Source organism: Prosthecobacter sp., assembly GCF_020439865.1.
In the GTDB taxonomy this organism is placed as follows: Bacteria; Verrucomicrobiota; Verrucomicrobiia; order Verrucomicrobiales; family Verrucomicrobiaceae; genus Prosthecobacter.
The window spans coordinates 1-57,671 of the sequence record NZ_JAGRPF010000138.1; the positions used below are offsets into that span (position 1 = coordinate 1).

Below are 57,671 nucleotides of genomic sequence, written 5' to 3' on the forward strand. Positions count from 1 at the left end.
CTGAAAGACATCGCCCTCGCCACAGGTGTTTCCCTGATGACGGTGTCGCGCGTGTTGCGTGGAGCGCCGAAAGTGTCAGCGGAGAAGCGGGAACTGGTGCTGAAGGAGGCGCGGCGCCTCAACTACCAGCCGGATCCGCATCTGGCGCGCATGATGCAGGTCGTTCGCGGCAAGAAGCAGACGCGTGTGCGAGCGGTGATCGCCGTGATCCGCGAGCATGTGCCGCAGGACGGGCTGCTGGGGCCTTCGTATCAATACGTTCCCATTGAGCCGATCCGCAGCCGTGCGCACGGACATGGCTACGCGGTGGAGGAGTTCTTTCTTGGAAAAGATGGCCTAACGCCAAAGAAGCTACAAAAGATCCTGCACGCACGCGGTATCGAAGGCGTGATCGTTTCGCCGCAGAGCATGCAGCTTCCGTGCAGCAAAATCGACTACACACCTTTTGCCGCGGTGACATTCGGCAACGCGATGCATTCCCCAGCCCTGCACATGTGCGCGGGAAACATGACGCTGGGCATTCACACCGCCGCCGAGCAACTCCAGGCACGCGGCTACAAGCGCATCGGCGTGGCGGTGACGAAGTGGATCGTGAACCGCTCGCAGTTCGGCTACAGCGGCGGCCTGTTTCACTGGCAGCTTGGCGTGCCGCCGGAGGATCGCGTGCCGCTGCTGCTCTTTCCGAGCAACGACATCAGCCGCGGCTTCGATGTGTTTGCCAAATGGATGCGCGAACACGAACCCGACGCGCTGATCACCTTCGACACCCACGTTCCGGGCTGGCTGAAGCGGCTCGGTCTGCGTGCGCCGAAGGACATTGGCTTCGTCGTGCACGACTGGACGCCACGCATGCCGGAGTTCGCCGGCATTTATCAGCGTCGTGATCATCTCGCTGCGGCAGCAGTCGATTTGGTCGTCACGCAGCTTTCGCAGCACGAACACGGCATCCCCGAGGTGCCACGCCAGATCATGATTCCGCCGCAGTGGGTCGATGGGCCGAGCGTGCGTGCGTAGCTTCGATTGGCAATCGAAGCGGTAGCGTCCATGGTCTGACCGTCCATCGAAACTCCCCATGCCTGACCTCCGCGCCCTCGAACCCAACGCTCTCTGGAACTGCTTCGCCGATCTCAATGCCGTGCCGCGACCGTCGAAACGGGAGGAACGCGTCGTGGGATTCGTTTTGGGATTCGCCGCACGCCATGGCCTTGCGGCACAGCTCGACAGCGCCGGCAATGTGATCGTCAAAAAGCCTGCGTCAGCAGACCGACAGGATCGCCCTGCAGTGATCATGCAGGCGCATCTCGACATGGTGCACAAGGCTGCGGACGGACTGAACTTCGACTTCGACGCGCAGGGCATCGACATGTGGGTCGATGGCGACTGGGTGCGCGCACGCGGCACCACGCTTGGCGCGGACAACGGTCTCGGCGTGGCGGCGATCCTCGCGGTGCTGGCGTCCACGGATCTGTCGCATCCGCCCATCGAAGCGCTTTTCACTCTCGATGAAGAACAGGGCATGGGCGGTGCACTCGGACTGCAACCGGGCCTGCTCACGGGCAAAACGATGCTGAATCTCGATTCCGAGGAAGATGACACCTTCACCATCGGTTGCGCAGGCGGCATGGACACGCTCGCGAGCCATGACTACGCCGAAACCACGCACGCATCCGATGCGCCGGTCATCGCCATCCAGATCACCGGCCTGCGCGGCGGACACTCCGGGCTGCAGATTCACGAAGGCCGCGCCAACGCCATCAAGCTCATGGCCCGCATCCTTCACGCTTGCGGTGAAAAGGCCGTGGCCCTGAGCACGATGCGCGGCGGCAGCGCACGCAACGCCATTCCGGCGCAGTGCACGGCCCAGGTCGTGGTGCTCGATCACGCGCGCTTCGACGAATGCTTCCGCAGTGAGGTCAAAGGCATCCGGGAAGAATTCGAACTCATCGAGCCGGGACTCCAGATCACCACCGAGGCGATTCAATCGAAAGCCGACAGCATCTCAACGATGACCGCTGAATCCCAGCGAGCCTTCGTGCTCGCCATGCAGGCCGTGGTGAACGGAGTCTATCGCATGAGCCCGGTTGTGCCCGGCCTGGTCGAAGCTTCATCGAATCTCTCGCTCATCTCCCTCGCTGGCGGACACGCCGAATGGAGCGGCCTGCAGCGCAGCTCGGTGTCATCGAGCAATCTGGATGTCGCCCGTGCTTTTGCCGCACCGTTTCAGATGATCGGCGCCCGCGTGCGTCACGCCGACGGCTATCCCGGCTGGAGCCCCAGCGCCACATCGCCGATCCTCGAAAAGATGAAAACGCTCTACCGCGATCTTTTCGGCCACGAGGTCAAAGTCGGCGCCTGCCACGCCGGACTCGAATGCGGCGTCATCGCCATCGCCTATCCCGGCCTCGACATGATTTCGTTCGGTCCGAACATCCACGAAGCACACTCCGAGAAGGAATGCGCCAGCATCTCTTCAACGCAGAAGTTTTGGAAGCTGCTCACCGCGACGCTGGCCGCGATGTAAGTCGTTTCTCAAAGCAGCGGCTACACCCGCTGTCCCATCGCCTCCAACTTCGCCAATCCCTCGCTCCATGCCACCTCATGTGGCATGCGCTTCGACGTAGCGGCCAGCGCGGCGACGACGCCGGCGGCTTCGCCCATCGCCACGGCATTGCCAGTGACGCGATAGCTCGAATGCGCGATGAAATCGCCGCTGATGCAGCGCCCGGCCATCATGAGGCCATCGACCTCCTGCGCGATCAGCGCTCGCAGCGGGATGTCATAGGGCTGCATCTTGATGTTCTTCGGCATGATGGCGTGGTTCTTATTGTGCTCGGCACTCAGGGCGTGCACGTCGATGCCGAAGGTCACGCGCGTCACCGCGTCCTCATGCCTTGCGCCTTTGGCGAGGTCATCTTGAAGCACCGTGTAGCGCCCTTTGATGCGGCGCCCATCGCGCACACCGATCTGCTCCGCAGTGGCGACGATTTGAATGCCTTCCCATGGTCCGCCGAGCCCGCGCAAGCCCGCGACCATCTTGTTCATCTCCGCACGGGCACGCACAGTGGCGGCGGTGATCTCGGCGGCGTCCCAGGCCTTGATGCCATACTCATGGTTCATCATGGCAAAGATCAAATTGTCGCGCACATGCCACATCGTGGGACTGGCGTAGCTCGGGAAGTGGCCGGTGCTCACGAGCACGTCCTTGATGCGCTTCTTCTTTTCCTGGTCTGAGTTCTCGCCTTCCTTCGGCTGGGCAAAGCGCACAAACTCGCGTAGCGCCTGCACATCCTTCACAATCAGCAGCGCGTTGAGCGACATCGGCTGGCAGGGGCAGTCCTCGGCCATGCCGGTCTCGAACGCGCAGCCCGCCTGGTAGCCGAGATCACCGTCGCCGGTTGTGTCGATGAACACGGGCGCCCTCCATGCCTGGCGTCCAGATTTTGACTCGGTGACGATGGTCGTGAGCTTGTTTCCTTCCTTGAAGGCCGCGCAGACTTTGGTGTGATACTGAAACTTCACGCCCGCCTCCAAGCACAATTCCTCCAGCAGCAGTTTCAATGCCTCGGGATCGTAGCAGAAGCGGCTCGTGCTCTTCGAGTTCGCACGCGCATCACGTGCGTCGAGCTTCTCGCGCAGCTCTTTGGCGAAACCGGGTTTGTTAAAGTCGAGGAAGTATCCCAGCAGGCCCGCCGTCCAGATGCCGCCGAGGCAGCCGCGCCACTCAAACAAGCGCACCTTCGCACCCGCACGCGCCGCGGTGATCGCCGCCGCCACACCGGCCGGGCCGGCGCCACAGACAATCACATCCGCGTCATTCGCGAGCGGAATGTCATGCGCAGGCTCGGTGAAGAGGCCTTCTTTCGAAAGAGCATCAGCCGCCACCAGCGACGACTGGCTGGCAGCACTGCCGGCAAGCGCGGCGGAGATGAAGTGGCGACGGGAAACGGGGGCGGGTTTCATGCCCCATCTTCACGAAAGGTGGCCGGGAAAGCTATCAAGACTTTCTCGGGCAGGATTTACTTCAGGTGGTCGGCGATCCACTGCGCAAACAGATGCGCGTCCCAAATCATCGTGGGCCAGCCATGTTTCTCGCCGGGGCGGATCGTCAGCGCGACCTCGCGGCCCAGTGCAGCCGCTTTTTCCCGGAAGCGGGTGGATTGATCCGGGGGCACCAGCGTGTCCGCGCCGCCATGCGTGATGAAAATGGGCGGCAGGGCTTTTGTGATGTGGTAGATCGGCGACACATCGCGCCCGATGATCTTCCATTCGTTCAGATCCGCCGCCTTTGGCCCGAAGGACTTGCGGAAGCTCTTCGGCGGTCCGCCATCGTGGAGGTTCTCCGTGGAGGGACCGAGATTGAGCAGATCGGTGACCGGATAAAACACCGTCGCCGCCTGCACCGCGCTGCTTTCACGATCCACGGGATCAGCGGAGTTCGGGTCGCCCGGACCGCCGCAGGTGGCGAGCATCAGGCTCAAATGCCCGCCGGAACTTCCGCCGAACACACCGATGCGATTTGGATCAATGCCATACTCCTTCGCGTGATAACGCACGAAGCGCGCCGCGTGCTCCACGTCCTCGACAATCTCCTGAATCGTTGCCTCCGGCTGAGAAAGATGCGAGACCGCCACCAGCGTGAGTCCCTGACGCAGGAACGACGAGGCGATCCATGGCTGAAACTTCTTCGGATCGGATTTCCAACGACCGCTGACCATCACCAGCACCGCGGCGCCGCTGGGATGGGCCGGGCGCACCACATCGAGTGTCAAGTCATGCCCGTGACGCTGTGTGTAAACGATGCCGCGCGTCTCGCTGAACTCCGGATGAAAAAACCACCAACCCGCGCCAAAGAGCAGAACAGCGAACACGATGATCGCGAGGACAACGCGAAGCAGCAGACGAAAAAAGCGGCGCATCACTTCACAAAGATAAACTGCTGCGTGTTGATGAGCGCGAAGACGAGATCTTCGATGTCGAGACCGCTTTGCTGCGCCTTGGCCCATGCAGTCCGCTCGGCTTCGGTGGGCTTGCGCGACAGCAAGGTCTGATAAACCGCCGTCACCTGATCGTCCGGGTATTTCGCCGCGGCGAGGTTCAGTCGAAGCTGGGTGTTTGGTTTGAGGACGCTCTCGAACAGCTCGCTGTTCATCAACACCAGCGCCTGCGGCATGGACGCATCGCTGTTCGCGTTGTCGATGAGATCGCGATCACTCTGACCGAACTCACGAAGGTAATGGCCACGCGGCGCAGGTGACTCGAGATCAGCGGCACGCGGCCAGTCTTTCGCCTGCGCACGCCGAGATTTGAGATAGGCATCGATGTCGGTGACGCCGAGCCGCTTTGCCTCCTCGTGGTAAACAGCATCGCAAGCGTCTGCTGCGGTCTTTTCCTCACGCGGAATTGCCTGATCGATGTCGTAGCCGGGCACGTCGATGTAGGCGCGGTTCTGGCCGGCCTTCTTGAGTTCTTCGAGCCCCGGTTTGACAACGGGAATCGGCGGTGGCGCGGGTTTGCCGGTCTTCTTCTCGTAAAGCCGCGCCACCGCAGGCACGACGACGTGATCGTGAATGCCGGTGCGTGCGACGAACTCGACGCTGCGAATCTCGAGGTTCAGTTTCTCCATCAGCGGTTTGTCCTTCGCCTTCTGCGCCGCGGTGTAGGCCTCGCGCAGCGGCTTGGAGCGGGCTGAGACGGATTCATAAACTTCCGAAGCCTTCATGGCACCGTCGAAGATCTCCTGCGTGGTCATCAAATCGAGCGCGTCACTGAGCTTGCCGCGATACACGAGCTTCTTTGCCATTTCCGAGTCAATTCCCTTCCGTCGCGGCAGGTCCGGCGTGGGATGGATGAGCGTGACGAAGCTGTCGTAGATCTGCTCCGCCGTCATGCGGCGCAGCACGGGTCCTGTGAAGTGATAAACCTCACCGAGCACGAGTTCGTCGAGGGTGGCCTCGTTTTGATAGGCCTGCGTGTTGTAGAGCGCACGCAGATACGCCTTCACATCATAGCGGCTCTCGATCATGAGCTTTTCGAGATGCTTCATGAGCGCGGGATTCATCGCCACGGTGGTGTCCATGATCTCATCCACCGGTTCGATCAAACCCACGCCAAACACGCGCTTCCACAGACGGTTCGCGATCACGGTGGTGAAACGCGGATTCTCCGGCGATGTCATCCATTCAGCAAACGTCCGCACATCACCTGTCAGCGGCTTACCGAGCATCGTCGCGGCTTTGACGGCGTCCTTCGGCTTCGCGTCGGTGTATTGATAGTCGTGCGGCAGCTTCAGCACACGCGTCGGCAACGACTGCACTTTGCTGTAGCGGACGAAGTCGCCCAGGTTTTCAAACACGCGTCCAATGTGGCGTGCGTTGGTGGCGAGTTCGGGCTTTTTGTCAGCGGCACGCTTCAATTCCATCAGCTCGCCTTTGTCGGAGACGCCGGTGAAGTTTGTCTCCAGCGGATAGGTGAAGGCCGCCATCTGGTAGAACTGCATCTGCGTCCATTTGTCGAAGGGATGGTTGTGGCACTGCGCGCACTCGATGCGTGTGCCGAGGAAGACGCGCGTCGTGTTCGCCAGATTGTCGAGGGGCATGCCGAGATCGCGCATGTAGTAGCCGATGGCCGGATTGTCCCACACCTTGCCCTGCGCCGTGAGCAGCTCGCGCACGAAAGCGTCATACGGCATGTTTTCACGGATGCGCTTCTTCACATGCTCGAGGTAGGGCTTCGAGGTCATCTCACCCTGACCGCCGTTCGCACGCGACTGCACGCGAAGCAGATCGGCCCAGAACTGGAACATGTGCTGCGCATAGCCGTCGCTGGCCAGCAGCGAATCGATCAGCTTCGCACGCTTGTCCTTGTCCGTGCTCTGTAGGAACACGTGCGTCTCCTGCATCGTCGGAATGCGTCCGATGATGTCGAGATGCACGCGACGAACGAACGTTTCATCGCTGGCAGGCGGATTCGCCTTCAAACCGTTCTGCTGCCAGTCCTTGGCAAGCAGCGCGTCGATCTGTTTCGACGCCTCATCCGCCTGCGTGCAAACGACGAGGCTAAGCGTGACAAAAAGCGTGCGCGTGAAGGCTTTCATGAAGGCTCTGGCAAACGAGGGGCCACTGGGCCTTCTATCCTCACTTGATCGCCTCGTAGGCCTGAAGCGAAGGTTCCATCGCCTTCAGCGCCGTGGCCCAGAACTCGGGTTTCGTGAGGTCTTCACCGAGCGTTTGTTTCACCACTTCCTCGCATGTCGCACTGCCGGTCATGGCGAGGAAGGCCTCGTAGCGTGGCAGAAAGGCGGCGCCTTCGGCTTTGAATCGGGCGAAGAGCGCCTGGCTGAGCAGATAGCCGAAGACGTAGGGGAAGTTGTAGAACGAGACGCCAGTGATGAAGAAATGCATCTTGTAGGCCCAGAACATCGGGTCGGTGCCGTCGGGCAGCAGCGTGTCGCCGTAGAGCTTGCGCTGGGCTTCGTTCATGAGTTCGCTGAAGCGTGAGACCGACAGCTCACCGCCGGCGCGCTCGGTGTAGAAAGCCTTCTCGAACTCGTAGCGCATGGGGATGTTGATCAGGTAGGCATGCGCGCGGAGCATTTCCTGGTCGAGCAGGTAGGCCTTGGTGGCTTCGGTGATTCCCGGGTCGCTCATGAGGCCGTCGAGCAGGATCATCTCGCCGAAATTCGACGCCGTTTCCGCGAGCGTCATCGGATAGCTCGCAGCAAACGAGCGTGCAGGCCGCAGCACGCACGAATGCCACGCGTGACCGACCTCATGCGCGAGCGTGACCATGTCATGCACGGTCTTATGGAAGGTCATGTAAACGCGCTCCTCGTGCTTGAGCTGCGATCCGGTGCAGAACGCGCCGGGGCGCTTGCCTGCACGCGGCTGGGCCTCGATCCAGCGCTGCGAGAGCATCTCGCGGAAGTATTCGCCGAGCTTCGGATACGCAGCGCTGAAGGCGTGATCGACGGTGGCGCAGGCTTCGTCCCAGGTGAGCGGTTTTTCGTCCGGCGGAGCGACCTGCGGCGCTTCAAGGTCGAAGTAGTGCAGCGCGGGCGTGCCCTGCAGCTTCGCCGCTTTGCGAATCGCGCGACGCGGCAGATCGATGTTCGCATGAATCGCTTCCAGCATCGCATCGAGCGACTTGCGACTCATCGCGCCGTCAAACAGCGGCGTGTCGAGGAAGTGCGGCAGACCACGGCGACCAAACAAGCTCAAACGCGTGCCTGCGATGCCGTTCAAACCAGCAGCGAGTGTGACAGCGTGATCGTGCCACGGCTTCTGGCCATCATGGAACGCCGCCTCGCGCAGCTTGCGATCCCCTTCGGACATCAGCGCACGACGACGCGACATCGGCACGATTTCCTTGTGACCATCGGGGAAGGCCATTTCGAACTCCATCTTGCCGGTCAGCGTGTCGTAAAGCCGTCCCCAGGCATGCAGGCCGTTCACGTTGAGATCAGCGGCCAGCGACTCCATTTCCGCGCTCATCTGATGCTGCCCCTCGTGGCGCATCCGCTTCACCGCGTGCTCCGCGTTTTTCAACGCAGGGTCGGACAGCATTGAATCGAACGCCGCATCACTCAATGCCGCGAGCGCCGAGCGCAGTGAGGCCATGAGCTTCGTGCTCTCGGCCTCCAGCGTCGAAATCCAAGCCTCATCGGCCTTCACGCCTTCGTCGTTCGCGTCATCGGCGGAAAGACAGCCGAGATACGCCGAGAGGTGACCGAGACGATCGCTCACAGTTTCGAGCGTGTTGATCACACCGACGATTTCGGCCGTGTTACCACCGAGCGCCGCAGCTCGTGTTTTCAACAACTCGACATCGCGCACGAGCGCAGCTTTGAACTCGGTGTAGTCAGCTTTGCCAAAGCCGGAGAACCAGGATTCGAGAGACCAGCGATCAGGAGTGGTGGGTGTGGAGTGAGGCATAAATGATTAACGACTGACGCGTCCGCCGCCGTCGCCGTGCATCACGGCTTCAATTTCAGCACGGGTGCTGTAGTTGTAGTCACCCTCGATCGAATGCGCGAGGCAACCGGCCGCAGTCGCAAAAGCGATGGCAGACGATGGGGCGGAGTTTTGGAGAAAGCAGAAGACGAGGCCAGCAGTAAAGGCATCGCCTGCGCCGAGACGATCAATGACCTGCGTGATCGCGTAGGTCGGCGCGGTGTGCAGCGTGTCGTTGGCAGCTTCGTAGAGGGCGCCGCTGAAGCATTGCGCAACGGCGGTGCTGCCATCACGCAGGGTGAAGGTGGCGTGAGTGAGATGGGGGAACTCGGCGACGATCTGCTGCGCCAGCGCCTTCAAATCGCCGTTGAACTCGATGCCGAGCATCGCGGTGGCGTCGCTGATGCCGCCGACGAAGACGGTGACCTGGGGCAGCAGCGCGCGCATGGTGCGCGTGGCGAGTTCGCGTGCGGAGAGCGGCGGCTCCCAGCGCCAGAGTTTCGTTCGGTAGTTCATGTCGCACACGACCTGGATGTCGCGCTTGCGGGCTTCCTGAACGGCGAACACCGCGACGTCGCTCGCGTTGCGTGAGATGGCGGGCGTGATGCCGGAGATGATGAACCACTCGCAGCCGGCGAAGATGGCGTCCCAGTCATACGCGGACGCGGGTGTGATGGCCACGGACGAGCCGTCACGATCATAGATGACATTGCCGCCGCGCTGATTCGCACCGTGTTCGAGAAAGTAGGTGCCAAGACGACCTTCCGGCGTGCGCAGAATGTGTTTCGTTTTGACACCGAGACTGCGCAGATCGGCGATGCACGCATCGGCGATGGCGTGATCAGGCAACGCCGTCACAAACGCGGCATCGATGCCGAGATAAGCGAGCGAGGCTGCAATGCTCGCCTCCGCACCGGCGAAGGTAGCGGTCATGCTGCCGGGCATGGCTTGTTGAAATCGCGCGAAGCCCGGCGTGGCGAGGCGCAGCATGATTTCACCAAAGGTGACGACGCGGCTCATGGGCGCACTTGTTTCACGATGTCGCTGGCCTCACGCGCGAGCTTGGTGATCGCCGCCCAGTCGCCTTTCGCGATCAAATCCTTCGGCGCGAGCCAGGAGCCGCCAAGCGCGAGAACGGAGGGCTCCTTCAAATAAGTCGCCGCATTCGCCGCGCTCACGCCTCCAAGCGGGATGAACTGTACGCCGAGGTGCATGAACGGCGCGGCTATGCTGCGCAGGTAGGTCAGGCCGCCGCAGGGCTCGCTGGGGAAAAACTTCAGCGCCTTGCATCCGGCTTCGAGCGCGAGTTCGATGTCCGTCGGCGTGCAAACACCCGGGGCGAAGGGCAGGCCGATGCGCGCCGCTTCGGCGACGACACGCGGATTCATCCCCGGAGCCACACCGAAGGTCGCACCGGCTTCCTTGGCTTCATTCGCCTGTTTCAGAGTGAGAATCGTGCCGACACCGGCGGTGATCTCCGGCACCTCGGCGCGGATCCGGCGCAGACATTCCAGCGCGACCTCCGTGCGCAGCGTGAGCTCGATGGCATCCACGCCTCCGGCGAGCAACGCACGTGCAAGCGGCACGGCGTCTTCAAGGCGGTCAATCATGAGAACGGCGATGACACCGGTCTGGCGGAGCTGGCGGGTGAGTTGGTCGGTCATGCGCCTGAAGCAGGACGGGAGCGCTGGTTTTGCAACCTGCATGTGGGACTCCGCTCACTTCATCGGCGGCTCGAAGACATCGAAGGCTTCGATGCTCACCTCGCCGGTGGGCGTGAGTTCGAGGGTGTGTGCATCATTCGGCAGCGATTGGGCGAGACGGACGACGAAGGTTTCATTCGCGGTGCCTCGGAAGGAAACTTCGGCGACTCCGGCGCGTTTCACATCCCACGTAAAACGGTCGCCGGATCGATTGCGTTCGGCGCGACGCCAGAGTTCAGGCTCGATGCTGATCTGGCCGCTGGTGCTGGTGAAGGGCTTGAAGGCGTTGCCTTGTCCGTCGGGACCGGTGACGCTGCCGGTGAGCTGATAATCGCCGGCGTCGCTGGTCATGACGAGCGTCCAGGTCTGCGGGACGACGTTTCGTCCGAGAGTCACGGCATGTGGAGCCTGATCGCGGGGAACGGCACCTTTGCCTTCCTTGTGATTCTTCGCGTCGGGCTGGACATAGCTCATGAGGAAGGCGTCGAGCTGGTCAGCGGGCTTGCCGTCGATGGAAACGCGGACGCTGCCGCCAGTTGGCGACTTTTTGCCGATGAGATCGATGCGGTTGCCGGTGAAGTTGAGTTTGATGACGCCATCCTTCGCGGTAGGCGCGGTGATGCGACGCTCGCGGGACTCGGGCGCGTAGCTGAACATCTCGGGATGGCGCAGGTGGGTGAGGATGTTGGAGTTGATGATCTTCGCGCCGTAATCGCTCTGATGGACGGCGTCTTTGAGCAGCGCGGGAATGGGCAGCTTGTTCGCGGCGAGGTAGGTGCCCCAGTCGCGGCGGCTTTCGACGAATTCGACGTCGTATTTGCGACACACCTCGCGCACGGCGGCCACGTCCTGATCCATGGCGTTTTCGGATTTGCCCCAGAGTTCTTGATCGCGCTCACGCCAGTGCAGGCTCGGCACGATGATGTCGGCGGTGCTGTTCTTGCGCACTTCGACGATGAGTTTTTCCAAATCGGCCGCGTTGCCGTTGGTGTAGGTGATGACGAGGTCCGGCTGGTCGGGAAGGACGAGATGCCGCAGCCATCCCCGCGCGTATTGCCACGGGCAGGAGTTGCCGACCATCTTCTTGTATTCGATGCGCGGCGCGTGCGGAAAGCGCTTCGCCATCTCCTCCTGCCATGCCTCGCCATTGCCGAGCATGTTCGTGTAACTGGAGCCGATGGCCCAGATGCGAAAGGGCCGGTCCGGCGTGAAGCCGTGCTCCAGCTTGTGCATCGCCAGCGCCAGATGCTGCCCGTCCGTCGGCTCCGCCTTCGCGACATACTCCGGCGCACCTTCCGGTTTGCCCTTGGCCGTGCGTGGTTCGTCCGTGACGAGATTGCGCTTCTCCTGGGCGAGGAGGGTGATGGGGAGGAATAAAGAGAACAGGAAGCGTTTCATGGCAGGCTATGGGAAACGACGGTGCCTCACCTGTCTCGCAAACTTGTGCGCTCTCTGTTCCACCAAACACCCTTCCTGAGCGAAATGCGCTCAAGGCGACTGCACAGGCGCTTGATCGAAGGGATTCGACCACTTCAAGGCGGTGATGCGCTTGTAGTCGTCGGTGTTCCGCGTCAAGAGTTCCAGATCGTGTTCCAAGGCAGTCGCCGCGATGAATGCATCGCCGAGGGACATTTTTCCGGCCTGTCTCAACTCAATCGCCCGATCAGCAACAGCATCCGTGATCGACAGCAGCGTTCCCGCAGCCAGAAAGCTTTCTAAATCCCGCTTGTCTTCGGGTGTGATTCGATGCCAGCCCAGAACTTCGACACGGGTGGCCTGCGAGATCGCGAAGGGCTGGGACAACACTTCTGCGCGCAGCCAGCCGTTCGCAGGCAGGGTGGCATAGATCACGATGTTGCTGTCCAGCAGTCTCATGAATCGCGTCCGGGGAGAACTCGGTCGGCGCGTTGTTCATGTTGCCAGGCTGCGACATCATCGATGCCTGCCATGCCACCGCGGCTGGCGATCCGGTTCAGAGCGGCCAGCGCCTCGGCGCGTCTGTCGTCATCGCTGACACCACCGTTCTTCATTGGCACTTCCCCCTCGACCATGTCCAGCAGGTTCACGATGATGCGCTCCAAGGTCGCCGCCCGTTGTGGCGGTAACTGGCGAAGGCGGAGGTCGATTTGTTCGGCAATTGCGCTCATATTCAGGAGTGTAAGTTATCGGGCGCATTTTGGCAATCTACGAGCTGTCACGATCAACGCAGCCCAGTTTGGGCGCAACGAACTCGTTTCACCTCCAGCTCATTGGGTTTCGACTTGGCGAAAATCTCCTGCCCCATCAAAAGATCCATCTGCGCATAGGCACGCTCGGAGGTGACTCGCGGCATCTGTGAGCGAATCTGACGGAGCTTGGCGGACAGCTGTTGGAAGGTCACTGTTGATGCGGAAATGAACGTCGATTCCGTGACGCATCCTATGGATTTGAGGACCCGAAGCGAGATGCGTCGAAATTGTGTAGACTAACAGCACTGCAGCGTCATCCAAACCCGATCAAAGCGCAACTCGCACAAATCTTGCTTCCGAATCCAATAGTAAAGCATCCCTGAGTCTCCCCACATGAAGTTGCCAATATCATCCGAATCGAGCTGCAGAAGCAGAATCCAATCGTCTGCGTGCTTCTCCAAAGACGCTCGGCGCGGGTCTTCGTAGCCCGACGCATTTCCGCAATAAAGGCCATTGGTAACTAGTTGGGCTTCAAGCTGCATGTCGCCTTGGATGTTTTCTGAGTGGCCTAGCAAACGGTGCTTGCCCCCTGATCGCCCTGGGTTCAGCGAACCAAGATCAGCAACCAGGCAGGAATAGGCGTCATACATGTCATCGTTCCAGGCACTGGAACTCGTGAGTGCATTCGTTTCCCGGTGTCCCAAGGCTGGAAGTGTCATCTCCTCGCGAAACGCCAGCGCATGCTCTTCCAAAGCGAAGTCCGGCCTTTTCGTCACCTGGCGGTTTAGCTCCGCACAGCTGTTGAAATAGCTGACGTGAAATCCGTCGATCGCAGCGGGGTCGTACCCCCATGGTTGTTCTTCAAGGTCGTAAAAAAACGACAGTAAACCGGATGTTGGCAATTGACCCTTTAAGCTCGTAATGCCCGCAATGTCAGCCAGATTGATTTGAAGCACAAGATGCTGGGGTTTGCCGCCAAATTCAGGCCAGCGAAAGCCATCCGGCAGGTCTGGGTTGCCGCCCAGTTTTGAAGAGCCAATATCAAGTTCTGTATTTGTTCTAGGCTTCAGTGAGAAGGCAGCACAGGGCAATGCCAAGGACTCGATTTGAGAGGCAAGTGGTTTAAGGGGTAGTGGCAATTGCAGAGAGTTCATCTGTAGAGACAGTCAGTCGATTGCAGCCCATCATCCATTAGATTCAATTGCAATTGTAACTTTGATGCTCCCCTCAAACTTCCCCTTCCCCGTGTAATCCCCAACCGGGATCTTATTGTCGTGACCGACGCAGAAGTCCTCTTTGGGCTGATTACGAATGAGGCCAGGGCCCTTTGCGGTGGCGGGTGGTTGATCATCGACCTGAACGGTCATGGCACCGTCTTTGGCGAGTGCGGCGGTGATGCGATGAGGCTGGTTGTCGGCCGAAAAGGTGGTTTCGACGTTGGTGAGGGATTTGCCGTGGCGGAGGGACCAGACGGCCTTTCCGCCGCTGAGATGAAGCGCGTAGCCGACGCTCGCGCCGCCGTGGGCGATGAGGATGGCGTCGCGCTGCGTGGTAGTGACTTCGCAACTGAGCGTGAAGGGAACGCCGCTGATTTGCGGAGCGCGATCCGGTGCAAGCGTGTCGCCGGGGTTCAGCGTGTCGAGCGCGACGGGCCGGGCCGCCTTTTTGACACGCGGTGCGTCGCTCGTGGGATAAAGCGTGACGGGATTCTCGACTTCACCGGCGGGACGACGTGACTTCGGTTCCTTGCCGCCGAGTTCGGCGCCCATTTTTTCAGCGAGCGCGGTGAGTTTGGCGACGATGTCGGGATGCTTGTCGGCGAGGTTGGTGTGCTCGTTGATTTCCGTGTCGAGGTTGTAGAGGCGCGGGTTGATCTTCGCGTCTTCGGCGGGTCCTTTGCCCATCGTTTCGGGCTGCGTCGAGATGGCGAGCTTCCACGGGCCCTGCCGCACGGCCTGGAGGTTGTAACCGGCGAAGTAGTAGTGCGCCTCGCGCTGCGATTCGGTGGTTTTGCCAAACAGGAGCGCGGAGATGTCGCGACCATCGATGACGGGTTCGGCGGGCACCTTGCCTCCGGCGAGTGACACGCAGGTGGGGAGCATGTCGATGGTGCCGGCGACAGCATCGCACACGCTGCCGGGGGCGATCTTGCCGGGCCACCAGGCGACAGTGGGCACGCGCACGCCGCCCTCCCAGGTGCTGCCTTTGCCGCCACGAAGCGGCAGAGCGCTGCCGCCGTCCGCGCCTTTGATGAGCCAGGGGCCGTTGTCGCTGGTGAAGACTACAAGCGTGTTTTCATCGAGCTTCAGCTCGCGCAGCGTGTCGAGCACGCGACCGACGCTCCAGTCCACCTCCTCCACCCAGTCGCCGAAGCGGCCGTTCTGCGATTTGCCGCGAAATTTCTCGCCGGGCCAGATGGGCGTGTGGACGGCGGTGTGCGGGAAGTAGAGGAAGAACGGCTTGTCCTTGTTGGCGCGGATGAAACCGACCGCCTCCTCAGTGTAGCGTTCCTCGATGCGGCTCTGATCTTCCTCGGTGAGCAGTTCCACGACTTTGTCGTCACGCAGGAGCGGCACAACGCGCTTGCCGCTGTCCTTGTCAGTCCGCAGCATGTCGTTGGAATACGGGATGCCGAGATAGTGGTCGAAGCCCTGTTTCGACGGGAGAAACTCCGGCTGGTCGCCGAGGTGCCATTTGCCGACGCACTGCGTGGCGTAGCCCTGCGCCTTGAGCAGGTCGGCGATGGTGTTTTCCTGCGGATGCAGGCCGTTTTTGCTTCCCGGCCCGTAAACACCCGGCACGGAGATGCGAGCACCATAGCAGCCGGTCATGAGCTGCGCCCGCGACACGCTGCAAACGGGGGCCGCATAGAACGATGTGAGCTTCATGCCCTCCTGCGTCATGCGGTCGAGGTTCGGTGTCTTCTGCTTCGTCGCACCAAAGGGACCGATGTCGGCATAGCCCATGTCGTCGATGAAAAGGATGACGATGTTCGGCTTGTCGGCGGCGCGCGACGAGAGCGGGCCACCGAATGACGAGAGGAAGAGGGCAAGAAGGAGAAATCTCATGGCTGGGAGGGCTTGAGAACGTGGCGGAGCCCGGTTTGTGTCAGACGAGTTCCGCGACGGGCCGCAGGCTGGCACTGCTCTTGCTCTATTCTGTCCTTAACCACCCATGACCCCTGCCCCGCACGACACAAGCATCCCCTCGCTTGGTCCCTGTTTGTTCCCTTCGCCCTTGAAGCGCATCGGAGCCGTGGAGGCGCCGTTCAAGGAACCTACTGACCGCATCCTCTATCACAGCCACCTGCTGGAAGACGGGCGCGATGTCTCGACGCCGAGCTACGAGGAGGCCGGACCGCGGGAGATGCTCTATTTTGATCCGCCGCGCACCACCGTCGGGATCGTGACCTGCGGCGGTCTTTGTCCCGGGCTGAACGACATCATCCGGGTCCTCGTGATGCGCTGCCACCAGCAGTACGGCGTCGCACGCACCTACGGCTTCCGCTATGGCTACGAAGGGCTGGTGCAGCGGTATGGGCACACACCATTGATCCTGAAACCGTCGTCGGTGGAGCAGGCGCATCATTTCGGCGGCACGCTGCTGGGCAGCTCACGCGGACAGCAGAACATCGGCGACATGGTGGACACGCTGGAGGACATGAAGGTGGACATCCTTTTTGTCATCGGCGGTGACGGCACGCTCCGCGGCGCGGCAGAGATCACGAAGGAAATCGAGCGCCGCGGGCTGAAAAAGGCCGTGGTCGGCATCCCGAAGACCATCGACAACGACATCCGCTACCTCGACAAGAGCTTCGGTTTTGAGTCCGCCTTCGATGCGGCCGTGCAGGCGGTGAACTGCGCCTACGTGGAGGCCACCGGCGCAGTGAACGGCGTGGGGTTGGTCAAGCTCATGGGACGCGATTCCGGCTTCATCGCCTGCTACGCCGCGCTGGCAGGCAGCAATGTCGATTTCGTGCTCATTCCCGAGGTCCCGTTTGAGCTCGAAGGAGAACGGGGCCTGCTGGAATCGCTGCGACATCGTCTGATGAAACGCGGCAGCGCCGTGGTGGTGGTGGCCGAAGGTGCAGGCCAGCATCTGATGCACACGGATGGCTCTACCGACGCCAGCGGCAACAAACGCTACGGCGACATCGGCACCTTCCTGAAGGATCAGATCAATGCCTTCTTCAAGAAGCGCAAAACCGAGGTGAACCTCAAGTACATCGACCCCAGCTACATTGTGCGCAGCGTGCCTGCCAACGCACAGGACAACGTCTATTGCTCACGCCTCGCGCAGTCCGCCGTGCATGCGGCGATGGCGGGCAAGACCGGCATGCTGGTGGGCCGCTGGCATGGCTCCTATGTGCATCTGCCGCTCGATCTCGTCATCCACGGCCGCCGCAAAGTCGAACCCAAGCAAGAGCTCTGGCACAGCGTGCTCGAATGCACCGGACAGCCCGCAGTGATGCGGTGATTCACCGCTCGTCCGCACCAGCATCCGGAGCGCTGTCTTTGAAGTAACCCGCCTCACAACCCGGAAGCGGTTTGCCCTTGAGGTAGGTGGACAAATCGAGTCCGGCGTCGATCGCAACCTTGGCGTCGTCGGTGGTGACATTGTTCTTCTCCGTGAAGTCAGGCGGCGGCGTGTTCTTGTTCTGGTGAAAGAAGCCGTCGCGCACGTTCAACGCGAGGTTGTTCAGGAACTGCCACTTCGGCGTGGCGAAATCACGCTGCTTGTTGAACGACGAATACACCAGCGCTGCATCGTCTCCGCCTTCGATCGTATTGTGATAGACATATCCTTCCGCAGGCGACGAATCCATGCTGAACCAGAAATTGAAGGGCGTGCCGTCGAGGAGGCGGTTGTGATGAATGAAGACAGGCCCGATACGCGGCAGCTTGAAGCGGAATCCGCCATGCGTGTGACGCAGCGTGTTGTGATGCACGTTCACATCGATGCAGCCCACGCCGAGCTCAATGCCGGAATCGCGGGTGTTTTCGATCACGTTGAACGCGATCTCGGTGCCGCGACCGTGATTGGGATCAGGCAACGGCTTGTCGAGCGACTCCGCGCCGGAGTCGCCGATGCAGATGCCGTCAAAGGTGCGATCGAGATGGTTGCGCAGGATGCGGTTGTTCACGCCTGCATAAACGAGGTCGATGCCAACGCGGTCGTATTTGCCCACGTCCTTGTGAATGCGCCAGATCTCGTAGTTCTCGCGGCGTTTTTCCCGCGTCGCACACCAGTCCTCGAACGCGCCGCGCGTGATGTCGCACTCCTCCACCGTGCAGTTCGACGCTCCGCCGGTGATCGCGATGCCAGTGTCTTCATACGAGGTGATCGTGCAGCGGCGAACGATGCAATCCTTCGCACCTTCTCCCAGCCGGAGGGCTTCCTTCCCTCCGCGCAGTGTCAAACCTTCGACGACCACACCTTCCGCGGCGATCTCGATGAGCGGCTGGCTCGGTTTCACGATGGAAAGCGCCGCCGTCTCCGGCGAGATGCCGTTCTCGAGCCGCAGATAGATGCGCTTCTCCTTCGGATGATGCATCCACACCGCGCGAATCTGCGCAAACCCGCTCAAGGGCGTTCCCTTCGCGAAAAGCGTCTTCCAGTTCCAATCGCCGCCCGCCTGCGCACGATCAAACCGGATCTCCGCGACGAACTTGCCATCCACCAGCAGCCCTTCCGGACGATTCTTCGCCTCGGCGACAAAAACCTTCTCCAAACCCTCCGTCGCCGACCACTCCGCTTTCAGCGGCGTCGCGCCATCAAGGATGGCTCCCTTCTCACCTCGAATCGTGATCTTCTTGTCCAAGCGAATCCGCTCCGTGTAAACGCCAGGAGCCAAAACCAGCGTATCGCCCGCATTTGCCGCTTCGATGGCTTTGGTGATCGAATTGTCACTCCCGGCCTTCACGCTGATCTCCGCTGCCAGACAAAATTGGGCAGACACGCAAAGCGCGAGGGTGGCGAAGCCAGCAGAAATTCTCATGAGGTGCGACAGAACGTCGATGCTCGCCCGCACCTCGCAGGATTTGTTCGTGCTATTTCAACAGCGGCAGCTTCGCGCTGTAATGCACCGCGCGATGGCGGTTGTCCTCGAAGGCAGTGGAGCCATAGCTTGTCATGACTGGGGAGAACCGACGGGAACATGGATTATGGTTTCGATTAATCATGACCCTCTTCATAATTAAGTGTTGGGTCATTCATTGTCGTATTTCACTCTGACGACGGCGAGGCGAACCCCAGCCTTTTCGTTTGGCTTCCTTCGCCATCGCGCCGCTGAACGCAGCCATGAAGCGTCATTAAAATAGATTCCGCCTCGTATCACTCTCTCGGTTTCATCCGCTCCTACCAAGTCATTGACAACTGGATCAGCGCCCCCTGGCAGTTCAGTTTTGAATTGATCAAGACACCATTCCCATACGTTCCCGTGCATGTCGTAAAGCCCCCATCGGTTCGGAAGGTAGTTACCGACTTTGCACACGCCAAGATGGCTATCAAAATTTGCTTGTGTGTGGTCAAGGCTCAAACCACTGCCCACGGAAAAAGCTGTGGTGGTGCCGGCTCGACAAGCATATTCCCACTGGGCTTCAGTCGGAAGTGTGTAGCGCAAATTGCGCGGCAATTGACCGCTCGCCTGCTCGCGTTTGGTGAGTTCTCTTGTAAACTCCATTGCTTGGTACCAAGTCATTGAGCTTGCCGGGAGATCATGCTGTTCAGATTGAGCGGCTTTTTTGGCAAATCTGCTGCCAAAGATCGCAGCAAATAACCCAGTCTTCTCAGCTTGATCAAAAGATTTAACTTCCTTGAGCGCATCAAATTCCTCCTCTGTGACTTCATACACGCCCAACCAAAATTCCTCTGTAATTGTGACATCTACCTGTTCCTCGTTCCATGGACTTCGGCCCGCCTCTTCGCGCGGACTGCCCATCTTGAAAGTCGCCAATTTCCCTTCGGAACCTGGAACAATCCGAACGAATTTCATACCGATGCTGTTGGTAAAATCGCCTGCGAAGGGGTTTGGTGGAGTAGATGGCGTAGAAGGAAGCTGTGGCGGTATGAGAGGTGTGGGGCTCCACCCCGATGGAAGCGCTCCACGTATGCGTTCCAACACTGCATGCGCAGTCGTGGAAAGAACTGGTATCCCTGTCGTCTGCATCGACGTGACCCGGGGGGCAAGATTGGCACGATTAAAAACAGAATCTTCGGAAGTCATTTTTCCAAGCCAAGCACACAAACTCCCGATGATTAATAATACTCCTCCGGTCACAGAGACACCAGTCTTTACGCTAGATGGAACGCGCCGAAGAGAAAAGGCGGCAATAAGAAACGCGACCAACATGGTGGTCAACACCCACACAGAAGCACGCCACATGTAGATAGAGGCAAAAAAAAATGAACTCAACCCAACGAAGCATAGCCAGCCTTTAAAGTGAACCACCCCCTCGAGTGTGCCATCGTAAACGGGAGTGTGCTTGGGTGGACTAAATAGTCTTATGAGAAAACCACTCCCAACTACAACTAACGTGGGCGTTAATACAATCCAATCTGAAGAACGATAGTGGGGCAAATGACAAGAAAAAACGATTGCCGGCAGGAAGGTCATCAAAAGAAAAGCCGTGATCTGTGAGTTGGTTCGTCGCTGGACTTTGTAATCTGCTGCGACTTGGCTTTGAGATTGTGGAAAAAACGCAGGATATAAAACGAAAGCCGTCACGGCGGCCACGAGACCTACGATCAGAAAACCTGCCAGAATCAAGACCTCAGACTGCCATGTCTGATGGGCTGTCGAATAAGACATCATTAACGGCGCCCATTCAGAAGCAACCCAGATTACCGAAATGGCAAAGATTACTGGCGTCAAACTGCGAATGGTGTTCAAAACCATTTCAGGACGAAGCATGCTACAAAGGATCAAGATCGCCCCAAGAATCATCATGCCGATCCACAGGCAAACCCATATCAACAGCCACCCTAAAGTAGCCACAACATCCCAGCACAATTCTATGGCAGCCATCGTAGAGTCGATATGTCGTGTGCCGCTTGGTGCGACAAGTCCTCCCCCTCGCATCTTCCATTCATTCTTGGCTTTATCGATAATCTTTCGCAGCCAATCAGTGCCATGAATGCGCTGGTTGGAGATCAACCTCACGAGCATTTCGGTGAACGCCAGTGTCAATAGGGCAAAAATGAAGCCGCTCACGAGCAGGTCCTTAAACCACAAGAACCCGCATATCGAAGACGTCGGTTCATAGAGCCACGTGGAATAAGTGAAAACATAACGTCCAGCACCGATCACCAAAAAAACTGCCGTGGAAACAATGCGTATCGTATCGAATAGATTCTGTTTAGTCCCGAACCAGTGCTTTCCAAGATATGCCAGAGCTCCCGCAGCGAATGCATAGCCGACCAAAAGTACGGGTGCCTCGGTAACCACAAGCAGCAAGTACGCTAAACACCATGTGGAACCCATGATATGCAGGGCCAGAGTGTTCCTAAATGAGCAACTCAGAGGACTTGTTGCTGCATGAACTGCAAGATGCAGCAAAGCGAGAATACAGACCAATTCGGTGAGTTCCGCGCCAATTGCCGCAGACCAGTCATGATTGACCACGAACCAAGAACAGATTCCCAAGGTGACGATGTATACGATGAACGCTGTCACACCACTCATCAGGCTGGTCCATGGCTCTGGTTTCGCACTTGATGGGAACCATCTCTGCAAACGAGACTTGAAGCGATTCAACCATGAGTCGGAATTTGGTGTTGGCACACTCATGCGGGCATTTTTAGCACTTCTTCCCAGTTTGTCACTCAGCGCATCGGACTAGGGCCGTAGCGGCAACTTCGCGCTGTAGTGCACCGCACGATGGCGGTTGTCGTCGAAGGCGAAGTGGAGCCACTGCTTGTCCTTGCTGACGAAGCCGTCGGGGTAGTTCATGCGGCCTTTGGGGCCATCGACGGACTCCTGCTGGAGCACGCGTTGATACGGCCACGTTTTCATGCCGTCGAAGCTGATCCACAGCGCCATCGGGCTTCGATGTTTTGAATTGGGATTGTGCAGGATCGCGACGGTGTCGCCGCCAAGATTGTAGAGCGTGGTCTTGCTGCCGGGATTCGGAATCGGCGTGAGGCTGGCGAACTCGGGCCAGGTGAGACCACCGTCTTTGGATTCCGCCTTGTAAAGCATGCCGCCGAGTCCGTCGGCGCGGATGACCATGGTGATGCGGCCGTCGGGATGCTCGAAGAGATCGTTCTCCGCCCAGCCGAAGTAGCGGCTGTTCGGCGTGAGACGAATGTTGCCGTGCTCCGTCCACGTCGCACCGTTGTCCTTGCTGATGAGCACGCCGTTGCGCGGATTGGTGAAGTCACGGTCGAGCGGAGCGCGCTTCTGCTGGTCGTCCGGGCCGATGTAATGCTGAAACGGAATCATGATGCGGCCGTCTTTGCAGACGATGTGCTTGCGGATGAAGGTGCGGTTCTTGAGGCGGCCGGGCACTTCGAACGGCTTGCTCCATGTTTTGAAAGAGTCATCGCTGGTGAGGAACCACGAACGCCAGTCGTTCGCCCAGTGCTTCGAGTGCGTGGAGAAGAACAGCGTGCTGCGCTGGCCGAGGATCATGAGTTCCGTCGGTCCCTGGCCGATGGTTTTGCCCTCGCGCGGGAAGCCGACATCGAATTGTTCGAGCGGTGTCCATGTCTTGCCCATGTCGTGGCTGCGGGTGACGCCGGTGTAATTGAGCGGCGAGGGTTCCGTATCGCCTCCGGCGAGCATGAAGAGAATCCACGAGCCGTCCGGCAGTTCGCGCAGGGTGGTGTCGCAGACCATCTTGTTCGGCGTGACGCCGTCATACGGGATGCTCTTGAAGTCCTGCTTCGCATCCTCGATGGCCTGCGCGGTCCATTTCGGATCGGGCGTGATGGATTTGGGCAAACGTGGTGCATGCGCCTTGTTCACCACCGTTTTGCCGATGCGTGAACGACGTTTGATCTCCTCGGGGTCCATCGTCAGCTTGCCAATCTCCGCCTGCTTCTGCATGTCATCCTCGGTGAACTTCACATGCAGGATCTCGGCGTCGCTGTGACGGTTCCAGTCATAGAGGATGTGGATGTCGCCGTTCGGCGCCTGGAAGCCGTCGGGATAGGAAACCTCGGCGCGATCGTCGATGAGAAAGCCTTTGCCCCAGGTCTTGCCGTCATCGTCGGAGAGGAAGGCCTTCATGTTGGAGCGGCGTGGCAGGCGCACGTTGATGGGGCCGTTCTTCACGAGGAGGAGCTTGCCACTGGCGAGGCGACGAATGAAGAAACGCGCGCTGGGATTTTGAATCGAACTCGGCTGCGGATCGCTCCACGTCGCGCCTTTGTCGGTCGAGACGCTTTCGCTGATGCCGTCCTTCGTGCGTGCGAGCATCCACAGGCTGCTGTCCTTGCGCTCGACAATCATGTGCTCGTCGAAATCCGTGCGCGGAAACGCGACGCCGCCGCGACGCGTCCACGTTTTGCCCTGATCGGTCGAAGCGAAGACATTTGCCATGCGAATCACGTCGAGGTCCTTGTGCGCCTCCTTGTCCACGCCCGGACCGTGCATGCGATCGCGTGTCCAAAGCGACACTGGCAGGAGCCAGTCGCCATTCGAGAGCACCGTGGGCTTGTTCAGCGTGCAACCATCCGCAAAACGCACCGGCGCAGTCCATTTAGGCTCCGCAGCATCGGGATCATCGCAGCGGATATACCAATCACCACCACGACCATCGAAGTAGCCGAGGCTTTGATCGAAGAAGCACCACAAACGGCCCAGCGGATCGGTCCACAAATTGCCGACCAGTGCGCGGCGCTCGTAGCGCACGCCGTTTAACTCTCCATCCTGCGGATCGATGACGACGCGCGGCTTGGACCACGTTTTGCCATCGTTATCGCTGGTGGCGAGCATGAAGAAGCCGTTCGGCGAATCGCCATTCCCCACCCACGCAGCCCACAGGCGGCCTTTCGGCGTGCGATCGATGCCGATGATCATGTTGCCCGGTCGCTTGTCCGCATCGTACTCCGGTCCCGGAGTCGTGGTGATGAAGGGCGGCTCAAGCGAGAGGTCTTGCAACGCCTTGTCCTGGGCGAAGGCTGACAGGACGAGAAGAGGAAGAGTCAGAAGAATGTGTTTCATGCGATGGCGTGAACGAAGAACGTGGTGCGATGCCGCGAATGCGAAGCGGCATCGTAATTCAACGTGTTATGATAACACAAGCCGGATCGCTCAACGCGCCGCCCAGAGGTCAGATGGTGGCGAGTTTGCCGGTGGAATCGCCGAAGTGATCCGCCTTCACGCCCATCTCGTTGAGCATGCGCACGTAGAGGTTCGACATGGGCGTGTTGCCCTCGAGTTTCACGTGACGGCCGGGATTGAAAGCACCTCCGGCGCGACCAGCGACGATCACAGGCAGGTCGTCGTGCTTGTGACGGTTGCCGTCGGAAAGTCCGCCGCAATAAACGACCATGGAATTGTCCAACAGCGTGCCGCCGTCGACGTCCTTGAGCGACTTCATGCGTTCCAGGTAGTAGGCGAGCTGGCGCATGTAGAAAAGGTCGACCTTTTCGATCTTCGCGATCTTCACCGGATCAAGCTGATGGTGCGAGAGCGAGTGATGACCGTCGGAAACGCCGATATCCTTGAAGCTGCGATTGCTGCCATCGTGCGCGAGCAGGAGCGTGGAAATGCGCGTGCTGTCCGTCTGGAACGCGACAAGCTGCATGTCCATCATCAGGCGGATGTGCTGCTCGTAGCTGGAGGGGATGCCGGTCGCAGGTGAGTCAAAACCGGGATCCGGCGGCGGTCCGAAACGCTTCGAAGCGTCGATGCGCTGCTCGATTTCACGCACACCGGTGAGGTACTCGTCGAGCTTGTTGCGGTCGTTGCGACCGAGCTGCTTGTCGAGCGTCTTCACGTCATCGAGCACGAAGTCGAGAATGGAGCGCTGTTTTTCCTGACGGGCGAGATACGAACGCGCACGCTCCTCTCCGGAACCCGCACCAAAGAGGCGCTCGAACACCTGGCTCGGAACCGCTTCCGGTGTGGCCGGGCTGGTGTCGGTGCGCCAGGAGAGATTGAACTGATAGGCGCATGAGTAACCGGAGTCACAGGCGCCGGAGGCGCGCACGGAGTCGCAGGTGAGTTCCAGCGAGCGGAAGCGCGTAGCCCCGCCGACCTCGCGTGCGGCGACCTGATCGACCGAGATGCCCACGTGAATGTCGGAGCCGGCCGTTTTGCGCGGCCGCGCGCCGGTGAGAATGGTGGAGTTCGCACGGGCATGGTCGCCACCGCCGTCCGGACCGGCCCAGCCATTGGCCTGCTCGAATCCGGTGAAGATCTGGAGGTCATTCTTGAAATTCGCAATCGGCGCCATGGTGGGACCAAACTGAAAGTCCGCGCCCTCGCCAACAGGCCGCCACTTGTCGAGAATGACGCCGTTCGGAATGTAGAGAAAGGCCATGCGACGCGGCGCGGCGGCCGCACGCGCCGGAGCGGCGAACGACTCCAGCGCTGGAAGCGCGAGGCAGGTGCCGAGGCCGCGCAGGAAATGGCGGCGGTTGGTGGAGGATTGCTGGATCATGGGGTTCTATTATTTAAACGATGACAGGAGAGGTTTATCGCAGCGCGCCGTCGCCACGACGCTTCTGGAACGGAGCGCTGTAGATGATGCCGCTCAACACCGTGCGCATTTTGCCGCCATTCTTTTCCAAGTCGGCCACAATACGGTCGATGGTGGGCGCATCATAATACTCGGTGCCGCGACCGATGGCGTAGGTGAGCATTTTTGAGACGAGGCAGCGATAAAAATCCGTGCGGCGGCTGGTGGTCATGATGCGGCTGAGTTCCTCGACATTGGAGAAAGTCTCGCCGGTGATCAGCTTGCCCGCGGTGTCGATGGGCTTGCCATTTTCATCGGCGCGATACATGCCGACGGCATTGAAGTTTTCCAAAGCGAGTCCGATGGGATCCATGCGTGCGTGGCAGGAGGCGCAGAGAGGTTTTTCGCGGTGGATCTCCATCATCTCGCGCATGGTCGCGTTCTTGTGGCCCTTTTTGGCCTCTTCGAGAGTCGGCACATTCGGTGGAGCCGGCGGTGCAGGCGTGCCGAGAAGATTGTCGAGCACAAACAGACCGCGCTTCACCGGCGACGTGCGCGTCGGATTCGAGGTGACGACCAGCAGGCTGCCATGTGTGAAGATGCCGCCGCGATGGCTGTCCTTCGGCAGCGAGACCTTTTGCATCGAATCGCCCTTCACGCCGTCGATGCCGTAGAACTTCGCGAGCTGCTCGTTCAAGAAGCTGTAGTCCGCCGTAAATAGCTCCAGCGCGCTGCGGTTTTCCTTCAGCAAGTAGGCGAAGAGCGACTCTGTCTCCAGACGCATGGCGCGACGCTGGCGCGAGCCGAAGACTTTGAAGGCCGCACTGAGATCCTTGATGCCGAGCACGCGCCTCGGATCGACGTTGATGCCCTCCACATCACGCGTGAGCAGCCACTGACCGACGAAGTTTTCAATGAAGCGCTGCGACTTCGGATCGGCGAGCATGCGATCCACCTCGTCGTCGAGGTTCGCACGCAGCTCTCCTTTCTTGGCGAGTTCAAACAGCTCCGTGTCCGGCATCGAACTCCACAGAAAGTACGACAGCCTCGATGCGAGCGCGAACTCGTCCAGCGGCACCACCTTGCCCGGGTTGTCCGGCTCCGGCTGCACCTCGGCGCGGAACAGGAAGCGCGGCGAAGCAAGGATCGCCGTGGTGGCGTGAGCGATGCTGTCTTCAAACGTGGCCTTCGGTTCCGACGCGGCGAGATTCGCCAGTTTCACGAGGCGGTCGAGCGTCGGCTCGTCCACGGGACGACGGAAGGCACGGTCGGCGATGCGACGCAGGATCTCTCGCGCATAGTCGGCGCGCTGCTTCGGATCTGCAGGCGGTGCTCCTTTGTAGAAGACGCGGTAGTAGTCGCGCGGATAAACTTTGTGGCTGCCATCAAGCGGTCCCTGCAGCGTGATCTTCAGCAGACTCGCATTCAACGGCTTGTCGTCCTCCTTCGGCGGTGCCGTTTCGTTTACCTTAAAGCTCAGCAAGTTCTCGCCATCGGCCAGCGCCGTCTTGGTGGAGAAGGTGATGCTCTTGCGGTTGTCCCAGCCAAGGCTTTCGTCATCGACGTCCTTGCCGTTGACGACGAGCTTGAGATTGGCGGTGTGATCCGACGCCTCGGCCGATCCGCCGATCTTGTATTCAACGGTCACCTTGTAGTCGCCCGGATGCTCGATGACATACTTCGCGGACACCTCGGCGCTCTGCGCGAAGGCGAGATACTTGCCGGTCTTTTTCGAGGGCGCTGCCGCCTTGAACTTGTCGCCGGTGATCGAGAAAACCGGAATCGTCGCCTGCTGCGGACGCACGGCCTGGGACACGATCATGCGTGCTGCAGCGAGGTATTTCTCCATCAGCATCGGCGAGATCGAGAGCACATCGCCAATCGTGTCGAAACCATAGCCGGTATCGTCCGGCGGCAGCGCGTCTTCGGCGTCGAAATCCACGCCGAGGAGGTCTTTGACCGTGTTCTCATATTCCTGACGGTTCATGCGGCGAATCGTCACGCGCCCCGGATCGGGATTGTCGAGGTCGAGCTTGAACACCTTCTGCTCAATCCACTCTGCCAGCAGGCGCTTTTGCGCATCCGTGGGCTGCTTCTTGTTCGAGGGCGGCATCAACTGGGAACGCGTGTTGTCCCACACCCGCAGCCACAACGGCATGTCCGCCAGGTGCTCGTCCAGCGACTTGTAGTCATCGAGCGCGAAGTCGCCTTTCGACACGCCGTCCGCGTGGCAGTCGTAGCAGTACTGCGAGAGGATCGGTTCGATTTCCTTTTTGAAATCGGGCACAGCGCCTACGGCAACTCCTGCGAAATTCAGGCAGGGTATCAAAACGATCGAGAAAATGGAGGAAGATGAAGGCATGGAACGATGAGGCACACGCATGTGGCCTATGACTAACTACGAAGCAGAACGTCGGCCCTGCCATCTCGTTTCGTGAAAGATCAGATCACGCATCCTGCACCAGAAACCAGTCAACGAACGACAAGACTTGAGACCCTGAACCCGATCTTGCCTGATTGCGTCGGACACAGTAAGATCGCAATCGTTGCCGTTCGCGGCATCTGATCTTTGAAATTCCGGCCGTCTCGTGCGGCCGCCCCTTTCCTGCGGTGTTCGTTTTCGAGCTTTGTGGCCCGGCCCGATTCATCAACTGCGGGGGCTACGCGCTGAAGTGACATGTCATGCCTTCACTGGAAGACAGAGCTTCATCACGCGGGTTCCCACCTGGTCTCATGGGATACGTGAGCCCTTTGTATTCGGACGGCACAGGCGGGTTTGAAAGCGTCCCGGCTCCGCCCGGGGCGCTTTCTTTTTTTGCGGAGTTCCGCAAGAGGCGGACAGTCTTCAGGCCTTCGGCTTGGTCTGTGGCAAGGGCTTGGGATCCTTGTCACCCACCGGTTCGGCGGGACGGATGATCACACCGACAGGCATCGAAGCCTTTTCCATGTTCAGGAGCTGGCTGACGGTGACAAACTGATACCCCTTGGCCAGAAGTTGGTCGAACATCGCCGGCATGGCAGCGATGGTCGGCGAATGGATGTCATGCGACAGCATGATGGCGCCGGGATGCGCACCGTTGACAAGCCGGCTGGTGACAGCGGCGACGCCGGGACGACGCCAGTCCTGCGGATCTACGGACCACAGGATCGTCGAGTAGCCGAACTCGGTGAACATGAGGTTTTTGATGCGCGTGTTGATGGCGCCATAGGGCGGACGAACGAGGTGCGGGCGAATACCAGCCACCTCATACACGGCGTCTTCTGACTTTTTGAGTTCGTTGCGAATCTGGTCGTCGGAACGGCTGGTGAGACTGCAGTGCGTCCAGGTATGATTGCCGATCTCATGACCTTCCGCGATCATGCGCCGCACGATGTCGGGATACATCTTCACCTGCTGGCCGATGAGGAAGAAGGTGCACTTGATGTTCCGTTCCTTGAGGATGTCGAGGAGCTTTGGCGTCAGGCTGGGATGCGGGCCGTCATCAAAGGTCATCGCCAATGTCTTCTGCTCGATCTTGACCGAGGAATAAGACACACGCGCACCCGCAGGCGGCACCACAGGCATTGAGGAAGGGTTGTTGAGCCGCTTCACCAGCGGGTTCTCCTTGTCCTCATAAGGCAGCGCCTTGCGCGCCTCTTCCGTGGCGAGCTTGTCGGGCTTCGCAGCCTTTTGAGTTGTACAGCCCGACTGGGATGCCAACATGATGCCAAACCAAATGCTGAGATACATGCGTGGGGGGATCACAAGGATCGAAGACTAAGGGCTGAAATTCGTCTGGGAAAGCTGGATTTTCTGAAAAACAAACGGCCATCAGGGCGGTCGCAGCAGTGTCTCAGCACCCGGATACAGCCAGTGTTTCCGCGTCTGTCAGCGCCCGCCACGCGCCCGGCGGAAGATCGGCCGTAAGAGTGATCGCACCGATGCTCTCACGATGGAGACTCCGCACGCGATTGCCCACGCGATGAAACATGCGCTTTACCTGATGATAGCGCCCCTCATGCAGCGTCAACCGGGCGCTGCGTTCGCCCAAAATGACCAGTTCCGCCGGCAATGTGGTGATGTTCTCCGTGTGAAAGTAGAACCCGTGAGCAAAAGTCTCCACGGCCTCGGGAGCAATGGCCTCTTGGGTTTCGACAAGATACACCTTCGGCACCTTCTCTTCCGCGGCCATGATTCGTTTGGACCAGCGCCCGTCATTTGTAAGCAGAACCAAGCCCGACGTCCCCCGATCCAGCCTTCCGGCAATGTGCAGCGTGTGCTTGTCCGGATCATCGATCAAATCGAGCACGGTGGGATGCAGATCGTCCTTGGTTGCGCTGAGAATGCCTGCCGGCTTGTGCATCATCAGATAGAGGGCGCGTTCCGGACGCTGGATTACCACCTCATCCAGTTCGACCTGGGTGAAACGATCCACCGGATGGTGACCGTCGGTCACACACGTTCCATTCACGCGTACCCGTCGTCCCGCGATCGCACGATGGGCCGCCTGCCTTCCCATGGCATGATGACCGGCGATGAGACGGTCCAGTTTCATGCCCTCACTTACTTTGCACCGACAAAAGCGCGATCAGATCGTGCCAAAATGCTTCTCACGCATCAATACGATGGCATTAAGCATCTCTTCGGCCTCACCACGCAGCTTCGCATCCAAGCTGGAGGCGCTGCGATTGTAACGACGGAAGAGCAGCTTCAACTGCGCCTTGATTTCATCCTTGGGCATCTTCGGAGTGATGCCACAGAGCTCTTCCGGGGTCTTCGGCGTCTCCACCTTGGCGGCTGCGGGCGCGCTCTTGTTGACCTTGTCGAGCAGGCTGCCTGCCTTGGCGGTGGACTTCGGTTCGGCAGGCTTGCTCCCGCTGAGCGATTTGGAGAGCGATTTGAGGATCTTGAACATGATGTTGGGTTCCTTCTAAGACTGAGGGTTTATTCGATGCGCATGGCACGAAGATGGTGGCTGCGGCGCTTGAGCTCCTCTTCGGACAGCACGCCAGCGCCTTTGTAGGTCACGTTGACTTCCTTGCTGCGACCGGACTCCTTGTCCACCACGAGCGCACGCACGCGCTGGTTCTCGTCATAGCTGAAGGTTACCGCCACCTCGCAGCCTTTCGGACGGTTGGGCGGCACATCAAGCGTCAGACGGCCGATGACATCGACGAACTTCGCGTCTTCGTCCTCTCCCTGAGTGATGTCCACCTCGATCACGCGCTCATTGTCCTCTGAGGTCTGGTAAACCTGAGTGCGCGAGCAAGGGATCGGCGTATTCTTGGGAATCACGACCGAGTTCATCAGCTTCTCCTCCTTCGTCTTTGCATTATAAACCATGGCCAGGGTGCCGTAGCTCGCGTTGCAGACTTCCTGGATGCGCGCAGACTTTTTCGCAAACAGCGCAGCCCCCAGAGCGACGCATTCGTCCACGTTGCCGCAGGATTTTGGGGCTTTACCGAACATCTTTTCCAGCATGGTCTTCACCTTCGGAATGCGGGTCGAGCCACCCACCAGCACGACATGGTCGATGTCGGATGGCTTCAGCTTGGCGGAGTCCAGTGCCTGTTCGACGAGGAAAACCGTGCGGGTGAGCATGTGGCGGATCAGCTCTTCGAAATGGTCACGGCTCAGGTCGATTCGCGCGATGCCGCTGTTCTGATCGTTCGCCACGGTGTCGTTCACGCGCTGGAGCTTTGAGAGCATTTTTTTCGCGTCCTCCGTGGCCTGCAGCACGCGGCGGCGGTGACGCTCGTCGCTGTACAGCGCAGCCCCGGTCTGTTTCGAGTACTGCTGGGCATAGGCCTCCAGCAGGATGTCGTCAAAGTTGCTGCCGCCGAGGTGACGTGCGCCCTCGGAAGTGAGAATCTTGATGTTGTCGCCCTGAACTTCGAGAATCGTCGTGTCCAGCGTTCCGCCGCCCAGATCAAAGACGAGGATGCGCCCCTTCACACCCTGCGAGTGCGCGTAATACACCGCCGCTGCTGTCGGCTCGTTCACCAGACGCTTCACCTTCATGCCTGCCATCTCCGCCGCTGCGATGGTGCTCTTGCGGGCGAGTTCATTGAAGTTCGCCGGCACGGTGATGACCACCTCGTTGATGTCTCCGCAAATCTTCGAGCAGTCGCGTTTCAGCTTGGAGAGGATCAGCGCGGAGATTTCCGCAGGCGTCCACTTCTTGCCGTCGATCTCCACCAGATGCTCCGGATCATCCATGTAGCGCTTGATCTGAAAGATGGTGCGGTCGGGTTCACCCCCGTCCCGTGCGGCGCTCCCCACCAGCTTCACATCCTCATGCGAATCAAAGAACACCACGGAATGCGTCAGACGTTCACCGTCGGCATTCGGCACGATTTCGGGATTGCCATCGGGTTTGAGGTAGGCCAGCCCCGAGAGGGTGGTGCCAAGGTCGATTCCAACGTATTCAGCCATAACAATGTGAGTAAAAAAGATTCCGGATGAGGGGGCTACTGGCTGGAGGTCCGGACCTCCACCTTGCGCAGAATAATCTCGTGTCCCTCGCCACGCGAGAAGATAAAACCCGAGCGGCAGCTTTCGGTCACCCTCGGCTTGGCCTTGCCGGGCAGCGAATCCACGACGGCGATGCGTTTGCGCAGATCGATGTCGACTTCCGTGCCCGGCGGCACGTCGAATTCGGTCACGCCGTGCTGGTGTAGAATGTCCTCAAATGAAGCCCTCAGGGTGACGAGCTGCTGCGGCACATCGCTGCCATTGACGCCAACGTAGCGGGCCACCAGGGCGTCGATGAGGTCGATGCGTTTGATGATGTCGTTCGCAAACATCACCACCGTGCTCTCCTCCGTCGGCAGGCCGCGGCGCATGATCTCGTGTTTCTCCTCCAGCTCGGCAAGCTGGCCGCGCAGGCGTTTTTCGATGTCCTGCCATTGCTTAAGCTGGGCTTCCGCCTGCGCAAATTCCTGCTTCCGGCCTTCCAAGCGGGCGAGTTCGGCCTTCGTCTCGTCGATCTGTCCTACCGCCCGCTGCTGCGTGGTGCCGAGGTCGGCGATGCGCTTCTCCAGTTCGGCGATGCGCTTCTTCTGCTCCAGTTCGTAGTTCTGCAGCGCGACGGCCTGCTTCTGAATGTCGGCGCTGAACTTCTGGAACTCGGCGTCGGCGGACTCGCGGTCCTTGCGCGCCTGCTCGGCCCGGGCCGATTCGCGGTTCAGCGCCTCCTGCGCCGCATTGAGCTTAACTTGGATCGCCAGATCTTCCTCCGAGGCCTTGCGCAGGGACTTGTTGATCTCCGTCTGGCGTGACTCCAGTCCCGCCAACGCCTGCCCGAGGCCGAGAATCTTGCCGCCCACATTGAGGAACTCACCCAGTTCGAGACGGCGCGCCTCGATTTTGGACTGCACTTCCTTCAGCGCTTCATCCGCGCCCTGGATGTCCTGTTTCTGTGATTCGAGCGTCTTGATGAGACGTTCCTCTTCCGCCTTGAGGTTCTGCACGCGGTCAAGACGCTCGCGCAGCTCGCCTGCGATCACGGCGGATTCTTTCTTCGCAGCATCGGCTTTCACCTTCGCTTCTTTGATGTCCTTCTCGAGATCACCGAGCTGCACCTCCGCCGCACGCGACTGTTCCTGCGCCACCTTGAGACGAGTGGCCTCCCTGTCCACGTCCGCCTGGACCTTCATCACACGCTCTTCACGCACTTTATGGGCCTCCTCGAGTTGCGTGATCTGCTGCTGCAATTCGGCCAGCTTCTTGTTCTGACTGTCGGTGGTGACATTCAACCGCGTGACGAACTGCGAGGCTTCCTCGCGTTCCTTGGTCACCGTCGCCAGCAACGCCTGAATGCCCGCCAGTTCGGTGTTGAGCGCCGGAATCTGCTTCCGGAGATTTTTTTCTTCTGTGCGGGCCTTTTCGGCGGCGGCATCGGCCTCGGTGCGCTTTTGCTCGGCCACTTGCTGGGCGGCAACGGCCTTCTCCAAACGTTTCTCGGCGTCCACCGCCTTCGCTTCGTTCGCTTTGACGGTCTTGGTCAGATCCGCGAGCTGGGCGGTCTCGGATCTCAACGAGATTTCGAGGGCGGCGATCTCCTTGCGCAGCTTGTCCTGGTTGCGTGTGAGATCCGCCAGCGTCTTGTCCTCCGCCTGGCGCTGCGTTTCGGTTTCCTTGAGCGTCTTCGTGGCGGTCGCGATGCGGGCATCGACATCCGCCAGCTCCTGCACGCGTTTCTCGGCGGCGGCAATGCGCTCCTGCAGACCTTTAAGCCGCGTTTCGGCAGCGTTCGCCTCCGCGAGCTTGGCCTTTGTCTCAGCTTCGAGATTCGCGCGCTTGTCTCCAAGGATTTTGTCGAGATTCACCGACTCCAAGCGCAGCGCTTCGACAGCGGCGTCAGATTCTTTGCGTTGTGCAATCGACTCCTTCAGCGTGGCTGCGGCAGCATCGCGATCCTTGGTCAGCCCGGCCAGTTCCGCCTTCAAATTGTCCAGTTCAGCGCGCGTCTGCGTCACGTTGCCGCGCAGGTCAGGCAGCAGAGCCTCCAGTTCGGAGCGCTCTTTCGTCAGACGCTGGCTTTCGGCCAGCAGCTTGTCACGTTCCTGCGTGGCGGTGGTGATGCTGCTGCTGAGTTCGGCATACTGCTTGTTGGCGGCCGCGAGTTCCTTCACCCGCTCGTCGAGACCGGCGGTCTGCTGCCTGAGTTCGGCCACACGGGCTTCGGCGGCGGTGATCTCTTTCTGCCGTTCCGCCACACGATCCTGCAGATTCTGATGATCCGACTCGGCGGCCGAGAGCTTTTGCTGCGTGCTCGCATGGGTCGACGTGAGAGTGGCGATGACGGCCTCCAATCCGCTGATTTTCTCGGCAAGCGTCAGCTGCTGCTGAGAACTCTTCTCGGCTGCCGCCGCTGCTGCAGCTGCTTCCTTTTTCCGCTCGACCGCGGCGGCCGTGGACTGTTCCAGATCCGTTTTGGCGGCCGCCAGTTGCTCGGTGAGCTTCCGGTGCTCTGCCTGCAGCGTGTTGAACTTCTGTTCGGCGGTGCTGGCGAGTCCTTCGAGATTCTTGGTGTGCTGCTCGGCGGCGGCGAGCTTGGTTTCGCGCTCCTTGAGATCACCCTCAATGACACGCACCTGCTCGCGCAGTTTGCCCATGGCCTGGGAAAGCTCGGTTTTCTGCTCCTCAATGAGGTGGATCTCCTTGTCCAGCGCCTCACGACGCTGCGTCAGCGTCTGCGTTAGGAGCGTCTGCGCGCGACCGTGCTCAGTGGCCGCCAACAGCTCACGTGTGCGTTCGTCACGATCCTTTACCAGCGCGGCGACCGCCGCCACGACCTCGGCCTTGTGCGATTCGACGGCTTTGAGCGCCTCGGTGGTGTCTTTGAGTTTCGAGTCGGTCGAGGCAAGATCATCCAGCTTGTTGGTGAGGTCGGCAGCCTTGTCCTCCAGCTCCTTCACCTGCGCCTCCACAGCCGCAAGACGGGTTCCACGCTCCGCGATCCGGGCTTCGAGGTCTGCCTGGCGTTTTTCAGCCTCCTCCCTCTCCGCCTCATCCAGTTTCCGGGTCTCCCTGGCCTGGCGGTCGATGTCGGCGAGTTTTGCCAGAGCTTCTTTTTCCTGCCGGGCAAAATCCGCCTCGGCGTCAGATTTTTGCGTGTTCAGGGCCGCAATCTTCTGCTCGGCGGCCAAGTGCTGCTGCTCCAGTTCGGTCAGTTGAGCACGAACAGAGGTCATGCGCTGTTCGGCGGCGGCGGTATCGGCCTCGTGAGACTGCTGCCTGCCAAGAAGCGCACCGATGGCGGCGTCCAGCATGCCACGCTGATTTTCCATCTGTCCCAGCGTCTGGGTCAGGGCGTTGAGGCGGTCTTCGTTTCCACGCAGCTCATTGACGCGGACAGTCATCGCCTTTTCCTCGCCACCAAGTTGCGCAATCTGCGACTGCGTGTGCTGCACCTGTTCCTGGGCTTTTTTCAGCGAGGCGTTGACCGCCTCGATCTCGCTTTGCTTCGCCTCACGCTGAGACTCGAGCTTCGCGAGATCCGCACGGCGTTCGTCTAGTTTTTTATCGAGATCCTGAAGTTCTGTGCTGCGTTTTGCACGCTGCTCGGCTTCGGATTTCTGTGCATCCGCCTGCAGCGTCGCGAGACGTTTGACCTCTGCGTCGGCATCGCTGATCTGCTTTTGCAGGCCAGCGAGCTTCTTCGCGGTGGTCGTTTCGTCAGCGGTGAGTTTGGCGACGGTGGCTTCACGCGCCTTCGCGTCTTCGGTCGCCTTCTTGAGCGAGTCCTGCTGCGAGGTCAGCTCAGCCTGTACTTTCGTGAGTTCCGCCTGGGTCTTCGTGAGATCCGCACGACGGGCGTCCAGCTGCTTGTCGAGATCCTGCAGTTCCGTGCTGCGTTTCGCACGCTGCTCGGCCTCGGATTTCTGAGCATCGGACTGCAAAGCGGTCAGACGTTTCAGCTCTGCATCCGCATCCGAGACCTGCTTCTGCAAGGCAGCCACCTTCTGTGTGGTGGCCGCTTCGTCGGCGGTCAGTTTTCCCAGTGAAGCCTCACGCGACTTCACCTCCTCCGATGTTTTGCCAAGGGCGGCCTGCTGCGAGGCGAGATCAGCCTGCACTTTCGTGAGATCGGCCTGGGCCTTGGCGAAATCGGCCTTTTGGGAGGCCATCCGGGTTTCGAGTTCCTTGAGCTCTCCGGTGCGCTTCGACTTGAGCTCGGCCTCGGACTTCAGCGCCTCCTCCTGAAGCTTCGCAGATTCTTTGAGCTTCGTCTCGACATCAGCGAGCTGGTTCTGCAGCGTCTTGAGTTTTTCGGTGGATGCCGTGACCTCAGCAGCGGCCTTGGCTGCCGCTGCTTCGTTCGCTTTGGACTGCTCGCCGGATTTTGCGACGGCCGCAGTGAGCTGATCAAAGGTGGCGCGTTTGGCGGCCAGATCGGCCTCCAGGCTCAGCAGTTCGGCGCTGCGTTGCGATTTGAGTTCGGCCTCGGACTTTTTCGCTGTGGCCAGCAGTTCGTTGATGGACGCCACCTCTTTCTTCGCGGCGGCCTCCTCGGCCACGAGCTTCGCGATCGCGGCTTCCCGTTCTTTGCGCTGCTGATCGGCCTCGGCATGCAAGGTCTGCAGACTCCTCTGAGCGGTGGCCAGGTCACCCTCTGCCTTCGCAACCAGCGTGCGGGTGGACTCGAGCTTGCTCTCGATGTTGCCTAGATCACGGCGTTTGACATCGAGTTTGCCGGCATCCGTCTTTGCGTTCTCCACGTCGGCCCGAGCGTTCTGCACCTGGCCGCGGAGTTTTTCGAGCTCGGCTTTAAAACCTGTGATCTCGGTCTGGGTCTGCCCGAGTTCCTTGCGACGAACATCAAGCGTGGCGTCCAAGGAGCGGATCTCGTCCCGCCGTTTCTGCTCGACGGCGTTTTCGGCCCGCAGGGCATCACGCTGGCGGGTCAGCTTGTCCACCTCCTCACGCATCTCTGCGGCCTGTTTGGCAGCCGCGGGATCGGGCGCTGCAGAGGGCTTTGAAATGAACGAGACGGGGGGCGTGCCACCACTGGCCCTGGGTGAATCGGCCGGGGAGCGCTGCACGACCGGCTTGGTGACCTCGATCTTGCCGGTTTCGGGGGTGTTCTTGGGAAGATCTTCCTTGTTCCGAGCCGGGATGCTCTCGGTGTCGCCTTTCTTGCCGTCCTCACGGCTGGGCTGTCCTTTGGAGGTGGAAACGGACTTCGATCCGCCGTCGGAAGCGAGCCCCTTGGGCGCCCGCTCACGAAACCGGCTCTCCAACTGACCAAACATGATCCGATCACCACCTTTGACGCGAAACCGTTCGACCCGCCTGCCGTTGACAAAGGTGCCGTTGGACGACTTCAGATCGACGACTTCATAACCACCATCCGGCTGGCGCACGAATTCGGCGTGAAAGCTGGAAATGAAGGTGTTGTCGATGACGATGTCATTGCTGGCTTCACGCCCGATCGTGAGCCGTTCTTCGAGGACATCGAAGACGAACTCATTTCCGTCGTTGAGATTGAAGGCCAGATACGGCATGCCGGACGCGCAAAGAAGGCTGGAGAGCCGAAAGATTAAGGGTGGAAAATCAGTGAATCAAACTTAATGAAATTGGTCGATGGGGAAGATGGGGGGCGGAACTATTGTTTCAAAAACAGTTCGATTGCACAGTATCATTTAAGATTTCTAAAATATGAAAGCACGGCAAATCCTCAAGTTTTTCGGCCTCGCCGCCCTGGCATCGGGTTGTTTAAGCGGGTGTTCCGCGGCCCCAGCCCCTCCCAGCGGTGCTCAAACGCATCTGTCCTCCTCGCAAATGGACCGGGTCGGGAAACGCATCTGGCAAAACGAGTGCGGCGGCACCGTGGCAGGCCTGACGAGCTGGAATTCCGGTGAGGACTTCGCCTCCCTGGGAATCGGTCACTTCATCTGGTATCCCCAGGGACACCGCGGCCCCTTTGAGGAGAGCTTCCCGCCACTTATGGCTTTTCTCGAGTCGCGAGGCGTTCCGCCCCCCTCTTGGACGAAGGGTCCCTGCCCTTGGCCAACCAAAGGCGCCTTTGAAGCCGACCGGAACGGGCCGCGCCAACAGGAGCTTCGCGCCCTGCTCGGCAAAACAGTCCGCCAGCAGACGGAATTCATCATGGCCCGAATGGAACGCGCCCTGCCGAAGATGCTGGCGTCCGCCCCGGCCGACAAACGGACCTGGGTTAGCCAGGTTTTTGGATCCCTGAAAACCACCCCTGAGGGCATTTTTTGCCTGATCGACTATGTGAACTTCAAAGGAGAAGGAACCAGCGCCAAGGAACGTTATCAGGGCGAAGGCTGGGGCCTGCTTCAGGTGCTGGAGGAGATGGGCAGGTCGCCCAGCAGCTACATCGCCTGGAACGTACAGTTTGGTGAAGCCGCCAAACGCGTCCTGAGCCGCCGGGTGGCGAACGCCCCGCCGGATCGCCGTGAGCAGCGCTGGCTGGCCGGCTGGCACAACCGTTGTGACGGCTACAAGCGCTCGCTCTGAAGAGAGTCCTACTCTTCTTTGCGCTCAATTTTAATCTTCGGCATGGACCCAAAAAGCTTGTCCATGGTGTCCGAAACAATGTTGCCATTCATTTCCTTCGAGTGACGCATGGCCAGCCCCACCACGAAGGCGATCACAAACAGGCCGGTGACGATGACGCTGGTCATGCAGCCACTTTCCGTCGTGTCAGGGTAGCTGCTCGCTGAAGACTTGCCATAAGCCCGGCGCACCGGGCTGAGTCCGCGTGCCGACGCCGCAGGCCTGGAGCCGGACGGCGGTGCGTCCCCCACACTGACGTCAGGTGGTGGAAGCGGCGCGGAAAGGCGCGGTGCAGGAACCGGCTTTTCTTCAAGGACGGCGGGGGCATCCCCCGCATAAAACACTGACTGCACATCTCCAAAGCCAACCCGGTCGCCGTCTTTGAGCAGCGCTTCCTCGATTTCGGCTCCATTCACCCGGGTGCCGTTGCTGGAGCCCAGATCCTGCACGTACACCCCGTCTTCAGTCTGTTTGATGATGGCATGCCGCCCTGATGAGGATGGGCAGGTCAGAACCACATTGCTTTCCGGGTGCCTGCCGATGGTGGTGACATCGTTTTCGAGGGTGTGGACGAGCGTTGTGCCGTCCTCCATGTAAAAAACTACCGAAGCCATGAAATGCAGGGGGGGTGAGGGTGAATGTTCGTCGAATCCTGAACCAAGCACGAACCGTAGAACAGAAACTTGGGATTTTCCTGATGCAACGGCTATGTTCACGTGTGAGAGTGAAATTCCTCGCCTTTCGTGCCATGCACACTCCAGCCGCCCCATCCTCCTTCGTCTCGATCGCATTCTGTGCTTTGATGCTGCTCACACCGTCGGTCTGGCTGCAGGCCGACGACCGAGAAGACGCTGAGAAAGCCGCCGGCGCCCTCGCCTACGATCAGGAAGCGGAGGGCTACAACATCCGCGCCGAGATGACGACCCGAACTCTCGAGGCCAAGGTCGGCAAGGCCACCCGCATGCAACTCTACAAAGGAAACGAGTACTGCTTCTGCATCGCGGTGCCGAAAAAGTCGGGGGTCCACATCACCGGTGCCGTGCTTGATCTGGAAGGAAAGCCTGCGGGCGAGATCCTGCCCGTCCTCGACGGCTGGGGCTTCGTCCTGTTCTACAAGCCAAAGAAAACCGGCATGTACATGATCGCCGTTCATCAGACTGACGAAGGCAAGCGCAAGGATGTGCCTTGCGCGATGGCCACCGGCTACAAGTGATCAGCCGAGGTCGAAGCTCCCGTCCTGCTTTTTGGTCACGGAGTGCAACACGGTGCCATCGGCGCTGTGATGAGTGAACGTGAGCGCATCGGCTGTGATCTGCAGATGCGTGAAACCGTGCACGTCTTTTCCAAACGGCACCTTGTGCGTACCGCTGAGCTTGCGCGTGCTCGCACCGCCGCCGCCGGAAAGCAGATGGGTGGTGAAGCGTCCCTTCATCTCAAGATGCTGCAGGTCGTGATCGTGACCGCAGAGGTACGCATGGACTTTGTGCTCCTCGAAGAGTGGTTCCCATTGCTCCAGCAACGCCTTCGTGTCGCCATGAGAACCGTTCGAATAAAGAGGATGATGCCCCACCACGATCGTGAACGGCGCACGCGACGTCGCGAGTTCTGCCTTCAGCCAGGCGAGCTGTTCCTGTTCTTCCGCCGCGGTCATCGAACTACGCATCGTCTTTTTCTTCTTGTCCACACCGCCGGACACAGCGGGCAGATTGGTGTCCAGGCAAATGAACGTCACCAGCGGCTTGTCGGCCGGGCCGAGATCGAAGCGATACCATTTCGACGGCATCTTCCAGCGCACTCCCGGCTTCGCCGCATACGCGAGCTGCACCTTTTCACCGCCAGGATTGTCATGGTAGTCGTGATTCCCCAGCACGGCCCACATCGGCCCGCTGAAAACTTCCGCCGGATACATTTCCTCGATCCCCGCCTTCCAACGCGGCGAATCCGTGCTGAAGCCGCTCTTGTCGAGACTGTAGAAATTGTCGCCCAGCAGCAGCAAACCGGACGTCTGAATTCCCTTGTCGATCACAAATTTCTTCATCGCCGCCGCCACCTTCTGCTGGTCGGCTGCACCCGTGCCAAAATCGCCGATCATCAGCAGATGCATCGCTTCTTTTGCAACTTCAGCATTCGCGCAATCCGGGCGGATGTTCAAAGCCAGCGCAGCAGACGAGCAAAACAGCGTTTGGATGGCGCGGCGGCGGGTAAGCGGAACAGATTTCATCGTGGTGCCTCAAACGCGCAACCGTCACACCATCTCGCACTTGTTTGGCAGGCCGGAAGCCATGCGGGCAGCATGGCTTTCAATTCCAAACGAGCAAAACACACAAAAACCCCGTTGCCCTCCGCTCTTCGCTCGCTGCTATCCCGGCCCGCATGTTTCACGTCGCTGAAGATCACGAAGAAGGGGTCACGGGCCGCATTTCACGGCCGCCGCTGGCGCCGCGCATGCACCATGCCTTCTCTCATGACGGAAAGCTCGCGGAGTCGCCGCAGTTCGAGTACCGCCCGCAGCAGCAGCGCATGGCGGAGCTGGTCGGCGCGGCGCTTGATGGCAATCACGCGTTCGTCTGCGAAGCCGCGACGGGAGTTGGCAAATCGCTCGCCTACCTCGTGCCAGCCGTCACGTTTGCGCTGGAGCAAAAGCGCAAGGCCGTCATCTGCACGCACACGATCAATCTGCAGGAGCAGTTGATCACGAAGGACATTCCCATCGTCAAACAGCTCGTCGGCCCCTTTCACGCGGAGATTCTCAAAGGACGCGGCAACTACATCTGCCCCACGCGTCTCAAACGCGCGCTCAACGAATCCGGCGATCTTTTCTCAACCTCCGAAGCCGCCGAACTGAAGCTCCTGCTCGACTGGGTGGCGGAAACGGAGGACGGCACGCTCAGCGATCTCGACTTCACACCCAGCGCCCGCGTCTGGTCGCTCGTGTGCAGCGAGCCGCACGCCTGCACGCCGCGCCGCTGCCCGCCCGGCAGCCGCTGCTGGTATCAGGACGTGCGCCGCCGCATGGAGCAGGCGGATGTCGTCGTGCTGAATCACACGCTCTTCTTCACCCTGCTCGCCTCCGCCGACGAAACCACCGCCGAGGACTGCAACTTCCTCTTCCCGCGGGACTTCGTCATTCTCGACGAGGCACACACCATCGAAAATGTCGCCGCGCGCGCCTTTGGCCTGCACATCAGCGAATCCAACATCAAGTTTGAACTGGGCCGGCTCTACAATCCCAAGACGCGCAAAGGATTCTTCCAGCTCGTCAGCGACAAAGACGGCATTCGCGAAGTACTGCAGACGCTCGAAAATGTGGACACCTTCTTCCGGGCCGTCGAGGCAGGCTGCAAATTCAACGCCCTCGGCCGTGAGTTCCGGGTGCGTGAGCCCAATCTCGTCGAAGACACGCTCGCCCTTCCTCTGCAGCGGCTTTCCCTGCGTGCGCAAAAAGCGGGCGATGCCGTGAACAAGGAAGGCACCAAGCTCGAACTCCTCGACCTTGCCAAACGGCTCACTTCCATCCGCGTTGGCATCAAAGCATTCCTCGACCAGGAGAACGAGGACCACGTGCATTGGGTCGAACGCACCAACACGGAAAACCGCATCGTCTCCTTCCACACCGCACCCGTCGATGTCGCGCCGCGGCTGCGACAGATCTTTTTCGCCAGCGGCAAGGCCTGCGTCTTCACCAGCGCCACGCTCGGTGTCGGCCAAGACGAAGAATTAAATTACTTCCGCAACCGTGTCGGCGCGGAGGAAGCGCGCGCGGCCTGCATTGAGAGCCCGTTCGATTTCCAGAAGCAGATGAAACTGTATCTGTTGAAGAAGATGCCGCAGCCGTCCGAACCGGGCTACCTCGACCAGCTCGAACACTGGATCACGCATTTCATCGACCTCAGCATCGGCCGCGCCTTCATCCTCTTCACCAGCTACAGCCAGATGACTTCGCTGGCGGACAATCTCGAGGAGCACTGCAAAAAACGCGGCTGGCGCCTGCTTGTGCAGGGACGTGGCATGCCACGGCATCAAATGCTTTCTGACTTCAAGAACGACACGCATAGCGTGCTCTGCGGAACTGACAGCTTCTGGACCGGGGTCGATGTGCCCGGAGACGCTCTCAGCAACGTCATCATCACGCGCCTGCCCTTCGCCGTGCCGGATCATCCGCTCACCGCCTCGCGCCTCGAGCATCTCACTGAGCAGGGTCTCAACGCCTTCACCGAATACAGCGTGCCCGAGGCCATTCTCAAACTCCGCCAAGGCGTCGGCCGACTCATCCGCACCGCCACCGACAAAGGCATCTGCGCCATTCTCGACAACCGCATTCTCACGAAGCCATATGGTCGCGCGTTTCTGGCATCTTTGCCAGAGTGCCCGACGGAAGTATTGGGATGATCATGGGAACAGGCCGCGCATCTGCTTCGCCTCATGCACACGCTGGATGCCGAGGCTCAGCGCGGCGAAGCGCATGCCGACGTTGCGTCTGCGGCTGAAGTTCAGGGCCTCCACAAAGGCTTTTTCGAGGATGCGGTAGAGCTTGCTCATCACCTCGCCCTCGTCCCAGAAGAAGCTTTGCAGATCCTGCACCCATTCGAAGTAGGAGACGATGACGCCGCCGGCGTTGCAAAGAATGTCGGGGATCAGGAAGATCTCGGAACGCTGGGAAATGATGGCGTCCGCTTCCGGAGTGGTCGGACCGTTGGCGGCTTCAGCCAGGATGCGGCACTGAATCTTCGCGGCGTTCTCACCCGTGATCTGACGCTCCAGAGCGGCAGGCACTAGGATGTCGCAAGGCGTGATCAGCAATTGCTCGTTGGTGATGGGTTCCGCACCGTCGAAGCCCACGATGCTGCGTGTTTGAGCGACGTGCTCGTCGAGCTTCGCCAGGTCGATCCCGTTCGCATTGTGCAAACCACCATACGCGTCGCTCACGGCGATCACCTTGAGCCCCATGCGCGACAACGAAGCCGCCGCGACCGAGCCGACATTGCCGTAACCCTGCACCACGGCGGTCGCACCCTGTGCGGCGATGCCCACCGTGTCCATCGCACGCGAAATCAGGTAGGCCACACCGCGGCCGGTCGATTCACGACGTCCGAGCGATCCGCCGAGGCTCACTGGCTTGCCCGTCACGACTGCTGGAACACAGTGGCCTGTTTGAAGCGAATACGTGTCCATCATCCAAGCCATCGTCTGCTCATTCGTGCCCATGTCCGGCGCAGGAATGTCGATCTGCGGACCGATGAACGGAATCAGTTCCTGCGTGTAACGCCGCGTCACGCGCTCCAGTTCATTGAGCGAAAGTGCGCGCGGATCGCAGGTCACGCCGCCTTTGGCACCGCCATACGGCAGCCCTGTGAGCGCGCACTTCCAGCTCATCCACATCGCCAGTGCGGCCACCTCACCCAGCGTCACGTCCGGATGAAACCGGGTGCCGCCCTTCGTCGGCCCAAGCGTGAGATGATGCTGGACCCGATAGCCCATGAAAACCTTCGTGCAGTTGTCATCCATTCGCACCGGCATCGCCACGCTCACAGCGCGTTTGGGCATTTTAAGACGGTCTCGGGAACATTCCGGGATCTCCAAAAAATCGGCCACCAAATCAAACTGCTGGCAGGCCATGCGAAAAATCGGAGAGTCATACACCTGGGGGATCATGTTGCTCATGGTGCCGGAGAATACGCACGCCGGAGATTCTGCGAGCACGGAATCTGTCATTGTCAGTCGGGCAGTCTCTCATGTAGAAGATCGCCATGCCCGCAGTCAAAGCGCCCGCCAACCTCCGCCGATTGTTCGATGAAATCGGCACCGTCGATTATGTCGGCATTGAGGAACGCGTGGCCAAATACACCACTCGCAGCATCAAAAAGAAGTCGAAGGTCTTCGGGCTGCGTCTTGCCGTTTCGATGGTCGATTTAACGACGCTCGAAGGCAAGGACACACCCGGCAAGGTCGCCTCGCTCTGTCAGAAAGCGCTTTGCCCGCACGATCAGGGCGACATTCCGCAAACCGCCGCGGTGTGCGTTTATCCCGCGATGGTGAAGCATGCGAAGAAGCATGTCGGCGGCACCCAAGTGAAAATTGCCTCCGTGGCGACCGCGTTTCCAAGCGGACAGGCTCCACTGAAAACGCGCCTCGCCGAAGTTCATGCTGCCGTGAACGATGGTGCCGACGAAATCGACATGGTGATCAATCGTGGCGCCTTTCTCAGCGGTGAATTCGGCCTCATGCAGGACGAAATCGCCGCCGTGGTCGAAGCCTGCGGCGAGGCGACGCTCAAGGTCATTCTCGAAGTCAGCGAACTCGAAACCTACGACAACATCCGCGCCGCGAGCTTTCTGGCGATGCGTGTGATCCGCCCGAACGACTTCATCAAGACCAGCACCGGCAAAACGTCGTCGAACGCCACGCTCGGCAACAACCAGGTCATGCTGGAAGCCATTCGCGATCATTTCCTCGCCACCGGCGTTCCCATCGCCATGAAACCAGCTGGTGGCATCCGCACAGCGAAGCAGGCGCTGCAATTTCTCATCGCCGTCAAAGAAACACTCGGCGACGAATGGCTGAACAACCGCCGCTACCGATTCGGCGCCTCCGCCCTGCTCAACGACCTCGTCCGCCAGCTCGAAAAAGAACGCACCGGCGCCTACCAGGCCCCGTGGAACTTCAGCGAGGCGACCGAAGGCTATTAATTCACCCGGGTATGCCGAAGACATCTTCCAAATCCAAACCGAAGACCAATCCCGCCCGCGAATTCGTGTTTGGCGATCTGTGGGAGTTTGATCCTGCGCCGGAGACAGCGGATCCGAAGGTGAAGAAGAAATATAATCTCTTCATCGGTGGCGCATTCGTGGCTCCGCACTCCGGGAAGTATTTTGCGACGATCAATCCGGCCACGGAGGCAAAAATCGCGGACATTGCGCTCGCGGATGCGTCAGATGTCGATGCGGCCTGCAAGGCGGCGCAGAAGGCGTTCACGACAGTTTGGAGCAAGATGCCTGGGAAGGAGCGCGGGAAGTATCTGTATCGCATCGCACGGTTGCTGCAGGATCATGCGCGGGAGTTCGCGGTGGCCGAGACGATGGATGGTGGGAAGCCGATCAAGGAATCGCGTGACTTCGACGTGCCGATGGCGGCGGCGCATTTCTTTTATCACGCCGGTTGGGCGGACAAACTCGAGTTCCTCGCACCGGGACGCCAGCTCGCACCTCACGGCGTCGTGGGGCAGGTCATTCCGTGGAATTTTCCGCTGCTCATGCTCGCGTGGAAGATCGCGCCGGCCCTCGCGGCGGGAAATTGCGTCGTGTTGAAGCCTGCGGAGACCACCAGCATCACCGCGCTGAAGTTTGGCGAGATTTGCCAGGAGGCCGGATTGCCGAATGGCGTCGTGAACATCGTCAGTGGAGCGGGCGAGACCGGCGCAGCAGTGATCAATCATCCGCTCACCTCGAAGGTGGCCTTCACCGGCAGCACGGAGGTCGGGAAGATCATCATGCGCTCGCTGGCAGGCACGGAGAAGAAGATGACGATGGAACTCGGTGGCAAGGCCGCGAACATCATCTTCGACGATGCGCCGCTTGATCAAGCCGTGGAGGGCATCGTGAACGGCATCTTCTTCAATCAAGGCCACGTCTGCTGCGCAGGCTCGCGTCTGCTCGTGCAGGAAAGCATCGCCGATGAAGTGCTGGCGAAACTGAAACGCCGCATCGCCACGCTGCGCGTCGGCGATCCGCTCGACAAAAACACCGACCTCGGTGCCATCAACAGCGCCGAGCAGCTCGCCAAAATCACCGACCTCGTCAAAAGCGGTGTCGAGGAAGGCGCGGAAAAGCACGACAACGGCTGCAAACTGCCCGCGAAGGGCTTCTTCTTCCGTCCGACGATCTTCGCGAACGTCAGCATGAGCCACCGCATCGCCCGCGAGGAGATTTTCGGCCCCGTGCTGAGCATCCTGACCTTCCGCACGCTGGAGGAAGCCGTCGAGAAAGCCAACAACACCGCCTACGGTCTCAGCGCCGGCGTCTGGACCGACAAAGGCAGCCGCATCCTCAAAATGAGCACGCTCCTCAAAGCCGGCGTCGTCTGGGCGAACACGTATAACAAATTTGATCCCACCAGCCCGTTCGGAGGCTACAAAGAGAGCGGGTTTGGCCGCGAAGGCGGGAAGCAGGGGCTGCTGGATTACTTGAAGGCGCTTTGAGCGCGGCCTGATTTAACAATACAGGAGCTCTAAAATGAAACCCAGAAGATCTATCGCAAGATGTCACGCGGTTTACTCTGTGAAGTTGCGTTGCGGTGGTTATGCTTTGCTTCAGACACTTGATGACACATGCCGCATTGCTGTGTTTGACGAATTTCGTGACAACAATGATTGGAAAGGATTCAACCTGTCGGCGGAGCGTGTTTTGTTTTGCTGCTATGTGACCAAAAACTTTTTCCGTTGCAGCCAAATTGAAAAAATAAAGTCTGTTACAGCTTGTGACGAAATCGTATTCCCCAATGAGTCTATTTCGCTGAATGTGCCTGTGAAAGTCACGCTTTGGCAGGGCACGAAGCAGCAGCGGGATGTCTTGATTATTGGCGAGAGCATATCCTTGTGCAAAACCACTTGGATCGATGGAAGGCCCAAGCTGTCATACAGAAAGCTTCACTCCCGAGATTACGAGAAAGTTAAACATCTCGAACTGGCAGGATTGCGCGGTTATCCGGAATTGAACGAGAGATTGTTTTTATGCCGCAAGTCTGGGCGAAATGTTGACCCACAAAAAGAGATAGCCTTCCAAAGACCTTTGCCACCCGAGTTTGAGACCTATGTCGATATCATAGGTGCGCTCGTGTCGCCATCACACTTCGGTTACTGAGTTTTTCGTCATTCGCCATTCTGGTTTCGTCATTTGCCCGCTCCGCCACATCCAACGCTTCCAATTCATGACCCGCCTTCACATCACCAAAACCCCCAAATGCTATGTCGGCGGAGCGTTCATTCGCAGCGAAAGCGGACGCGTGACCGAGTTGCATGACGCCTCGGGTGCGTTTTTCGCAAACATCCCGCAATGCACGCGCAAAGATCTGCGCAATGCCGTGGAGGCGGCGGCGAAGGCGGGGCCGGGGTGGGCGAAGAGGTCGGCGTTCAATCGCGGGCAGATCTTGTATCGGCTGGCGGAGATGATGGAGGCGCGGGGCGTCGAATTGGCGGACAGCATCACGTTGAGCGGCGTTTCGAAGTCGGAGGCCTCGCGCGAGGTCGCGGCGGCGATTGAGCGCGTGGTGCATTACGCGGGGTGGACGGACAAATACGAGCAGGTGCTCGGCAGCGTGAATCCGGTGGCTTCGGCCCACTTCAATTTCACCGTCACCGAGCCGATGGGCATCGTCGGCATCCTCGCGCCGGATGACGCGCCCGTTTTGGGCCTGCTGTCGCTGATTCTGCCCGCGATCACGAGCGGGAACAGCGTCGTGGCGCTCGCCAGCATCACGCAGCCGTATCCGAGCATCCTCTTGGGCGAAATGCTCGCCACAAGCGACCTGCCCGGCGGCGTGGTGAACCTGCTCACCGGCGTGCGAAGCGAGTTGATCCCCACTTTTGCCACGCACGAGCATCTGCGTGCGATCAGTGGTGTGGCGAATGCGGAGGAGCGCAAGGCGCTGCGCCTCGGCGCGGCGGAGAGCGTAAAGCGTGTGTGTTTGCTGAAGGCCGAGGAACCCATCGACTGGTTAGCGGACAAATTGCAGGGCGCGGAGGAGATTCGGGCGCTGATCGAATTCAAGACGACGTGGCATCCGATCGGCGCTTGAGGTTGCTCTCAGTCGCAGGCGCGTCACTGTGGCGACCTCTATGTCCGCCTACCAGTCTCTCTGCCAAGTCACCTCTGAAATCGCCCTCATCACGTCCACTGAATCGGTGCTGGGGTGGGATCAGGAAACTTACATGCCGGAGAAGGCGCTGGAGCATCGCGCGAGGCAGCTTTCGTATCTGACAGGCAAGGCGCACGCGTTGCTGACCTCGAAGCGGACGCTGAAGCTGCTGGATCGCGCGGAGACGGAGATGCCGGAGAATCCGACGCAGGCGGCGAACGTGCGCGGTTTGCGACGCGACATCGACAAAGCGACAAAGCTCCCGCAGAAACTGGTCGAGGAGGAAAGTGAGGTGACCGCGAGAGGGAAGGCGGCGTGGGCTGAGGCGCGGTCGAAGTCGGACTTCGCGATGTTTGCCCCGCATCTGGAGAAGATCCTTGGCATCGCCCGGAAGAAGGCGGATTTGTTTGGCTACGAAGATGAGCCGTATGACGCGCTGCTGGACCTGTATGAGCGCGGCGCGAAGACGCGTGAGGTGGCGGCGCTGTTTGCCAAACTGCGGCCGCAACTGGCCGAAATCGCACGCGCTGCGGTGGCGAGGTCGAAGAAGGTGAAGCCTGGCGTGCTCAAGGGGCGCTATCCGATCGAGAAGCAGCAGATTTTGAACCGCGAGATCGCGGAGAGCCTGGGGTTTGATTTCGGAGCGGGCCGCATCGACACGACGGCGCATCCGTTTTGCACGACGCTCGGCCCCGGCGACGTGCGACTGACGACGCGCTATGACGAGAAGGATTTTCTGTCGTCGCTCTTTGGCGTGATGCACGAGGCAGGCCACGGTTTGTATGAGCAGGGCCTGCCGGGGCTGGATTACGGCATGCCGAGCGGCAGTGCGGCGTCGCTGGGCATCCACGAGTCGCAGAGCCGTCTGTGGGAGAATCATGTGGGCCGCAGCCGCACTTTCTGGGCGAAATGGCTGCCGCGTGCGAAGGAGCTGTTTCCGCATTTGAAAAAGGTGAAGTTGGACGCCTTCATGAAGGAGATGCTGCGAAGCGAGTTCAGCTTCATCCGAGTCGAGGCGGACGAGGCGACCTACGATCTGCACATTCTGCTGCGCTTTGGCATCGAGCGTCGTCTCGTGAAGGGCGAACTGGCTGTCAAAGATGTGCCGAAGGTGTGGAACGAAGAGTATCGGGAACTGTTCGGCATGACGCCGCCGGATGACCGCCGCGGCTGCTTGCAGGACATTCACTGGAGCATGGGCGGACTCGGTTACTTCGCGACTTACACGCTCGGCAATCTCAATGCGGCGCAGCTTTTCCATGCAGCGAAGAAGCAGAAGAAAATCGCGAACGCGCTGGAGAAGTGCGACTACGCGCCGCTGCTGAAGTGGCTGCGCGACAATGTGCACTCACAGGGTGGTGCGCTGCTGCCGCAGGAGATCATCGAGAACGCGACCGGCAAGCCGACCGATGCGAAATGGCACATCGCGCACCTGCGGGAGCGCTACGTGGGATGAACGGGCTCAGTTCTGCCGCACGTGACGAATTAGGCCAATCATGACGCCCTGAATGAGAAGTTCACGCGCTGGAATGAGGTCAGGAAACTCTGGATTCTCGGCTTTCAGGAAGGGCTGGGTGTCTTTGACGAGGTAGCGCTTGAGTGTCGTTTCACCGTCGATGAGTGCGGCAACAATGTCCCGCGGTCTTGGATCGCGGATTTCGAGGATGACGAGATCACCATCGCCGATGAGGGCGCCGATCATCGATTCGCCGCGGACTTGAAGGGCAAAGCTTTTCGCCGTGCGCGGGATGCCGAGGGTGTTCACATCGACGGAAATGCATTTGTCCGCATGCTGCACCATGTCCGCCGCGGCCATGCCGGCGGGGATTTGACCGAAAACGGGAATGTCGATTATTTCGGCACGGTCAAGATCCTCGGGAAAGACGACGGCGCGTGCTTTGTGAGGATGCCGCTGGATGACACCTTTCTTTTCGAGCGCCCGCAGGTGGCTCATGGCGGCGGTTTGACTGGAAAAACCGAAGTGACGCTGGATATCCCGCGTGGAGGGCATGACGCCGTTCGTGCGCTGGTAGGTGCGCAGGTATTCGAGCAATTCCTGCTGGCGGGCCGTGAGGCGGGTGTCGGTGTCGAGAAACATGAGGAATGTTGGCTGTTCGGGTGAACATTCCTGTTCACAAGGCATGCGCAAGAAGTTTTCCTGCGCCGGATTCGGCGCATAGTCATGAGCATGGCGATTTCGAATCACTTCAAAAACTCCGCATTGCTGCTGATGTCGGCCGTGTTCTGCCACGGGCAGGAAGCAGCCCCCATCAACCCGGCCAAGATGGATAAGACCGGCATGCTGCCACCATTCACCAAAGTGCTGGGCGAGCGCGCGGCCGCAGCATTTGGCAAGCAGGACTGGAAAGCGGCCCGCAAGGCCTATGAAGAGATGTTGGAGCTCGATGATGGCAATGCCCTGATCTGGGCCAACCTAGGAGCAGTGGAGCAGCAAGCCGGCGACGCAAAACGGGCCATCGAATGCTTTGAGAAATCGGTGCAGATCAATCCGCAACTAGCACAGACATGGACCGCGCTGGGACTTCTGATGCAAAACCAAGGGGACACCTATCGCGCCATCTCCTGCTTCACCCGGGCGATCCACGAGGACCCAGAAGACGCCCGAGCGCACAACTTTCTGGCAATCGCCGCCAAGGGACTGGGCTGGACGGACGCCGCAGAGGCAGAGCTGCAGCGTGCGATTGATCTGAAGCCGGACTACGGGATCGCGCACTTCAACATGGCTCTGATGCTGCTGGAACGCCGGCCTCCCGTCATCGAACTGGCGCGACGGCATTATGAAAAGGCTCTGACGCTCGGTGTGGCGAAGGACGACGTGGTGGAACGCCGCTTGAAGGAGTGACGCATGCAGGAAAGCCCCGATTCTTGGAACATCGCCGCACAACTCGACGATCTGCGCGCGCAGGGGCTCTGGCGTGAACTGAGGCCGTTGGACGAAGTGGATGGCGTCATCGTTCGCGCAGGAGACCGGGAGTGGATTAACTTTTCGTCAAACGACTATCTTGGTCTGGCGGGTTCACCTGAAGTGCGCTCAGCGCTCGCAGAAGGAGTGGCCAGATACGGTGGTGGCTCCGGGGCCTCGCGCCTGGTTTGCGGCACTCACCGTGCGCACACCAAATTTGAGGAAGCCTTGGCCGACTTCAAAGGAACCGAGGCCGCCCTGACCTTCAGCAGCGGATTTGCTGTGGCTTTGGGAACGATCCCGGCACTGGTGGGCACGGGTGATACGATCATTCTCGACAAGCTCTGCCATGCCAGTCTGGTCGACGCGGCGAGGCTTAGCGGAGCAACGATTCGCGTTTTTCCCCACAACCACCTCGAAAAGCTCGAACGACTGCTCCAAACGGCCAAGGGCCGCGTGCTGGTGGCAACCGAATCGATTTTCAGCATGGATGGTGACGCGGCTCCGCTACGGGAGATCGTGAAACTTAAGTCTAGATTCGGGGCATGGCTGCTGGTGGACGAAGCGCACGCCGTGGGCGTTCTGGGCCCCCAAGGAAGAGGACTCGCTGCAGAACTCGGAGTCGATCAGCAGGTGGATCTTCATTTGGGCACTCTGAGCAAGGCTTTTGGCCTGAGTGGCGGGTATCTGGCTGCATCAAGACAGGTCATCGACCTATTGATCAACCGAGCCCGCAGTTTCATCTACTCCACAGCCCCACCCGCTCATCTGTCATATGCACTGGGAGTCATGCTCGATTTGGTCCGCAATGAACAGGGAACCACTCTGAGAAAAGCCGTTCACCAAAATGCCCTGAGGATGCAGGAAGTGCTGGCCGAAATAGGAGTCGATCCGCATCCTGCGCCCGGCGCCATCCTCCCGGTTGTCTTGGGTGAATCCTCGAAGGCTATGGCGATCAGCTGCCGCCTGCGAGATAGTGGCTTCCTTATTCCCTGCATTCGCTATCCCACAGTCGCACGAGGCAGCGCCAGGCTGCGCATCACCGTCAGCGCCCTGCATTCCCGCCTCCAGATCGAAGCGCTCGGAGCCGCTTTAAAGAAGGTGCTCCAGCTCAGGGATTTTGAGGTTGTCCCAGAATCTGCAGGGCCCGCCCCCTTGCATCCGTAATCTCTTGTGGATTCAACGAAACTCCATTCCTCCCAGAAGCCATCAGGTTAGTGTGATCCTGCCGATGCTTAAGGAACAAAACGTGACCCAGTTCATGAGCAGCCACACGTGCAACAGCATTGTCCGTTCCGCCTTTCACTTTTGTGAACTCGGGGTTTTCACACACCACAACCGGCTCTCCGTAAAAGAAACCATTGGGGCCCATTTCCTTCACAAAACATACATCAATGGCGGCAGGGCTGAATTCACTCGTGGGAATCGCTGCCTTAACCCAGTTGCGGTCCTTCTCGAACCATTTTTTAGGGGGGATGTTCAAGGCCTGAAGAGTCCCAATGGCTTCAATTTCAAAACGAATGCCCGCCTGGGCCCAGATTACGTTCACATCGTCAAAAATAGCCCGGACACCTGCCTCTGAAAGGGTTGATTGGAGTCTAGGATGAGTCACTGACTGCACCAAATGCACCCGAACTGTCAGAACCAAGGGGGTGGAAGCCTGCAAGGAGCGAGGTGGTAACCACAAGATCAGGAGAAAAACCGAAATTAATGCACGGATCATGCCTCTTGAGTAGCCTCCTTCCGTCCTTCATTCAACTTCTAACAAACCTCCTGCTCCTTTGAGCAATGCACGGCCGAAAGTCAGTACAAAAGCTATATGCGTGCCGCCAACGCGAAAAAACGCCTAAAACATAAAGAAAATACTTTTCAGTGGTTGCGGCACCTGCTATTTAATCTGTCTGAACGGCTCACGTACCATACTTCGAAGCTTCTGCTTCGAAGTATTCCATGCGAGTGTCCGACCTCAACCCAACCAACCTAATACCAAACTAATCAGACTATGAAATCGAACGCATTGCTGAAAACGCTGGGGTTCTTGGCACTGGCCGCCACTCCCGTTGTGGCCGGAACCGCTCCTGCTCCTAAAAACCCGATCGCTCCTTGCCCGAACGACGACCTTGGCATCAACGCCTCCTTGGGCTACGACTCCAGCTATGTCTGGCGTGGCGTCAACTTCGGCTCCAACTGGGTCAGTGCTGGCCTGAACGGAGACATCCTCCTCGTCGGCGGTGCCGGTGAAGACGGCGCTGGCAGCACTTCCCTTCTTTGGGATGTGAACTGGGGCTTCCTTGCTGGTGACAACGATGCGTTTACTCCTGCTTTCGCCGGGATTGGTGTTCCCTTTAACGATAGCAATTCGTTCCAGCGTCTCCAGATGGCTGCGTCCTTCGCGCATGACTTTGGTCCTGCCACCGTGAGCCTTGGCTACCGCTACTTCCTCAACATGGGTGACTTGGCCGATCAGAAGGTCTGGAATGGCCCAACTGTTTTTGGCAATAGCTACCATGGCATGAATGACACTCAGGAAGTTTTCCTCGGCGTCAACACCTCCGTTGGCCCGATCGACCTCGCTTCCAGTGCCAACTATGACATGACCAACGGTGGCTGGTACTTCGACCTCACCGCCAGCACCACGGTTGCTATCACGGACTCCATCAGCTTTGTGCCTAGCTTCAATGTTGGCTACGTCGCAAGCTACAGCTGGCAGTTCACCCCGGATGCCGCCAATAGCTTCCTTGGTGGTGCCGGTGGTATCTTTGGTTCGGGTGTCGCTGAAAGCGGTGGTGACAGCATTTCTGGCTGGACCGCTGCCAACATCAGGCTCGCCTTCCCGATCAAGCTCAACAGCCGTGCGACTCTGACGCCATATGTCGCCGTCAACATGCCCATGGGCGCTCTGAGCAATGTGGCTCAGTCCTCCCAGTCCAATGCAGCGCTTGCTGGTGTTGGCATCAATCCGCCAAGCACCGGCTTTGAAACCGTCTGGTACGCAGGTGCCGCACTGACCATCCGCTTCTAATACCAGTCTTCCCTTCGGAAGATCCGTTCAGAACAGATCAGTCTATGAACCCCCCCGGCCTCACGGTCGGGGGGGTTTTTTGTGTCTGTTGCATTCGTCAAGTTGTCAGCTTTGTGCAGAAACCAACGTGAACCACCAGGGGAGGAGCCAGTGTCATCGGAGTCAATCATCCATTTTCAAGCACCATCAGAGGGGCGGCATGGCAGGGCCCGCTGGAAATGAATTGTCCACGTTGGATCGACAGCCTCACAAATTCCCGAGAATGGCAAAAATTGGCACGGCCTCTGCTCTATCAGAGCCTGCAAGCTGCACGGCCTTCCCGGTCAGTTCGGCGCCTCAACACCAACAATAACTATACTCGACCAACACATGAAGCCCAAAAGCATGACATCCCTCATTGCCAAATCGGTGACCGTTCTCGCTGCCTGCGCAGCTCTGAACGCATCCGCCGGCACTCCCGCCAAGGCGCCGGTAATGCCGGTGACCGAGCCGGAAACCCTGTTCGACTCCGTCGGAGCCGACCTGAGCGTCGCCTACGACAGCCGCTACTACTTCCGCGGTCTGTGGTTCGCAGACAACATCATCTCCTCCTTCATCAATCTCTCCATTCCGGTGATCGGTGGTGCAGCTGAAGACGGCGCTGGCAGCCTGACCTGGGGTCTCGGTGGCGGATATATCTCCTCCCTGCAAACTCCGTTCCAGAATGCTGCCGGTGTGAACACAAGGAACGGTTTCGACTATTCCGAGTATGATCTCTACACGTCTCTTAGCTACGATGTGGGCTTCGCCACCCTTGGGGTCCAGTATCAATACTACGGCTACCCGGACACCTACTCTGGCACCTTCAACGGCGTTTCCAATGCCGCTGGTGATGCAGAACTCGGTCTCACGGGTGCACACGAAGTCGGCGTCACCCTTGCCATTCCGCTCGGTGCCTTCAACTTCTCCACCGGCTACTACTATGACTTGACCATCAATGGTCAGTATTTCCAAGTTGCCGCTGACTACACCTATGCCGTCAACGACTGGCTCAGCATCGTTCCCGCGATTCAGGCTGGCTATGGCATCGACTACTACACCGGCACCCGTGGTCCAACCTTCGCAGGCGTCGCCACTCAGTCGAGCGGCTTCACCCATGTGCTCTTCAGCATCGCCACTCCGATTCAGCTCACGAAGATCGCCACGCTCACTCCTTACGTTGCGTGGAACTTCGCCGGAAGCACCCGCAACTACATGAACGCCACCCACGACAACGAAATGTTCGGTGGCGTGAAGTTGAGCGTCTCCTTCTGATTCCACGCGGGCTTCAGGCCTGCATCTCATCTGATTATTAGGTTGAGCTCCCGGTCAGTTCGCTGGCCGGGAGCTTTTGTTTTGGCGCGGGACGGCTTTCTGTCTAGCATCCGCGCCTCATGACTGAAAAATCGCTGAACTGGAACTCGAGCAACCTCACCCACGGCTGGCAGCGTGGCGTCAATGCCTTCTTCTGGGGCCTAGGTTTCAAACCGGAGGATTTTGACAAAGCCCAGATCGGCATCGGCACGCCGCTGCTTGATGGCAACATCTGCAACGTTCACGCACACGAGCTGGCCCAGCTCATCAAGCAGGGCTGCGCTGATGCAGGTCTCATCGGTTTCCCATTCGGCGTTTCACCCGTCAGCGACAATATCACGCAAGGCAACGTCGGCGGCGCCGCATCCCTTTGCTCACGCAATCTTATGGCGAACGGAGCGGAGATGGTGTGCACCTCGCATTGCTACGATGCCCTCATCGGCCTGCATCACTGCGACAAGAACGGACCCGCTTTTGCGATGGCTCTGGCTCGTACCAACTACCCCGGCCTCATCGTCAACGGCGGTAGCATCATGCCCGGCTGTCACAAGGGGCATTCCACGTCCATCCTCGACGTCTATGACGCCGCCGCGAAGGAGAAGCAGGGAACCATGAGCTATGAGGAGTCGGAACAGATCATCCGCACCGCATGCCCTGGCGCGGGCGGATGTGGCATCGCCGCCTCCTTCAACACCTGGGGCATCGCCCTTGAGGCTCTGGGCCTCAGCCTGCCGGACACTTCCTCCATGCCCGCGATTGAAGCCGGCAAGCGGGCGGAATGTCTGCGTGTCGGCAAGGCCGTGCGCCGCCTGCTGGAGTTGAACCTGCGTCCGCGCGACATCATCACCAAGGCCTCGCTGACCAATGCCATGACCGCCATCGCGGCCATTGGCGGTTCCACCAATGGCGTGCTGCACGTGCTCGCCGTCGCTCGTGAGGCGCAAATTGATTTCACCCTGCATGATGTGCAGGCCATCTGCCGCCGCACGCCCGTGCTGTGTAATTTCGCCCCGCGTGGTCGCGGAACCATGGTCGATCTCCATCGTCTCGGCGGCACCTCGATGCTGCTGAAGCACCTCATGAAGACCGGCCTGCTCGACGGCTCCTGCATCACCGTGACCGGGCAAACGCTCGCGGAAAACCTCGCCAACGCCGCTGAAGTCCCCTTCCCGAACGAACTCATCGCCCCCATCGACGCGCCGTTCAAAGAGTTTGCCGACATTCAGATCTGTTTCGGCAATCTCGCGCCGGACGGCGTTGTCTTCAAAGTCTCCTCACTGGACGAACCGCAGTTCCGTGGCCGTGCCATCTGCTTCCAAGACTCCAAAGGCGTCTCCGATGCTGCCGCAGCAGGCCAGATCAAACCCGGCCACATCGTTGTCATCCGCGGCTGCGGCCCGGTCGCACTCGGGATGCCGGAAATGCATGTGGCCAGTGCCGCGCTCGCCGTGCCCGAATTGTATGGCAAAGTCGCACTTCTCTCCGACACACGTGTCTCCGGAGTCTCGGGCGGTGCTGTCGGCGTTCATTGCAGCCCCGAAGCGGCCGTGGGCGGCCCGATCTCCGTCGTGCAGAACGATGACGAGATCGAATTCGACCTCCTTGCCGGCACGATCCACGTGAATGCCGATCTCGATTCGCGTCCCCGCAGCATCCTGCCTGTGCGCCATCCTTTCGGATACCTGGCCGACTTTGCCGCAACCGTCACTCAGGCTCATCAAGGCTGTGTGCCACGTTGGACACTCGAGCAACGATAAGGACCAGCAACACGCGCTGACACTTCACGCGTGAAAGCCCCGTCAATCTGTGCTCCACTGCACAGACAATGCTTCACCCGCCAACCATAGCCCTGAAGAGGTGGCGCCTTGTCAGCATGATTGCAATCACGCTGACCGCCGTGGATGGCCTGTGCCAGACGGCAGCCAATCCCCCGCCTCCCCCTTCCGCGCCCGGAGTATCCGACGATCATGAGCGGTCCCAGGTCGCCCTCACAGCCTTGGGCGAGTCCTTCAAGCAGTTGGATCGCGATTTGAAAGTGGAACGCGAACGCCTCAAAAACAAGCTGCCGCCGGATGAGAAGGAAAAGGC

General features: G+C 59.6%; 43 protein-coding genes and 1 other RNA gene (1 of these 44 running past the window's edge). 18 read left to right on the forward strand and 26 right to left on the reverse strand.

Going from position 1 to position 57,671, the window contains the following annotated elements; all coding sequences use genetic code 11:
• Both KDL09_RS16290 and KDL09_RS16295 read left to right on the forward strand, forming a co-directional pair.
• A partial coding sequence (locus tag KDL09_RS16290) for a LacI family DNA-binding transcriptional regulator (protein WP_294387339.1) occupies positions 1-1,014 on the forward strand: 1,014 nt, incomplete at its 5' end.
• A gap of 58 nt (positions 1,015-1,072) precedes the next feature.
• The gene (locus KDL09_RS16295) at positions 1,073-2,521 is read left to right on the forward strand and encodes an aminoacyl-histidine dipeptidase (protein ID WP_294387342.1); all 1,449 of its coding nucleotides are present in this window, start codon (positions 1,073-1,075) and stop codon (positions 2,519-2,521) included.
• Between the two features lie 20 nt (positions 2,522-2,541).
• Here KDL09_RS16295 and KDL09_RS16300 read toward each other — a convergent pair whose 3' ends face one another.
• From KDL09_RS16300 to KDL09_RS16350, 11 genes are all read right to left on the reverse strand, one after another.
• The gene (locus tag KDL09_RS16300) at positions 2,542-3,960 is read right to left on the reverse strand and encodes an FAD-dependent oxidoreductase (RefSeq protein ID WP_294387344.1); all 1,419 of its coding nucleotides are present in this window, start codon (positions 3,958-3,960) and stop codon (positions 2,542-2,544) included.
• Between the two features lie 56 nt (positions 3,961-4,016).
• Positions 4,017-4,916, reverse strand: a complete 900-nt coding sequence (locus KDL09_RS16305; protein ID WP_294387346.1) for an alpha/beta hydrolase — start codon at positions 4,914-4,916, stop codon at positions 4,017-4,019.
• The gene (locus KDL09_RS16310; protein ID WP_294387349.1) at positions 4,916-7,093 is read right to left on the reverse strand and encodes a DUF1549 domain-containing protein; all 2,178 of its coding nucleotides are present in this window, start codon (positions 7,091-7,093) and stop codon (positions 4,916-4,918) included. Before KDL09_RS16310 ends, KDL09_RS16305 begins: the two co-directional genes overlap by 1 nt.
• A 40-nt stretch (positions 7,094-7,133) precedes the next feature.
• Positions 7,134-8,930, reverse strand: coding sequence for a M3 family oligoendopeptidase (locus tag KDL09_RS16315; RefSeq protein ID WP_294387350.1), 1,797 nt, complete (start codon positions 8,928-8,930; stop codon positions 7,134-7,136).
• A 6-nt stretch (positions 8,931-8,936) separates the two neighbouring features.
• The gene (locus KDL09_RS16320) at positions 8,937-9,968 is read right to left on the reverse strand and encodes a sugar kinase (RefSeq protein WP_294387351.1); all 1,032 of its coding nucleotides are present in this window, start codon (positions 9,966-9,968) and stop codon (positions 8,937-8,939) included.
• Positions 9,965-10,612, reverse strand: coding sequence for a bifunctional 4-hydroxy-2-oxoglutarate aldolase/2-dehydro-3-deoxy-phosphogluconate aldolase (gene eda, locus KDL09_RS16325; protein ID WP_294387356.1), 648 nt, complete (start codon positions 10,610-10,612; stop codon positions 9,965-9,967). Before eda ends, KDL09_RS16320 begins: the two co-directional genes overlap by 4 nt.
• Before the next feature lie 54 nt (positions 10,613-10,666).
• Complete coding sequence (locus tag KDL09_RS16330; protein WP_294387358.1) at positions 10,667-12,049, reverse strand: SGNH/GDSL hydrolase family protein; 1,383 nt, start codon at positions 12,047-12,049, stop codon at positions 10,667-10,669.
• 90 nt (positions 12,050-12,139) lie between these two features.
• On the reverse strand, positions 12,140-12,526 hold the full coding sequence (locus tag KDL09_RS16335; RefSeq protein WP_294387361.1) for a type II toxin-antitoxin system VapC family toxin: 387 nt from the start codon (positions 12,524-12,526) through the stop codon (positions 12,140-12,142).
• Positions 12,523-12,798 (reverse strand): hypothetical protein, encoded by a 276-nt coding sequence (locus KDL09_RS16340; RefSeq protein WP_294387364.1) that lies wholly within the window; start codon positions 12,796-12,798, stop codon positions 12,523-12,525. Before KDL09_RS16340 ends, KDL09_RS16335 begins: the two co-directional genes overlap by 4 nt.
• A 317-nt stretch (positions 12,799-13,115) precedes the next feature.
• A complete protein-coding gene (locus tag KDL09_RS16345) occupies positions 13,116-13,973 on the reverse strand; it encodes a YwqG family protein (protein WP_294387366.1) in 858 nt (285 codons plus the stop codon).
• Between the two features lie 30 nt (positions 13,974-14,003).
• Positions 14,004-15,887, reverse strand: a complete 1,884-nt coding sequence (locus tag KDL09_RS16350) for a sulfatase-like hydrolase/transferase (protein WP_294387368.1) — start codon at positions 15,885-15,887, stop codon at positions 14,004-14,006.
• A gap of 106 nt (positions 15,888-15,993) precedes the next feature.
• Here KDL09_RS16350 and KDL09_RS16355 point away from each other — a divergent pair, with 106 nt between their 5' ends.
• Complete coding sequence (locus KDL09_RS16355) at positions 15,994-17,295, forward strand: ATP-dependent 6-phosphofructokinase (RefSeq protein ID WP_294387371.1); 1,302 nt, start codon at positions 15,994-15,996, stop codon at positions 17,293-17,295.
• A 1-nt stretch (position 17,296) separates the two neighbouring features.
• Here KDL09_RS16355 and KDL09_RS16360 read toward each other — a convergent pair whose 3' ends face one another.
• The 5 genes from KDL09_RS16360 to KDL09_RS16380 all read right to left on the reverse strand — a co-directional run bounded on the left by KDL09_RS16360 (position 17,297) and on the right by KDL09_RS16380 (position 27,810).
• Entirely contained in the window at positions 17,297-18,817 is a 1,521-nt protein-coding gene (locus KDL09_RS16360; RefSeq protein WP_294387374.1) for a right-handed parallel beta-helix repeat-containing protein, read from the reverse strand.
• Between the two features lie 210 nt (positions 18,818-19,027).
• Positions 19,028-21,607, reverse strand: coding sequence for a formylglycine-generating enzyme family protein (locus KDL09_RS16365; protein WP_294387377.1), 2,580 nt, complete (start codon positions 21,605-21,607; stop codon positions 19,028-19,030).
• 48 nt (positions 21,608-21,655) lie between these two features.
• The gene (locus KDL09_RS16370; RefSeq protein WP_294387379.1) at positions 21,656-23,986 is read right to left on the reverse strand and encodes a sialidase family protein; all 2,331 of its coding nucleotides are present in this window, start codon (positions 23,984-23,986) and stop codon (positions 21,656-21,658) included.
• A gap of 109 nt (positions 23,987-24,095) precedes the next feature.
• Positions 24,096-25,430 carry a DUF1552 domain-containing protein gene (locus KDL09_RS16375; RefSeq protein WP_294387381.1) on the reverse strand — a complete coding sequence of 445 codons (1,335 nt, stop codon included), beginning with the start codon at positions 25,428-25,430 and terminating at the stop codon, positions 24,096-24,098.
• A 34-nt stretch (positions 25,431-25,464) separates the two neighbouring features.
• The gene (locus KDL09_RS16380) at positions 25,465-27,810 is read right to left on the reverse strand and encodes a DUF1592 domain-containing protein (protein WP_294387383.1); all 2,346 of its coding nucleotides are present in this window, start codon (positions 27,808-27,810) and stop codon (positions 25,465-25,467) included.
• Positions 27,811-28,047: 237 nt separating this feature from the next.
• Between KDL09_RS16380 and ssrS the strand changes: the two genes are divergently transcribed.
• A non-coding RNA gene (ssrS, locus tag KDL09_RS16385) (6S RNA) lies at positions 28,048-28,229 on the forward strand.
• A 64-nt stretch (positions 28,230-28,293) separates the two neighbouring features.
• On the opposite strand, the gene KDL09_RS16390 is transcribed toward ssrS, so the two are convergent.
• The 5 genes from KDL09_RS16390 to KDL09_RS16410 form a co-directional block, all read right to left on the reverse strand.
• Positions 28,294-29,178, reverse strand: coding sequence for a polysaccharide deacetylase family protein (locus KDL09_RS16390; RefSeq protein WP_294387384.1), 885 nt, complete (start codon positions 29,176-29,178; stop codon positions 28,294-28,296).
• A 103-nt stretch (positions 29,179-29,281) separates the two neighbouring features.
• Positions 29,282-29,983: a 16S rRNA pseudouridine(516) synthase gene (locus KDL09_RS16395; RefSeq protein ID WP_294387387.1), complete on the reverse strand. Its 702-nt coding sequence runs from the start codon at positions 29,981-29,983 to the stop codon at positions 29,282-29,284.
• Positions 29,984-30,016: 33 nt separating this feature from the next.
• Entirely contained in the window at positions 30,017-30,343 is a 327-nt protein-coding gene (locus tag KDL09_RS16400) for a hypothetical protein (protein ID WP_294387388.1), read from the reverse strand.
• Positions 30,344-30,372: 29 nt separating this feature from the next.
• Positions 30,373-31,863, reverse strand: a complete 1,491-nt coding sequence (locus tag KDL09_RS16405) for an Hsp70 family protein (protein WP_294387390.1) — start codon at positions 31,861-31,863, stop codon at positions 30,373-30,375.
• A 35-nt stretch (positions 31,864-31,898) separates the two neighbouring features.
• Complete coding sequence (locus KDL09_RS16410) at positions 31,899-37,439, reverse strand: FHA domain-containing protein (protein ID WP_294387391.1); 5,541 nt, start codon at positions 37,437-37,439, stop codon at positions 31,899-31,901.
• Positions 37,440-37,716: 277 nt separating this feature from the next.
• Here KDL09_RS16410 and KDL09_RS16415 point away from each other — a divergent pair, with 277 nt between their 5' ends.
• A complete protein-coding gene (locus tag KDL09_RS16415) occupies positions 37,717-38,418 on the forward strand; it encodes a hypothetical protein (protein WP_294387392.1) in 702 nt (233 codons plus the stop codon).
• Between the two features lie 8 nt (positions 38,419-38,426).
• Here KDL09_RS16415 and KDL09_RS16420 read toward each other — a convergent pair whose 3' ends face one another.
• A complete protein-coding gene (locus KDL09_RS16420; RefSeq protein WP_294387393.1) occupies positions 38,427-39,071 on the reverse strand; it encodes an FHA domain-containing protein in 645 nt (214 codons plus the stop codon).
• 134 nt (positions 39,072-39,205) lie between these two features.
• Here KDL09_RS16420 and KDL09_RS16425 point away from each other — a divergent pair, with 134 nt between their 5' ends.
• The gene (locus KDL09_RS16425) at positions 39,206-39,670 is read left to right on the forward strand and encodes a hypothetical protein (RefSeq protein ID WP_294387394.1); all 465 of its coding nucleotides are present in this window, start codon (positions 39,206-39,208) and stop codon (positions 39,668-39,670) included.
• Here KDL09_RS16425 and KDL09_RS16430 read toward each other — a convergent pair whose 3' ends face one another.
• The gene (locus KDL09_RS16430; RefSeq protein ID WP_294387396.1) at positions 39,671-40,678 is read right to left on the reverse strand and encodes a metallophosphoesterase; all 1,008 of its coding nucleotides are present in this window, start codon (positions 40,676-40,678) and stop codon (positions 39,671-39,673) included.
• Positions 40,679-40,830: 152 nt separating this feature from the next.
• On the opposite strand from KDL09_RS16430, the gene KDL09_RS16435 reads away from it, so the two are divergent.
• Positions 40,831-42,846 (forward strand): helicase C-terminal domain-containing protein, encoded by a 2,016-nt coding sequence (locus tag KDL09_RS16435; RefSeq protein ID WP_294387398.1) that lies wholly within the window; start codon positions 40,831-40,833, stop codon positions 42,844-42,846.
• Here KDL09_RS16435 and KDL09_RS16440 read toward each other — a convergent pair whose 3' ends face one another.
• A complete protein-coding gene (locus tag KDL09_RS16440) occupies positions 42,847-44,118 on the reverse strand; it encodes a Glu/Leu/Phe/Val dehydrogenase (protein ID WP_294387400.1) in 1,272 nt (423 codons plus the stop codon).
• An 86-nt stretch (positions 44,119-44,204) separates the two neighbouring features.
• On the opposite strand from KDL09_RS16440, the gene deoC reads away from it, so the two are divergent.
• The 5 genes from deoC to KDL09_RS16465 all read left to right on the forward strand — a co-directional run bounded on the left by deoC (position 44,205) and on the right by KDL09_RS16465 (position 49,762).
• The gene (gene deoC / locus KDL09_RS16445; protein WP_294387401.1) at positions 44,205-45,143 is read left to right on the forward strand and encodes a deoxyribose-phosphate aldolase; all 939 of its coding nucleotides are present in this window, start codon (positions 44,205-44,207) and stop codon (positions 45,141-45,143) included.
• A gap of 11 nt (positions 45,144-45,154) precedes the next feature.
• Entirely contained in the window at positions 45,155-46,651 is a 1,497-nt protein-coding gene (locus tag KDL09_RS16450) for an aldehyde dehydrogenase family protein (protein ID WP_294387403.1), read from the forward strand.
• A 79-nt stretch (positions 46,652-46,730) separates the two neighbouring features.
• Positions 46,731-47,312, forward strand: coding sequence for a hypothetical protein (locus KDL09_RS16455; RefSeq protein WP_294387404.1), 582 nt, complete (start codon positions 46,731-46,733; stop codon positions 47,310-47,312).
• A 67-nt stretch (positions 47,313-47,379) separates the two neighbouring features.
• Positions 47,380-48,246, forward strand: coding sequence for an aldehyde dehydrogenase family protein (locus KDL09_RS16460; RefSeq protein ID WP_294387406.1), 867 nt, complete (start codon positions 47,380-47,382; stop codon positions 48,244-48,246).
• Between the two features lie 40 nt (positions 48,247-48,286).
• Positions 48,287-49,762, forward strand: a complete 1,476-nt coding sequence (locus tag KDL09_RS16465) for a carboxypeptidase M32 (RefSeq protein WP_294387407.1) — start codon at positions 48,287-48,289, stop codon at positions 49,760-49,762.
• Positions 49,763-49,768: 6 nt separating this feature from the next.
• On the opposite strand, the gene lexA is transcribed toward KDL09_RS16465, so the two are convergent.
• A complete protein-coding gene (lexA, locus tag KDL09_RS16470) occupies positions 49,769-50,404 on the reverse strand; it encodes a transcriptional repressor LexA (protein ID WP_294387409.1) in 636 nt (211 codons plus the stop codon).
• A gap of 132 nt (positions 50,405-50,536) precedes the next feature.
• Here lexA and KDL09_RS16475 point away from each other — a divergent pair, with 132 nt between their 5' ends.
• Positions 50,537-51,169 carry a tetratricopeptide repeat protein gene (locus KDL09_RS16475; RefSeq protein WP_294387411.1) on the forward strand — a complete coding sequence of 211 codons (633 nt, stop codon included), beginning with the start codon at positions 50,537-50,539 and terminating at the stop codon, positions 51,167-51,169.
• A 3-nt stretch (positions 51,170-51,172) separates the two neighbouring features.
• Positions 51,173-52,396 carry an 8-amino-7-oxononanoate synthase gene (locus KDL09_RS16480; RefSeq protein ID WP_294387413.1) on the forward strand — a complete coding sequence of 408 codons (1,224 nt, stop codon included), beginning with the start codon at positions 51,173-51,175 and terminating at the stop codon, positions 52,394-52,396.
• Here the strand turns inward: KDL09_RS16480 and KDL09_RS16485 are convergent.
• The gene (locus tag KDL09_RS16485) at positions 52,341-52,952 is read right to left on the reverse strand and encodes a hypothetical protein (RefSeq protein ID WP_294387414.1); all 612 of its coding nucleotides are present in this window, start codon (positions 52,950-52,952) and stop codon (positions 52,341-52,343) included. The genes KDL09_RS16480 and KDL09_RS16485 overlap by 56 nt on opposite strands.
• Positions 52,953-53,231: 279 nt before the next feature.
• On the opposite strand from KDL09_RS16485, the gene KDL09_RS16490 reads away from it, so the two are divergent.
• The 4 genes from KDL09_RS16490 to KDL09_RS16505 form a co-directional block, all read left to right on the forward strand.
• Entirely contained in the window at positions 53,232-54,251 is a 1,020-nt protein-coding gene (locus KDL09_RS16490) for a hypothetical protein (protein ID WP_294387416.1), read from the forward strand.
• Between the two features lie 384 nt (positions 54,252-54,635).
• Positions 54,636-55,544, forward strand: coding sequence for a hypothetical protein (locus tag KDL09_RS16495; protein WP_294387418.1), 909 nt, complete (start codon positions 54,636-54,638; stop codon positions 55,542-55,544).
• A 119-nt stretch (positions 55,545-55,663) separates the two neighbouring features.
• A complete protein-coding gene (locus KDL09_RS16500) occupies positions 55,664-57,340 on the forward strand; it encodes a dihydroxy-acid dehydratase (protein WP_294387419.1) in 1,677 nt (558 codons plus the stop codon).
• A 116-nt stretch (positions 57,341-57,456) separates the two neighbouring features.
• Positions 57,457-57,671, forward strand: the start of a protein-coding gene (locus KDL09_RS16505; RefSeq protein ID WP_294387420.1) for a hypothetical protein. The gene runs 1,444 nt beyond the window's last position; only the first 215 of its 1,659 coding nucleotides appear in the window; the start codon lies at positions 57,457-57,459; its stop codon lies off the right edge, out of view.

Bases quoted from the DNA above. Each gene is read 5' to 3' on its own strand.
- KDL09_RS16435 (WP_294387398.1), top strand. From the start codon at position 40,831: ATGTTTCACGTCGCTGAAGATCACGAAGAAGGGGTCACGGGCCGCATT.
- KDL09_RS16485 (WP_294387414.1), bottom strand. From the start codon at position 52,952: ATGATCCGTGCATTAATTTCGGTTTTTCTCCTGATCTTGTGGTTACCA.
- KDL09_RS16370 (WP_294387379.1), bottom strand. From the start codon at position 23,986: ATGAAACACATTCTTCTGACTCTTCCTCTTCTCGTCCTGTCAGCCTTC.
- KDL09_RS16345 (WP_294387366.1), bottom strand. From the start codon at position 13,973: ATGAACTCTCTGCAATTGCCACTACCCCTTAAACCACTTGCCTCTCAA.
- KDL09_RS16335 (WP_294387361.1), bottom strand. From the start codon at position 12,526: ATGAGACTGCTGGACAGCAACATCGTGATCTATGCCACCCTGCCTGCG.
- KDL09_RS16320 (WP_294387351.1), bottom strand. From the start codon at position 9,968: ATGAGCCGCGTCGTCACCTTTGGTGAAATCATGCTGCGCCTCGCCACG.
- KDL09_RS16295 (WP_294387342.1), top strand. From the start codon at position 1,073: ATGCCTGACCTCCGCGCCCTCGAACCCAACGCTCTCTGGAACTGCTTC.
- KDL09_RS16480 (WP_294387413.1), top strand. From the start codon at position 51,173: ATGCAGGAAAGCCCCGATTCTTGGAACATCGCCGCACAACTCGACGAT.
- lexA (WP_294387409.1), bottom strand. From the start codon at position 50,404: ATGTTTCTCGACACCGACACCCGCCTCACGGCCCGCCAGCAGGAATTG.
- KDL09_RS16500 (WP_294387419.1), top strand. From the start codon at position 55,664: ATGACTGAAAAATCGCTGAACTGGAACTCGAGCAACCTCACCCACGGC.
- KDL09_RS16430 (WP_294387396.1), bottom strand. From the start codon at position 40,678: ATGAAATCTGTTCCGCTTACCCGCCGCCGCGCCATCCAAACGCTGTTT.
- KDL09_RS16305 (WP_294387346.1), bottom strand. From the start codon at position 4,916: ATGCGCCGCTTTTTTCGTCTGCTGCTTCGCGTTGTCCTCGCGATCATC.
- KDL09_RS16450 (WP_294387403.1), top strand. From the start codon at position 45,155: ATGCCGAAGACATCTTCCAAATCCAAACCGAAGACCAATCCCGCCCGC.
- KDL09_RS16420 (WP_294387393.1), bottom strand. From the start codon at position 39,071: ATGGCTTCGGTAGTTTTTTACATGGAGGACGGCACAACGCTCGTCCAC.
- KDL09_RS16415 (WP_294387392.1), top strand. From the start codon at position 37,717: ATGGACCGGGTCGGGAAACGCATCTGGCAAAACGAGTGCGGCGGCACC.
- KDL09_RS16315 (WP_294387350.1), bottom strand. From the start codon at position 8,930: ATGCCTCACTCCACACCCACCACTCCTGATCGCTGGTCTCTCGAATCC.
- KDL09_RS16495 (WP_294387418.1), top strand. From the start codon at position 54,636: ATGACATCCCTCATTGCCAAATCGGTGACCGTTCTCGCTGCCTGCGCA.
- KDL09_RS16380 (WP_294387383.1), bottom strand. From the start codon at position 27,810: ATGCCTTCATCTTCCTCCATTTTCTCGATCGTTTTGATACCCTGCCTG.
- KDL09_RS16400 (WP_294387388.1), bottom strand. From the start codon at position 30,343: ATGTTCAAGATCCTCAAATCGCTCTCCAAATCGCTCAGCGGGAGCAAG.
- KDL09_RS16410 (WP_294387391.1), bottom strand. From the start codon at position 37,439: ATGCCGTATCTGGCCTTCAATCTCAACGACGGAAATGAGTTCGTCTTC.
- KDL09_RS16300 (WP_294387344.1), bottom strand. From the start codon at position 3,960: ATGAAACCCGCCCCCGTTTCCCGTCGCCACTTCATCTCCGCCGCGCTT.
- KDL09_RS16310 (WP_294387349.1), bottom strand. From the start codon at position 7,093: ATGAAAGCCTTCACGCGCACGCTTTTTGTCACGCTTAGCCTCGTCGTT.
- KDL09_RS16355 (WP_294387371.1), top strand. From the start codon at position 15,994: ATGACCCCTGCCCCGCACGACACAAGCATCCCCTCGCTTGGTCCCTGT.
- KDL09_RS16465 (WP_294387407.1), top strand. From the start codon at position 48,287: ATGTCCGCCTACCAGTCTCTCTGCCAAGTCACCTCTGAAATCGCCCTC.
- KDL09_RS16365 (WP_294387377.1), bottom strand. From the start codon at position 21,607: ATGAGTGTGCCAACACCAAATTCCGACTCATGGTTGAATCGCTTCAAG.
- KDL09_RS16350 (WP_294387368.1), bottom strand. From the start codon at position 15,887: ATGAGATTTCTCCTTCTTGCCCTCTTCCTCTCGTCATTCGGTGGCCCG.
- KDL09_RS16440 (WP_294387400.1), bottom strand. From the start codon at position 44,118: ATGAGCAACATGATCCCCCAGGTGTATGACTCTCCGATTTTTCGCATG.
- KDL09_RS16425 (WP_294387394.1), top strand. From the start codon at position 39,206: ATGCACACTCCAGCCGCCCCATCCTCCTTCGTCTCGATCGCATTCTGT.
- KDL09_RS16475 (WP_294387411.1), top strand. From the start codon at position 50,537: ATGTCGGCCGTGTTCTGCCACGGGCAGGAAGCAGCCCCCATCAACCCG.
- KDL09_RS16395 (WP_294387387.1), bottom strand. From the start codon at position 29,983: ATGAAACTGGACCGTCTCATCGCCGGTCATCATGCCATGGGAAGGCAG.
- KDL09_RS16340 (WP_294387364.1), bottom strand. From the start codon at position 12,798: ATGAGCGCAATTGCCGAACAAATCGACCTCCGCCTTCGCCAGTTACCG.
- KDL09_RS16490 (WP_294387416.1), top strand. From the start codon at position 53,232: ATGAAATCGAACGCATTGCTGAAAACGCTGGGGTTCTTGGCACTGGCC.
- KDL09_RS16375 (WP_294387381.1), bottom strand. From the start codon at position 25,430: ATGATCCAGCAATCCTCCACCAACCGCCGCCATTTCCTGCGCGGCCTC.
- KDL09_RS16405 (WP_294387390.1), bottom strand. From the start codon at position 31,863: ATGGCTGAATACGTTGGAATCGACCTTGGCACCACCCTCTCGGGGCTG.
- KDL09_RS16330 (WP_294387358.1), bottom strand. From the start codon at position 12,049: ATGAAACGCTTCCTGTTCTCTTTATTCCTCCCCATCACCCTCCTCGCC.
- eda (WP_294387356.1), bottom strand. From the start codon at position 10,612: ATGACCGACCAACTCACCCGCCAGCTCCGCCAGACCGGTGTCATCGCC.
- KDL09_RS16460 (WP_294387406.1), top strand. From the start codon at position 47,380: ATGACCCGCCTTCACATCACCAAAACCCCCAAATGCTATGTCGGCGGA.
- KDL09_RS16360 (WP_294387374.1), bottom strand. From the start codon at position 18,817: ATGAGAATTTCTGCTGGCTTCGCCACCCTCGCGCTTTGCGTGTCTGCC.
- KDL09_RS16390 (WP_294387384.1), bottom strand. From the start codon at position 29,178: ATGTATCTCAGCATTTGGTTTGGCATCATGTTGGCATCCCAGTCGGGC.
- deoC (WP_294387401.1), top strand. From the start codon at position 44,205: ATGCCCGCAGTCAAAGCGCCCGCCAACCTCCGCCGATTGTTCGATGAA.